Origin of the sequence: Pseudomonas sp. JAI120 (assembly GCF_014207255.1) — a bacterium.
Taxonomy (GTDB): domain Bacteria; phylum Pseudomonadota; class Gammaproteobacteria; order Pseudomonadales; family Pseudomonadaceae; genus Aquipseudomonas.
Genome location: NZ_JACHCZ010000001.1, coordinates 298,592 through 355,613, shown reverse-complemented (window position 1 = coordinate 355,613; position 57,022 = coordinate 298,592). Strand labels below are relative to the sequence as shown.

51 protein-coding genes and 1 pseudogene (1 of these 52 only partly in view) are annotated in these 57,022 nt (G+C 61.4%); 19 read left to right on the top strand and 33 right to left on the bottom strand.

Translation table 11 applies throughout. The annotated features are described in order from the left end of the window. The 6 genes in view from HDC32_RS01730 to HDC32_RS01705 are tightly spaced (at most 26 nt apart) and all read left to right on the top strand, a layout consistent with a single transcriptional unit that may run on beyond the window. Window positions 1-628: the 3' portion of an AMP-binding protein gene (locus tag HDC32_RS01730; protein WP_184742209.1), read on the top strand. Its footprint begins 851 nt before the window's first position; the window shows 628 of its 1,479 coding nt (coding positions 852-1,479); the start codon falls outside the window, past its left edge; it ends in the stop codon at window positions 626-628. Beyond that, window positions 625-1,299 carry a TenA family transcriptional regulator gene (locus HDC32_RS01725; protein ID WP_184742207.1) on the top strand — a complete coding sequence of 225 codons (675 nt, stop codon included), beginning with the start codon at window positions 625-627 and terminating at the stop codon, window positions 1,297-1,299. Before HDC32_RS01730 ends, HDC32_RS01725 begins: the two co-directional genes overlap by 4 nt. After that, window positions 1,286-2,095, top strand: a complete 810-nt coding sequence (locus HDC32_RS01720) for an SDR family oxidoreductase (RefSeq protein ID WP_184742205.1) — start codon at window positions 1,286-1,288, stop codon at window positions 2,093-2,095. Before HDC32_RS01725 ends, HDC32_RS01720 begins: the two co-directional genes overlap by 14 nt. Beyond that, on the top strand, window positions 2,092-2,736 hold the full coding sequence (locus HDC32_RS01715; RefSeq protein ID WP_131696358.1) for a tetratricopeptide repeat protein: 645 nt from the start codon (window positions 2,092-2,094) through the stop codon (window positions 2,734-2,736). The genes HDC32_RS01720 and HDC32_RS01715 overlap by 4 nt, the downstream gene beginning before the upstream one ends. 26 nt (window positions 2,737-2,762) lie before the next feature. Further along, window positions 2,763-3,425: a response regulator gene (locus HDC32_RS01710; RefSeq protein ID WP_131696359.1), complete on the top strand. Its 663-nt coding sequence runs from the start codon at window positions 2,763-2,765 to the stop codon at window positions 3,423-3,425. Further along, on the top strand, window positions 3,422-4,786 hold the full coding sequence (locus tag HDC32_RS01705; RefSeq protein WP_184742203.1) for an ATP-binding protein: 1,365 nt from the start codon (window positions 3,422-3,424) through the stop codon (window positions 4,784-4,786). Before HDC32_RS01710 ends, HDC32_RS01705 begins: the two co-directional genes overlap by 4 nt. 16 nt (window positions 4,787-4,802) lie before the next feature. Here the strand turns inward: HDC32_RS01705 and HDC32_RS01700 are convergent, their stop codons facing one another. Next, a complete protein-coding gene (locus tag HDC32_RS01700; protein WP_131696361.1) occupies window positions 4,803-6,035 on the bottom strand; it encodes an MgtC/SapB family protein in 1,233 nt (410 codons plus the stop codon). Window positions 6,036-6,072: 37 nt separating this feature from the next. Beyond that, window positions 6,073-7,146, bottom strand: a complete 1,074-nt coding sequence (locus tag HDC32_RS01695; RefSeq protein WP_131696362.1) for an NAD(P)-dependent alcohol dehydrogenase — start codon at window positions 7,144-7,146, stop codon at window positions 6,073-6,075. 233 nt (window positions 7,147-7,379) lie between these two features. On the opposite strand from HDC32_RS01695, the gene HDC32_RS01690 reads away from it, so the two are divergent. From HDC32_RS01690 to HDC32_RS01665, 6 genes are all read left to right on the top strand, one after another. Continuing rightward, window positions 7,380-8,303: a universal stress protein gene (locus HDC32_RS01690; protein WP_131696363.1), complete on the top strand. Its 924-nt coding sequence runs from the start codon at window positions 7,380-7,382 to the stop codon at window positions 8,301-8,303. Window positions 8,304-8,321: 18 nt separating this feature from the next. Beyond that, on the top strand, window positions 8,322-8,885 hold the full coding sequence (locus HDC32_RS01685; RefSeq protein ID WP_184742201.1) for a GNAT family N-acetyltransferase: 564 nt from the start codon (window positions 8,322-8,324) through the stop codon (window positions 8,883-8,885). A 204-nt stretch (window positions 8,886-9,089) separates the two neighbouring features. Next, the gene (locus HDC32_RS01680; RefSeq protein ID WP_184742199.1) at window positions 9,090-10,439 is read left to right on the top strand and encodes a HAMP domain-containing sensor histidine kinase; all 1,350 of its coding nucleotides are present in this window, start codon (window positions 9,090-9,092) and stop codon (window positions 10,437-10,439) included. Next, complete coding sequence (locus HDC32_RS01675) at window positions 10,424-10,810, top strand: response regulator (RefSeq protein ID WP_131696366.1); 387 nt, start codon at window positions 10,424-10,426, stop codon at window positions 10,808-10,810. Before HDC32_RS01680 ends, HDC32_RS01675 begins: the two co-directional genes overlap by 16 nt. 9 nt (window positions 10,811-10,819) lie before the next feature. Further along, the gene (locus HDC32_RS01670) at window positions 10,820-12,073 is read left to right on the top strand and encodes an EAL domain-containing response regulator (RefSeq protein WP_167655353.1); all 1,254 of its coding nucleotides are present in this window, start codon (window positions 10,820-10,822) and stop codon (window positions 12,071-12,073) included. A 93-nt stretch (window positions 12,074-12,166) separates the two neighbouring features. Next, the gene (locus tag HDC32_RS01665) at window positions 12,167-13,519 is read left to right on the top strand and encodes a sodium:proton antiporter (protein WP_145338118.1); all 1,353 of its coding nucleotides are present in this window, start codon (window positions 12,167-12,169) and stop codon (window positions 13,517-13,519) included. 71 nt (window positions 13,520-13,590) lie between these two features. Here the strand turns inward: HDC32_RS01665 and HDC32_RS31950 are convergent, their stop codons facing one another. The 3 genes from HDC32_RS31950 to HDC32_RS01655 form a co-directional block, all read right to left on the bottom strand. Then, the gene (locus HDC32_RS31950; protein ID WP_256221203.1) at window positions 13,591-13,725 is read right to left on the bottom strand and encodes a hypothetical protein; all 135 of its coding nucleotides are present in this window, start codon (window positions 13,723-13,725) and stop codon (window positions 13,591-13,593) included. Window positions 13,726-13,736: 11 nt separating this feature from the next. Continuing rightward, window positions 13,737-13,949, bottom strand: coding sequence for a hypothetical protein (locus tag HDC32_RS01660; RefSeq protein WP_092358066.1), 213 nt, complete (start codon window positions 13,947-13,949; stop codon window positions 13,737-13,739). Window positions 13,950-14,021: 72 nt separating this feature from the next. After that, on the bottom strand, window positions 14,022-14,567 hold the full coding sequence (locus tag HDC32_RS01655) for a hypothetical protein (protein ID WP_145338119.1): 546 nt from the start codon (window positions 14,565-14,567) through the stop codon (window positions 14,022-14,024). Window positions 14,568-15,019: 452 nt separating this feature from the next. Between HDC32_RS01655 and HDC32_RS01650 the strand changes: the two genes are divergently transcribed. Together HDC32_RS01650 and HDC32_RS01645 are read left to right on the top strand one after the other, a co-directional pair. Then, entirely contained in the window at window positions 15,020-16,429 is a 1,410-nt protein-coding gene (locus HDC32_RS01650; protein WP_131696370.1) for a circularly permuted type 2 ATP-grasp protein, read from the top strand. 2 nt (window positions 16,430-16,431) lie between these two features. Next, window positions 16,432-17,382 carry an alpha-E domain-containing protein gene (locus HDC32_RS01645; protein WP_131696371.1) on the top strand — a complete coding sequence of 317 codons (951 nt, stop codon included), beginning with the start codon at window positions 16,432-16,434 and terminating at the stop codon, window positions 17,380-17,382. Between the two features lie 131 nt (window positions 17,383-17,513). On the opposite strand, the gene HDC32_RS01640 is transcribed toward HDC32_RS01645, so the two are convergent. Further along, window positions 17,514-19,775, bottom strand: coding sequence for an ATP-dependent DNA helicase (locus HDC32_RS01640; protein WP_131696372.1), 2,262 nt, complete (start codon window positions 19,773-19,775; stop codon window positions 17,514-17,516). Beyond that, window positions 19,772-21,421 carry a VRR-NUC domain-containing protein gene (locus tag HDC32_RS01635; RefSeq protein WP_184742197.1) on the bottom strand — a complete coding sequence of 550 codons (1,650 nt, stop codon included), beginning with the start codon at window positions 21,419-21,421 and terminating at the stop codon, window positions 19,772-19,774. Before HDC32_RS01635 ends, HDC32_RS01640 begins: the two co-directional genes overlap by 4 nt. Window positions 21,422-21,605: 184 nt before the next feature. On the opposite strand from HDC32_RS01635, the gene HDC32_RS01630 reads away from it, so the two are divergent. Next, window positions 21,606-21,830, top strand: a complete 225-nt coding sequence (locus HDC32_RS01630) for a YgdI/YgdR family lipoprotein (RefSeq protein WP_131696374.1) — start codon at window positions 21,606-21,608, stop codon at window positions 21,828-21,830. Window positions 21,831-21,943: 113 nt separating this feature from the next. Here HDC32_RS01630 and HDC32_RS01625 read toward each other — a convergent pair whose 3' ends face one another. From HDC32_RS01625 to HDC32_RS01590, 8 genes are all read right to left on the bottom strand, one after another. Next, window positions 21,944-23,368, bottom strand: a complete 1,425-nt coding sequence (locus HDC32_RS01625; protein ID WP_184742195.1) for a lipase — start codon at window positions 23,366-23,368, stop codon at window positions 21,944-21,946. A 40-nt stretch (window positions 23,369-23,408) separates the two neighbouring features. After that, window positions 23,409-24,746 (bottom strand): TolC family outer membrane protein, encoded by a 1,338-nt coding sequence (locus tag HDC32_RS01620; RefSeq protein ID WP_131696376.1) that lies wholly within the window; start codon window positions 24,744-24,746, stop codon window positions 23,409-23,411. Window positions 24,747-24,748: 2 nt separating this feature from the next. Then, window positions 24,749-26,062 (bottom strand): HlyD family type I secretion periplasmic adaptor subunit, encoded by a 1,314-nt coding sequence (locus tag HDC32_RS01615; RefSeq protein WP_131696377.1) that lies wholly within the window; start codon window positions 26,060-26,062, stop codon window positions 24,749-24,751. Further along, window positions 26,059-27,810 (bottom strand): type I secretion system permease/ATPase, encoded by a 1,752-nt coding sequence (locus tag HDC32_RS01610; protein ID WP_184742193.1) that lies wholly within the window; start codon window positions 27,808-27,810, stop codon window positions 26,059-26,061. Before HDC32_RS01610 ends, HDC32_RS01615 begins: the two co-directional genes overlap by 4 nt. A 102-nt stretch (window positions 27,811-27,912) precedes the next feature. Continuing rightward, window positions 27,913-28,281, bottom strand: coding sequence for an AprI/Inh family metalloprotease inhibitor (locus tag HDC32_RS01605; protein ID WP_184742191.1), 369 nt, complete (start codon window positions 28,279-28,281; stop codon window positions 27,913-27,915). Between the two features lie 49 nt (window positions 28,282-28,330). After that, window positions 28,331-29,764, bottom strand: coding sequence for a serralysin family metalloprotease (locus HDC32_RS01600; protein WP_167655343.1), 1,434 nt, complete (start codon window positions 29,762-29,764; stop codon window positions 28,331-28,333). 366 nt (window positions 29,765-30,130) lie between these two features. Further along, the gene (locus HDC32_RS01595) at window positions 30,131-31,234 is read right to left on the bottom strand and encodes a P1 family peptidase (protein ID WP_184742189.1); all 1,104 of its coding nucleotides are present in this window, start codon (window positions 31,232-31,234) and stop codon (window positions 30,131-30,133) included. A gap of 9 nt (window positions 31,235-31,243) precedes the next feature. Beyond that, entirely contained in the window at window positions 31,244-32,608 is a 1,365-nt protein-coding gene (locus HDC32_RS01590; protein ID WP_184742187.1) for an APC family permease, read from the bottom strand. Between the two features lie 200 nt (window positions 32,609-32,808). Between HDC32_RS01590 and HDC32_RS01585 the strand changes: the two genes are divergently transcribed. Further along, window positions 32,809-33,594: a LuxR C-terminal-related transcriptional regulator gene (locus HDC32_RS01585; RefSeq protein ID WP_184742185.1), complete on the top strand. Its 786-nt coding sequence runs from the start codon at window positions 32,809-32,811 to the stop codon at window positions 33,592-33,594. Window positions 33,595-33,940: 346 nt separating this feature from the next. Here HDC32_RS01585 and HDC32_RS01580 read toward each other — a convergent pair whose 3' ends face one another. The 4 genes from HDC32_RS01580 to HDC32_RS01565 are packed head-to-tail and all read right to left on the bottom strand — an operon-like array spanning window position 33,941 to window position 37,715. Beyond that, window positions 33,941-35,020, bottom strand: a complete 1,080-nt coding sequence (locus tag HDC32_RS01580) for a polyamine ABC transporter substrate-binding protein (RefSeq protein WP_131696384.1) — start codon at window positions 35,018-35,020, stop codon at window positions 33,941-33,943. A gap of 60 nt (window positions 35,021-35,080) precedes the next feature. Beyond that, window positions 35,081-35,422, bottom strand: a complete 342-nt coding sequence (locus tag HDC32_RS01575; RefSeq protein ID WP_184742183.1) for a cupin domain-containing protein — start codon at window positions 35,420-35,422, stop codon at window positions 35,081-35,083. Window positions 35,423-35,449: 27 nt separating this feature from the next. Beyond that, window positions 35,450-36,856, bottom strand: coding sequence for an FAD-binding oxidoreductase (locus HDC32_RS01570; RefSeq protein ID WP_131696386.1), 1,407 nt, complete (start codon window positions 36,854-36,856; stop codon window positions 35,450-35,452). Window positions 36,857-36,905: 49 nt separating this feature from the next. Then, the gene (locus tag HDC32_RS01565) at window positions 36,906-37,715 is read right to left on the bottom strand and encodes an AraC family transcriptional regulator (RefSeq protein WP_184742181.1); all 810 of its coding nucleotides are present in this window, start codon (window positions 37,713-37,715) and stop codon (window positions 36,906-36,908) included. Window positions 37,716-37,972: 257 nt separating this feature from the next. On the opposite strand from HDC32_RS01565, the gene HDC32_RS01560 reads away from it, so the two are divergent. Continuing rightward, window positions 37,973-38,245, top strand: coding sequence for a DUF1652 domain-containing protein (locus HDC32_RS01560; protein ID WP_027605770.1), 273 nt, complete (start codon window positions 37,973-37,975; stop codon window positions 38,243-38,245). Window positions 38,246-38,389: 144 nt separating this feature from the next. On the opposite strand, the gene HDC32_RS01555 is transcribed toward HDC32_RS01560, so the two are convergent. Continuing rightward, window positions 38,390-40,837 (bottom strand): UvrD-helicase domain-containing protein, encoded by a 2,448-nt coding sequence (locus HDC32_RS01555; protein WP_184742179.1) that lies wholly within the window; start codon window positions 40,835-40,837, stop codon window positions 38,390-38,392. A 218-nt stretch (window positions 40,838-41,055) separates the two neighbouring features. Here HDC32_RS01555 and HDC32_RS01550 point away from each other — a divergent pair, with 218 nt between their 5' ends. Then, window positions 41,056-41,751 (top strand): pirin family protein, encoded by a 696-nt coding sequence (locus HDC32_RS01550; RefSeq protein ID WP_131696389.1) that lies wholly within the window; start codon window positions 41,056-41,058, stop codon window positions 41,749-41,751. Window positions 41,752-41,813: 62 nt separating this feature from the next. Here the strand turns inward: HDC32_RS01550 and pgm are convergent, their stop codons facing one another. The 4 genes from pgm to HDC32_RS01530 form a co-directional block, all read right to left on the bottom strand. Then, entirely contained in the window at window positions 41,814-43,457 is a 1,644-nt protein-coding gene (gene pgm, locus HDC32_RS01545) for a phosphoglucomutase (alpha-D-glucose-1,6-bisphosphate-dependent) (protein WP_145338131.1), read from the bottom strand. A gap of 96 nt (window positions 43,458-43,553) precedes the next feature. Continuing rightward, complete coding sequence (locus tag HDC32_RS01540) at window positions 43,554-44,960, bottom strand: PLP-dependent aminotransferase family protein (protein ID WP_184742177.1); 1,407 nt, start codon at window positions 44,958-44,960, stop codon at window positions 43,554-43,556. Further along, window positions 44,957-46,357, bottom strand: coding sequence for a hypothetical protein (locus HDC32_RS01535; protein WP_184742175.1), 1,401 nt, complete (start codon window positions 46,355-46,357; stop codon window positions 44,957-44,959). The genes HDC32_RS01540 and HDC32_RS01535 overlap by 4 nt, the downstream gene beginning before the upstream one ends. Before the next feature lie 705 nt (window positions 46,358-47,062). Beyond that, the gene (locus HDC32_RS01530; protein ID WP_131696393.1) at window positions 47,063-48,085 is read right to left on the bottom strand and encodes a zinc-dependent alcohol dehydrogenase family protein; all 1,023 of its coding nucleotides are present in this window, start codon (window positions 48,083-48,085) and stop codon (window positions 47,063-47,065) included. Between the two features lie 268 nt (window positions 48,086-48,353). On the opposite strand from HDC32_RS01530, the gene HDC32_RS01525 reads away from it, so the two are divergent. After that, a complete protein-coding gene (locus tag HDC32_RS01525) occupies window positions 48,354-49,268 on the top strand; it encodes a LysR substrate-binding domain-containing protein (protein ID WP_120448544.1) in 915 nt (304 codons plus the stop codon). A 165-nt stretch (window positions 49,269-49,433) separates the two neighbouring features. Here the strand turns inward: HDC32_RS01525 and HDC32_RS01520 are convergent. The 9 genes and pseudogenes from HDC32_RS01520 to HDC32_RS01480 all read right to left on the bottom strand — a co-directional run. Continuing rightward, window positions 49,434-50,048 (bottom strand): annotated as a pseudogene (locus tag HDC32_RS01520) (LysR substrate-binding domain-containing protein); the annotation flags it as partial. A 180-nt stretch (window positions 50,049-50,228) separates the two neighbouring features. Continuing rightward, window positions 50,229-50,726, bottom strand: a complete 498-nt coding sequence (locus tag HDC32_RS01515) for a flavin reductase (RefSeq protein WP_065930110.1) — start codon at window positions 50,724-50,726, stop codon at window positions 50,229-50,231. A gap of 11 nt (window positions 50,727-50,737) precedes the next feature. Further along, complete coding sequence (locus HDC32_RS01510) at window positions 50,738-51,697, bottom strand: PDR/VanB family oxidoreductase (RefSeq protein WP_099491986.1); 960 nt, start codon at window positions 51,695-51,697, stop codon at window positions 50,738-50,740. 50 nt (window positions 51,698-51,747) lie between these two features. Continuing rightward, window positions 51,748-52,488, bottom strand: coding sequence for an SDR family NAD(P)-dependent oxidoreductase (locus HDC32_RS01505; protein WP_167655338.1), 741 nt, complete (start codon window positions 52,486-52,488; stop codon window positions 51,748-51,750). 11 nt (window positions 52,489-52,499) lie between these two features. Beyond that, the gene (locus HDC32_RS01500) at window positions 52,500-52,976 is read right to left on the bottom strand and encodes an aromatic-ring-hydroxylating dioxygenase subunit beta (RefSeq protein ID WP_145338142.1); all 477 of its coding nucleotides are present in this window, start codon (window positions 52,974-52,976) and stop codon (window positions 52,500-52,502) included. 15 nt (window positions 52,977-52,991) lie between these two features. Beyond that, on the bottom strand, window positions 52,992-54,266 hold the full coding sequence (locus HDC32_RS01495) for an aromatic ring-hydroxylating oxygenase subunit alpha (protein WP_099491983.1): 1,275 nt from the start codon (window positions 54,264-54,266) through the stop codon (window positions 52,992-52,994). A 19-nt stretch (window positions 54,267-54,285) separates the two neighbouring features. Further along, window positions 54,286-54,648, bottom strand: coding sequence for a hypothetical protein (locus HDC32_RS01490; RefSeq protein ID WP_017528258.1), 363 nt, complete (start codon window positions 54,646-54,648; stop codon window positions 54,286-54,288). A 16-nt stretch (window positions 54,649-54,664) separates the two neighbouring features. Then, window positions 54,665-55,837: an indole-3-acetate monooxygenase gene (gene iacA, locus HDC32_RS01485; protein WP_167655337.1), complete on the bottom strand. Its 1,173-nt coding sequence runs from the start codon at window positions 55,835-55,837 to the stop codon at window positions 54,665-54,667. Between the two features lie 343 nt (window positions 55,838-56,180). Beyond that, window positions 56,181-56,792, bottom strand: a complete 612-nt coding sequence (locus HDC32_RS01480; protein WP_184742173.1) for an NIPSNAP family protein — start codon at window positions 56,790-56,792, stop codon at window positions 56,181-56,183. Window positions 56,793-57,022 lie beyond the last annotated feature (230 nt).

Genomic DNA, 57,022 nt, shown 5'->3' with positions numbered 1-57,022 from the left:
ACTGGGCGTACCGGTGTATGAAGGTTACGGGCTGTCGGAATGCGCCTCGGTGGTATGCCTCAATCGTCCCGGGGCACACCGTCCTGGCAGCGTCGGCCGGCCACTGCCCCACGTGGAAATCCGCCTGGCCGAAGACGATGAAGTGCTGATCAAGGGCTCGACGTTGCTCGGCTACCTGGGCCAGACAGACCAGCCCGAGCAATGGTGGCCCAGCGGCGATCTCGGCGCCTTTGACGAGGACGGTTTTCTCTACCTCAAGGGCCGCAAAAAACATCAGTTCGTCACCAGTTACGGGCGCAACGTCAACCCGGATTGGGTCGAGGCCGAGCTGACCCAGGGCGGTGTCATCGCCCAGGCGTTCGTGTATGGCGAAGCCCTGCCGCAGAACCACGCCCTGCTCTGGCCCCATCGCACCGACTGCAGCGACGCGCAGCTGGCCCGCGCCGTGGCCGAGGCCAACAGCGGCCTGCCCGACTACGCCCAGGTGCATCGCTGGACGCGCCTGACGCAACCCTTCACCGCCGCCAATGGCTTGCTCACCGCCAATGGCCGGCCACGGCGCGACGCCATCGTCGCCCGTTATCAAACCCAATTTGCCCCAGCATTCAACGAGGAAACCTCATCGTGAATTTTTTCGACACGCTGCAAGAAGCCACTCAACAGGAACGCCAGGCGCTGTTCAGCCTGCCGATCATCCGCGACGCCCTGGAGGGCCAGGTCAGCCTGGACAGCTATCGCGCATTCCTGGCCCAGGCCTACTACCACGTGCGGCATACGGTGCCGTTGATGATGGCCTGCGGTGCGCGCCTGCCTTCGCGCCTGGAATGGCTGCGCAAGGCCGTCTGCGAGTACATCGAGGATGAATACGGCCACGAGCAGTGGGTGCTCAATGACATTGCCGCCTGCGGCGGTGATGACGATGCGGTACGTGACGGGCGCCCCGGTTTGCCCATCGAGCTGATGGTCAGTTACCTCTACGACCTGATCGCCCGTGACAACCCGGTCGGCCTGTTCGGCATGGTCAATGTGCTGGAAGGCACCAGCATCGCCCTGGCCACCCACGCGGCCGGCAGCATTCGTGAACGCTTGCAACTGCCGGCAACGGCGTTCAGCTACCTGAGTTCCCACGGGGCGCTGGACATCGGCCACATGGAAACCTACCGCCGCTTGATGAACAGCCTGGACGACCCCGACGACCAGGCCGCCGTGATTCGCGCCTCCAAGGTGGTGTACGCGCTCTATACCGATATGTTCCGCAGTCTGCCGCGTCTCGGGGAGGCGCCCCATGCGCCTGTCTGAAACGCGCGTGGTGCTGACCGGCGCCAGCGGCGGCATCGGCCTGGCGATTGCCACCGCCCTGTGCGTCAGTGGTGCGCAGGTGCTGGCCGTGGCCCGCCACCGTGCACCGCTGGAGGGGTTGCTTGAGCGCTACCCGGAGCAACTCTGCTGGATCGGTGCCGACCTGACCTTCCTCGCCGACCGCCGTAAGGTGCTGGCCGCCGCCGAAGCCATCGGCGGCATCAACCTGCTGATCAACGCCGCCGGCATCAATCACTTCGCCATGCTTGAGCAACTCGAAGACAGCGACATCAACGGCATGCTGGCGCTGAACATCACCGCGCCGATCTGCCTGACCAAGCTGCTGCTGCCGCTGCTCAAGCAGGCACCGAGCGCCATGGTGGTGAATGTCGGCTCCACCTATGGCTCCATCGGCTATCCCGGCTACGCCACCTACTGCGCCAGCAAGTTTGCCTTGCGCGGCTTTTCCGAAGCGCTGCGCCGGGAGCTGGCCGACACCCGCGTCGGCGTGCTGTACGTGGCACCGCGCGCGACCCGTACCTCGATGAACAGCCCGGCGGCGCAGGCCTTGAACGATGCACTCAAATCCAACGTCGATGACCCGCATACCGTGGCATCGGCCGTGATCCAAGCCATTGCCAACCAGCGTCGCGATCTGTACCTGGGCTGGCCGGAGCGTTTCTTTGTGCGCCTCAACAGCCTGCTGCCTAACCTGGTCGACCGGGGTTTGCGTAAACAGCTGCCGCTGGTACGCCGCCTGAGCGACACACTTGAGAATAAGGACCCGAAGCCATGAAAAAACTCTTTACCGCGCTGCTGCTCACCGCCCTGAGCCCCTTCACCTGGGCGATGGACGCCGTCGACCAACAACGCCTGAACGCCATCCAGACGCGCTGGGCGCACATCCAATACAACCTGCCCGAGGAGCAGCGGCCCCAGGCCTTTGAACGACTCGCCACCCAGGCCACGGCCTTCACCCACGACCGCCCCCAAGCCGCCGAGGCGTGGATCTGGTCAGGCATCGTCACCAGCAGTTGGGCCGGCGCCCAGGGCGGGCTCGGCGCGTTAAGCAAGGTCAAGGCGGCCAAGGTCGACCTGGAAAAAGCCCTCGACCTCGACCCCAAGGCCCTGCAAGGCTCGGCCTATACCAGCCTGGCCGCCCTGTACGACCGGGTGCCCGGCTGGCCAATCGGCTTTGGCGATGCCGATAAGGCTGAACTGTTACTCAAACAGGCCTTGCAACTGAACCCTACCGGCATTGATAGTCTGTACTTCTGGGGCGACCACCTGTACCGGCAAAAACGCTATGGCGAAGCCCGTGATGCCTTGCAAAAAGCCCTGCTGGCCGCACCTCGTCCGGGCCGGGAAACCGCCGATACCGGGCGGCGCAAAGAGATCGAAAGCGTGCTGGCCGACATCAACAAAAAACTCAACTGACAACACTCTACTGACAAGGAGTCTGCGTGCGCCTTTTACTGATCGAGGATGACGTGGCATTGGGCGAAGGCATTCACCAGGCGCTGGTGCGTGAGGGCTACACCGTCGACTGGCTGCAGGATGGCAGCAGTGCCTTGCATGCGCTGCTGAGCGAAACCTTTGACGTGGCGGTGCTCGACCTCGGCCTGCCACGCATGGACGGTTTGGAGGTGCTGCGGCGCCTGCGTGACAGCAGCTCCAACCTGCCGGTGCTGATCCTCACCGCACGGGATGCCACCGAAGACCGCATCGCCGGGCTGGACGCCGGCGCCGACGATTACCTGATCAAGCCCTTCGACCTGGCCGAACTCAAGGCACGCCTGCGTGCACTGCTGCGCCGCAGCGCCGGCCGGGCACGGGTATTGATCGAACACGCAGGCATCTGCCTGGACCCGAGCACGCAGCAGGTCAGTTACCACGGCGCGCCGGTACTGCTCACCCCCAAGGAATATCAGCTGCTGCACGAACTGCTATCGCCGCCGGGCCGCGTGATGACCCGCGACCAACTGATGCAGTTGCTCTACGGCTGGAACGAAGAAGCCGAAAGCAACACCCTGGAGGTGCATATCCATCACCTGCGCAAGAAGTTCTCCAGTGAACTGATCCGCACCGTGCGCGGCGTGGGCTACCTGGTGGAGGAGCGCCAATGACCTCGATTCGGCGGCGAACCCTGAGCCTGATTATCGGCCTGCTGCTCACCGGGCTGCTGGTGATCAGCGTGCTCAACCTGCATGACAGCAATCACGAAATCGCCGAAGTCTACGATGCGCAGTTGGCGCAGAACGCCCGCCTGCTGCAGGGCGTCATGAGCATGCCGCTGGCCAGCCAGGACCAGGCCGACCTGTATCGCGCCTTCAACAAAGCCTTGGGCAACGCCATGCCCAAGGTGGACGGGCACCCCTATGAAAGCAAAATCGCCTTCCAGGTGTGGAACCCACAGGGCGATCTGCTGGTGTTTACCGCCAGCGCCCCTTCATTCGCCACGCCCCCCGCACAGCCGGGGTACAGCAATATCGAGGACCTTAATGGCCGCCAATGGCGCGGTTTCGTGCTCAAGGACAAGGACAACGGCCTGCGTATCTGGGTCGGCGAGCGGGATGACGTGCGCTCCGACCTGGTCCAGCGCATCGTGCGGCATACGTTATGGCCGAACGTGCTGGGCAGCCTGATCCTCGCGGCCATGGTCTGGCTGGCCATCGGTTGGGGCCTCAAGCCGCTGGCCGATATGGCCGCCACCTTGCGCGCGCGGCATTCCGGCTCACTGGAGCCGATGCAACTGACGCCCTTGCCCATGGAGTTGGAGCCGATGCAGGCGGCGTTGAACCGCATGCTCGCGCAGATCCAGGACATGCTCGGCCGCGAGCGGCGTTTTATCGCCGACGCCGCCCACGAAATGCGCACGCCCCTGGCGGTATTGCGGGTGCACGCGCAAAACCTGCTGGAAGCCGGCACTGAAACCGAACGGCGCGAGTCCCTGGCCTTCCTGATCACCGGTGTCGACCGCACCAGCCGCCTGGTCAACCAATTGCTGACCATGGCACGCCTGGAACCCAGCGCCGGGCTGCCCCCCGTACAGGCCATCGACCTGGCGACAACGGTGCGTGAAACGCTGATTCAGTTGACACCCTGGCTGCTGAGCAAAGGTCTCGAACTGGTGTTCGATGTCGACGATGCCCAGTACCCTGTAACTACCGATGCCGGTGCAATCAATATCGCCCTGACCAACCTGGTGACCAACGCGGCGAACTTCTCCCCGGAGCAGGGGGTGATTACCGTGGGGTTGTGCAAAACAGCCAAGGGATTGGTCCTGAGCGTCGACGATCAGGGTCCCGGCATCGACGAGAGCCAGCGTGAGCGCCTGTTCGAGCGTTTCTACAGCCGTGGCAATGCCCAGGGCGCCGGCCTGGGCCTGACCATCGTACAAACCATCGCCCAACGCCTGGGCGGCCAGGTGCGCCTGGAAAACCTGGCCGCCGGCGGCTTGAGGGCGACCTTGGAAATCCCTGGATGACCCGCCTGGGTGGCGATCAACTGACCAGTGCGCCCAACCACATCGCGGCGGTCAGCAACACCTGCCCGGCGATCACATAGGCCGCAAATCGACGGCCACCGCTGACCCAGGCCACCACGCACTTGCTCAGCGAGTTGCAACTGATCGCCAGCAACACCGGGATCGGTGCGGCGTGGAGCGCGAGCTGGCCACTGGTGACCAAGGCAGCAATCGATGCGGTGGTGGCGTGAGCGTCGGCGAAACCGCTCAGGGTGGCGGTCACCATCACGCCCACCTGGCCAAAGTGATAAAGCATCACGGACGATAGGAACGTGATGCCGGTCAGGGTCAGCGCCATGATCAGCGCCAGCTTGAGGTCGAACGCGCCTCCCACCCGGATGGCCTGGCCGGCCGGCGCCACGCGGAGCATGAGGCATCCACCATACATCGCAGTGGTGGCAAACCCGGCGAGCAATGGCCACATCATCTGCGACAGCAGCGCCGGCTCCACGGTACCGAGGATCAGTGCGGCCTGGGCCACCGTGGCGATATTCGAGAAAATCGCCGCCGCTGCGAGCGTGCGCAGATGCTTCGGTTCCTTGGCGACAAGATGGCCCATGACGGCAATGGTCACCGTACTGGAGGCGAACCCCGAGGCCACGGCGCCGATGGCGTAACCATAGCGAGGCCCCAGCATACGTACCGCCACATGCCCCACCGCCCCTACCGCCATCAACAGCACGGTCAAGGTGCAGATGGTGCGCAGGTTCACCCCGCCATAGGGGCCGATGAAGCGATCCGGCGCCAGCGGCAAGACCACCAGCGCCACAATCAGCAGCAGCACGCCGTCGCGCATTTCTGCTTCGGTCAATTGGCTGCGGGCAAAGTTGTGCAGCTTGTCGCGATAGGCCAACAGACCAACCATGACCACGCCGATTGCCGTGGCCAGCTCGGGACTGGCTCCGCACAGGGCGCCCAGCACCAGCACCGTGAGCAACGCAACTTCGCTGGTGATTCCCGGGTCTTCGTCCTGGCTCTTCCAATACGCGGTACTGGCGATCACCGCCAGGCAAACCGCGACCAACCCGAGCAGCAGCGCGCCGCCGACTTGCTGCGAGACATAGCCCAGTAACGCGGTGATTGAATAGGTGCGCAGACCGGCAAAGGCACGACGTTCACCCTGCCCCTTGCTGCGCTCGCGCTCAAGCCCCACCAGCATGCCGATCCCCAGCGCGGCGGCGGCTCCGGCGATTTCGAGGGAAACGGTCATCCGTACCTGCCGGCCCGGCCCAATGCCGGCGCTGCCTTCACGGGGTAATCGCGACTTTCATGACGCCGTCGCGCTGATGGGCAAACAGTTCATAGGCCGCCTCGATGTCGTCGAGCTTGAAGCGGTGGGTCACCAGCGGCGACAGGTCCACCCCGCCGCTGGCGACCACCGCCATCAAGCGACGCATGCGTTCCTTGCCGCCGGGGCACAGGGTCGAGACGATGCTGTAATCGCCCAGGCCTGCGCCAAACGCGTCATAGGGGATGCGCAGGTCGCTGGAGTACACCCCGAGGCTGGACAAGCGGCCACCGGGACGCAGCACGCGCAAGGCCGACTCGAACGTGCCTTGGGTGCCCAACGCCTCAATCGCCACATCCACCCCGCGGCCGTCGGTCAGGGCCATGATCTGCTCGACCACGTTGCCTTGCTTGAAGTCGACGATATGGGTCGCGCCCAGGCCGCGGGCGACGCCCATGCGTTCGCTGACGCCGTCGACGCCAATGATCATCGACGCACCTTTTAGCCGTGCCCCAGCTACCGCGCACAAGCCGATCGGCCCGAGGGCAAACACCGCCACCGTGTCGCCAATGTTGACCTCACCGCGCTCGGCGCCGGAAAAGCCGGTGGACATGATGTCCGGGCACATCAGCACCTGTTCATCACTCAGGCCATCGGGGATCGGGCACAGGTTGGCCAGCGCATCGGGCACCAGCACGTATTCGGCCTGGCAGCCGTCGACGGTGTTGCCGAATTTCCAGCCGCCGGCGGCACGGAAACCGTGGCGGGTGTCGGGACCGTCCTGGGCGCCGCAGCCGCACAGGCATGCATAGCTCTGCCCGCTGGGCGTGATTGCGCCGGCGATCACCCGTTGCCCTTCGACGAAGCCGCGCACCTGGGAGCCCAGCCGCTCGATGACGCCCACCGGCTCATGGCCCACCGTCAGCCCTTTGGCCACCGGGTACTCACCGCGCAGGATATGCACGTCGGTGCCGCAGATAGTCGTGGTGGTGATCCGCACCAGGGCGTCCAGCGGGCCGACCTCGGGGATCGGTTTGTCCTCGAGGACGATGCGGTTTTTCTCAACGAAGACAGCGGCTCTCATGGTTGCCATGGTGTGACCTCCTGCTGGGCGTGTGGGGTGGAGCCAGACTGCGCCGCGACGGCGCGCTGAACGTTGATCATGGTCAACCCTTTGCCGATGCACATGACCGAACGTCGCCTGCCCTGTTCGGCAGCCAGGCGTCTTGATGCAGATCAATGGCGCCCCTGCCCCCAGGGGCATGATCGACCAAGGCACCGCTGCCCGATGCCCTTCACCGCCACGGGTTCACAAGGGAGATCACCATGTCTGCTCAAGCACGTTACCTGTTGTTGGTTTCGCCACTGATGGAGCACAGTCCGGCACTCGAACGCGCCGCCGCCCTGGCCAAGGCCGAAGGCGCCGCGCTGCATATCCTCGCCTTCGACTACCTGGAAGGCCTGGCCACTGCCGGTCTGGTCAACGAGCAGGCCCTGGAGCAAATGCGCCTGGGCTATGTGGAGCGCCACCACCAGTGGCTGGAAGACCAGGCCAGGCCGTTGCGTCACCTCGGGCTGACGGTCACCACCGAAGTCGCCTGGGTTGAAAACCCGCTCAAGGAACTGCTGATTCGGCTCAAGGAAGAGCCGATGGCCTTGGTGATCAAGGCGCTCGAACATGAATCGCTGCTGTCGCGCCTGATGTTCACCTCGCTGGATGTGCACCTGCTGCGCGAATGCCCGGTACCGCTGCACTTTGTCAGCCGGGTACAGCATGGGTTACCGCGCAGGATCGTGGCCGCGGTCGACCCGTTTCATCGCGATGGCCGCTATGAAGGCCTCAACGACCGCATCCTGCACGAAGCGACCAAACTCGCCACCGCGTGTGATGCTGAGGTGGAAGTGGTCTACGCACACGATCTGTCTGACCTGAGTACCCAGGAGTATGGATTTGGCAGTGGCGCCGGCTTCTTCTCTTCAGAGGCGGCCAAACTGCTGTTCGCCGAGCAGGGCCAGGCGTTCAATGACCTGGCCGCGCGCAACGGCATCCCGCCGGAGCAACGCCATATGATCCTGGGCAGCCCGGCCAAGGTCCTGGCCAGCTACGCCGATGCCTACAACATTGATGTGATCGTCATGGGCCGCGTCGGTCATCGCGGCTTGTCGCGACTGCTGGGCAGTACCACCGAATCGCTGCTGTACAAGATGCCATGCAGCGTTTGGGTAGTCTCGCCCGAACGCTTCGACTGACCGCCAGGAGCCCACACCATGCCTACCCTCGAAGCACGTAACCAGCAGGCCGCCCTCGCCTACGCAGCACTGCCGAAACCGCACTGGCTCGATCAACTCGACAATGGCCGCCATGTACTGGTGCGCCCCCTCGGCGCCGACGACCGTGAACGGGAATACAATTTCATCAAGGGCCTGTCCCGTGAATTGCGGCACGCGCGCTTCCTGGGCGAAATCAACGAGCCTGGCAAGACGCTGATGGATCAATTGATGGATGTCGATAACCAGCACCGCATGGCCTTTATCGCCCTGGTGCACGACAACGGCCAACTCATCGAGATCGGCGTGGCCCGCTATGCCGCGGCGACGGTGGATGCATGCGAATGCGCGGTCACCGTAGCCGATGCGTGGCAACACCTGGGCCTGGGGCGCATTTTGATGCAACACCTGATGACGGCGGCGCGCGCCAATGGCTTCAAACGCATGTACACGGTCGACGCGGCAACCAATGCGCCGTTGCGCGAGTTGAACCATGCCTTGGGATTCCACAGCGTCATCGACCCGGATGACAGCACCCAGGTCATCAGCAGCGTGACGCTCTAAGTCGCGCCGCACGCTAACAGGGCGGCCCGCCGCCCTGTGCCGGCGTACGTTCGTTTGAGTGTATTCATACCGCGCGACGGGCGGTATCTGCTATTGTCCGGGGACCTCATCTCCTCCTCATCGCGTCCACGCGATTTTCTGTGAGCATGCTCTGCGGCCCTGTCGTCGACACGGCCGGGCTTGATCCGCCTGGAAAACACCGCCATGGACAAACCCGCTACTGTATCCCCGCCCGAAGCCCAATCGCGGGCCGAAAAAATCGTCGAATTCAAACGCCAGAAGACCCTGCTGAAAACCGGTGCCCTGCAAGACGCAATCTTCAACAGCGCCTACTTCTCCAGCATCGCCACCGATGAAAAAGGCGTGATCCAGATCTTCAATGTCGGCGCAGAACGCATGCTCGGGTATGCCGCCGACGATGTACTCAACCGCATCACCCCCGCCGACATCTCCGACCCCGCCGAACTGATCACCCGCGCCGCCGCCCTCAGCCTGGAGCTGGACACGCCGATCACGCCGGGCTTCGAAGCCCTGGTGTTCAAGGCCTCCCGTGGCATCGAGGATATTTACGAGCTGACCTATATCCGCAAGGACGGCAGCCGCCTGTCGGCCATGGTGTCGGTGACGGCGCTGCGCAATCGTCATGACACCATCATCGGCTACCTGTTGATCGGCACCGACAACACCGCACGCAAGCAGGAAGAAGCCGAACGCAAAGGCTTTGAGCGCGCGCTGGAGGAAAAGAACCTGGAGCTGGAACATGCCAGCCATATGAAGTCCGAATTCCTCGCCACCATGTCCCACGAATTGCGCACGCCGCTGAATGCGGTAATCGGTTTTTCCGAGGCGTTGAAGGACGGGCTGGTGGGCGACATGAGCGAGATCCAACGGGAGTACATCGGCGATATCTTCACCAGCGGCCAGCACCTGCTGTCACTGATCAACGACATTCTCGACCTGTCCAAGGTCGAGGCCGGGATGATGGACCTGGAGCTGGAGTCCGTGGAACTGGCGGGGCTGCTCGCCAACAGCCTGTTGATCGTGCGCGAAAAAGCCGCCCTGCAACGCATTCAGTTGAAGCTCGAAAGCCAGGACGACTTCGGCACGTTGGAGTTGGACCTGCGCAAGACCAAGCAGATCATCTACAACCTGCTGGCCAATGCGGTGAAATTCAGCGAGCACGGCAGTTCCGTGACCCTGGCGGTGCGCCAGGTAGCCCGCGAACAGGTCGGGCAGGTGCCCGGCGATTGGCCGATGCACGGGTTTGCCCTGCAACCCAGCGCCCACCAGCAGTTCCTCGAATTGAGCGTCAGCGACACCGGCATCGGTATCGCCGAGGACGACATGGGCAAGCTGTTCAGGGCCTTCAGCCAGATCGACAGCAGCCTGGCGCGCAAATTCGAAGGCACTGGCCTGGGCTTGGCGATGGTCAAGCAACTCACCGACCTGCATGGCGGCAGTGTTGCGGTAGCCAGCCGTGAAGGCCTGGGCGCTCGGTTTGTGGTGTGGCTGCCACTCCACCGAGGCACGGAGGCTGAATGGCCCATATCCTGATCGTCGAAGACAACGAGGCCAATATGCGCCTGGCCCGGCTGCTGCTGGTCAACGCCGGCCACACGGTGGTGTGGGCCGCCGACGCCGAGAGTGGCCTGACCCTGGCCCGCGAAGCCCAACCGGCGTTGATCCTGATGGACATCCAACTGCCGGGCATGGACGGCCTGGCCGCTACCGCGCTGCTCAAGCAGGACCCGCACACCGCCCATATCCCGGTGATTGCGCTGACCGCAATGGCCATGAAGGAAGACCGTGAAAAAACCCGGTTGGCCGGTTGCGATGCCTACATCAGCAAGCCGTTGCGCTACAAAGAGCTTTACCAGGTGATCGACACGTTGTTGCAACCCACTACCACCTCGCCCCTCAGATGAGTCCTCTCCATGGCCAGCCAACCCGCAACACTGTTGATCGTTGATGACGAACCTCAGGTTCGCAAGCTGCTGGAAACCCTGTTGCAACACGAGGGCTACCAGACCCTGAGTGCCAGCAGCGGCGAAGAAGCCTTGCAACTGGTGGCCAAACAGCCGCCTGACCTGATCCTGCTGGACATCATGATGCCGGGCATGGACGGCTACGAAGTCGCCAGCCAGCTCAAGGGCGACGCAGCCACGGCGAGCATTCCGATCATCATGCTGTCGGCCCTCAGCGAGTCGAGTGCACGGGTCAGTGGCCTGGAAACCGGCGCAGAGGAATTCATCAGCAAGCCGGTGGAACGGGTCGAGCTGTGGCTGCGCGTGCGCAACCTGCTGCGGCTCAAGAGCCACGGTGATCAACTCAAGCGCCATAGCCAGTTGCTTGAGCAGCAGCTACGCCAACATGCCGGCGACAGCACGCGCATGAACGTGCACGACCTCGCCCGCCAGGACCTGGAAAACGCCCTGCGCCAGGCCGTGGAGCACGAGGCATTCACCCTGCATTACCAGCCAAAGGTCGCTTTGGCCGACGGGCGGATCTGCGCCCTGGAGGCCTTGCTGCGCTGGGAACGCCCGGGATACGGCGCGGTGTCGCCAGCGGTGTTCGTCCCCGTCCTGGAAAGCCTGGGCTTGATCGTCGAGGTGGGACGTTGGGTGATCCGCAGCGTGTGCCAGCAGATTGCGACATGGCAGCGCAGCGCGATCGGTGCCGTTGAGGTGTCGGTGAACGTCTCCGGCCATCAACTCATCGAGGGCGACCTGATTGCCGATATTGCGCGCATCCTCAATGAGACCGGCGTCGAACCCCATTGGCTGGAAGTAGAACTGACCGAAGGCTCGCTGATGGAGAATACCCAACACACCATCGCCAGCCTGCAACGCCTGCGTGCCATGGGCGTGAAGATCTCCATTGATGACTTCGGCACCGGCTACTCGAGCCTGGCCTACCTGCGACGCTTCCCCATCGACACGCTGAAGATCGACATTGCGTTTATCCGTGAGGTCACCAGCAACCCCCAGGACGCCGCGATCACCCGCACAATCATCGAACTGGCCCACAGCCTGAGCCTGCGGGTGGTGGCCGAAGGCGTGGAAACCCAGGCGCAATTGGCGTTCCTCAAGGAAGCCGGCTGCGATCAGATCCAGGGCTACCTGTTCAGCCGACCGTTGCCCGCCGCCACCCTGGAACGGCTGCTGCTGGAGCGCGCATCTTCGCTGTAGAACTGGGCCCGCTCAAACCGATGCAATCACATTGAACCAGCAGCCGGCCAGGATCCTCGAACGTGAATAGACCACGGCCCTGGATACTGCTCGATGACTTTTATTCTATGGATGGCCGTCCTCGGCGCCGTGCTGCTGACCCTTGCCCTCACCTCTTCTTACCTGCGCTGGATGCCGGTGACCACCTCAGCGGTGTGCCTGTTGCTGGGCGTGGGCATTGGCCCCCTCGGCGTGGACCTGCTGCACCTGGACATCAAGCAGTCTGCCCGCTGGATGGAGCACCTCACGGAAGTTGCGGTGCTGTTTTCATTGTTCGTCAGCGGGCTCAAATTGCGCCTGCCCCTGGGCCATCGCACCTGGCGCATCGCGTTCGGTATGGCCGGCCCGGTCATGCTGTTGACCATCCTCGGCAGCTGCCTGGCGTTGCATTACGTGTTTGAGCTGTCGTGGGGGGTGTCGCTGCTGGTGGGTGCCATTCTGGCGCCGACCGATCCGGTGCTGGCGGGCCTGGTCCAGGTCAACAATGCACAGGACTACGATGCGCTGCGCTTCGGTCTGTCCGGGGAAGCCGGGTTAAACGATGGCACGGCCTTTCCCTTCGTGATTTTTGCCCTGGTCTTCATGCAGCACGGCGGCTTTGACGGTGACTGGCTGGGCGGCTGGGCGTTGAAGAACCTGCTGTGGGCAGTGCCGGCCGGGCTGTTGATCGGGTACTGGATGGGCCGGGGCATTGGCCGCGCGACGCTGTGGCTGCGTATCACCAACAGTGACAGCACGCTCTCCCCCAATGACTACCTGACCCTGGCCCTGATCGCCCTGGCCTACGTGGTTGCCGAAGCGCTGGGTGGCTACGGCTTTCTGTCGGTGTTCGCCGCCGGGCTCGGCTTGCGTCAGGCAGAGTTCAGATCAACCGGCAACTCGCGCACTCCGTCAGAGCATTTGGCGCTGCCGGTGGTGGGCCATCTGGAAGTGGAGCCGGAGCGCGCGCTGCAGGGGGATGTGAGCGAGCTGGCGGACACCCAGATCGCCGCAGGGGTGATGATGGGCGACATGCTCTCGTTCGGCAGCCTGGTGGAGCGCTCGATGGAAGTGTTCCTGGTGACGTTGCTGGGGATCGTGCTCGTCAGCCATTGGGATTGGCGGGCGTTGCCGCTGGCGGCATTGCTGTTCTGCGTGATCCGACCAATCAGTGTCTTCGCGATGCCCTGGGGCGGCCTGATCAATCGCCGGCAGCGCGGGTTGATGGGCTGGTTCGGGATTCGCGGGATCGGCAGCATCTACTATCTGTTCTACGCGCTCAACCATGGCCTTATCGGCACCAGCAGCGCGGTGGCGGTGAACCTGACCCTGTCGGTGATCGCCTTGAGCATCGTCGTTCATGGCCTGAGTACCCAGCCGATGCTGGCGTGGTATGAACGACGTGCTCAGGCGAGAGATCAGTCCTGACGTTTTGTAGGCGCGGGTATCAATCGCCGTAGATACCTCTTGGATAAGACGGTATCTACGGATGGTTGGGATTAATCGGGCTTTTCTGTATTGCCCACATCCGCTGCGTCGTCCAGATCGTTGAGCGGCACTTCTGCATCATCCATCAATGAACCCGGGTCTTCATTGCCCGGATCGTTGAGTTCTTCTTCCAGTTCTTTGGACATGACCTTCTCCTCTAACCACCTTGGGTGTCGATATCGGCATCGGTTTCAGGCTTGGGCTCGCGCTCAGGCTTGAAGTCTGGACTGTAGTCGTTTTCCTTGGCCTTGGGGTCGGCGGCGGGTTTCGGGTCTTTGGGCGCATCGGCCGCCGTGCCTGGGGCCGGTTCGCCGCCGTCGATCGCCGGGTCGTTACGGTTGCTGGTCTGGGGGTCTTTGTCTGTGCTCATGGGTTACCTCGCTTGAAAAACGCGGACTGCGTAAAGGTAAGGTCCCGCGCCGGTCGCTGAAGTTCCAATTGCTTAAGAGCCCGGGTTATCCACCTGGATATAAAACGCATAGGCGCCCAGCATCACCCAGAACACCATGAACAACCACGGCACGCGCATGGAGAACAACAGCGACTTGCGATAGCCCTTATGGGACGACTCCATTTCGGAAAACAGCGGCGACTCATCGTAGGCCATGCCCATCAGCGGTTCGCTGCGCAGCAGTTCGCTCTGCTTGTAATGCCAGTGATCGATGATTTCGTAGGCGGCCCGAATACCTGGCCAGGCATTCAGGGAACTGAGGATGCCAAGCAGGGCCAGGAACGCCGGCACCACCAGGGTGAACAACTTCCCCCACTCCGGGTTGAGGTTGCCCATGCCGGACACAAAAGCAATCACCAGGAACGACTGCGCCGTGAGGTAGGCATCGGTGCGGTTGGCGAGGATCGAGGTTTCGTACTGGATTTCGCGACGGTAGAAGTCCAGACGGTCCTTGGGCGAGCCGAAGATCTTGGCGTTGTGTTCGCTGTGATCGGTCAGGTTCGCTTGCGGGGTGTCGGGTGAAATGATTCTGGGCACATCCGTGCTCCGTGCTGGACTGAGACCTGTTAGAAGATTCGGGCTGGGGCGAAGTTCAAGTTTGTTGATGCACCACTATGGTGCGCAAACCGCGCCTTTATGGTGAGGGGCTTGCCGTGGCGAGCGGGCTTGCTCCGCGTTGGGCTGCGCAGCGGCCGCAAAAATCCTGGGAGCGCTTCGCACTCCAACGCGGGGCAAGCCCGCTCACCGCAACAGGCCCGGTCTCCGCCAGGGGAAATCCAGTGCTGTATGCCCATTCCGGCACACGCATTGCTTTATCCATTCATCTGCCCGAATACAGGAACATTCGTTACCCCCCGACCCAGAGCCGACCCCATAAGAAAGTAAGGACCAGGCCCGATGGCACCATCAGCCACGGGCTCATAAAAAAATGCGTTTTTTAAAGCGGCAGTGCCACCCAAGGCAACCCTCGGCACTGACAAGGTACTGGAATGGCTCGATCTTTCTTTGATGAAATGAATGATGCAAACGGCGTGTGCCGTGCGCACTATCAGGATTTCTCCCGCTGGCTGGCCAACACGCCGCCGGAACTGCTGGCCCAGCGTCGTCGCGAAGCCGATTTGCTCTTCCACCGCGCCGGGATCACCTTCACCCTCTATGGCGACGAGCAGGACACCGAGCGCCTGATCCCCTTCGACATCATCCCCCGCAGCATCCCCGCCGTTGAATGGAGCGTGATCGAACGCGGCTGTATCCAGCGGGTCAATGCGCTGAACATGTTCCTCGCCGATATCTACCACGACCAGCGCATCATCAAGGCCGGGATCATTCCGGCGGACCAGGTGCTGGGCAACGAGGGTTATCAAAAGGCGATGGTCGGTCTGGACCTGCACCGCGACATTTATTCGCATATCTCCGGTGTGGACCTGGTACGCGACGGCGACGGCACCTACTACGTGCTCGAAGACAACCTGCGCACCCCCAGCGGCGTGAGCTACATGCTCGAAGACCGCAAGATGATGATGCGCCTGTTCCCCGAAGTGTTCGCCAAGCAGCGCATCGCGCCGGTGGACCACTACCCCAACCTGCTGCTCAAGACCCTGAAAAGCGCCAGCCGCCTGGACAACCCGAATGTGGTGGTGCTGACACCTGGACGCTTTAACAGCGCGTTCTTCGAACATGCGTTCCTGGCGCGGGAAATGGGCGTGGAGCTGGTAGAAGGCGCCGACCTGTTCGTGCACGACCTCAAGGTGTTCATGCGCACCACCGACGGGCCCAAGGCCGTGGACGTGATCTACCGGCGTATCGACGACGCCTTCCTCGACCCGCAGGCATTCAACCCTGAATCGATGCTCGGCGTGCCCGGGCTGGTCGCCGCCTACTGCGCCGGCAATGTGGTACTGGCCAACGCCATCGGCACCGGTGTCGCGGACGACAAATCGATCTACCCCTATGTGCCGGCGATGATCAAGTTTTACCTGGATGAAGAGCCGATCCTGCAAAACGTGCCGACCTTCCAGTGCCGCAAACCGGATGAGCTGTCCCACGTGCTGGCCAACCTGGCCGAGCTGGTGGTCAAGGAAACCCAGGGCTCCGGCGGCTACGGCATGCTGGTCGGCCCGGCGGCCACGGCTGCCGAGATCGAAGACTTCCGCCAACGCATCAAGGCGCGCCCCCATGCGTATATCGCCCAACCGACCCTGAGCCTGTCCACCTGCCCCACCTTTGTCGAAAACGGCATCGCCCCTCGGCATATCGACCTGCGGCCCTTTGTGCTCTCGGGCAAGGAAACCCGCCTGGTGCCCGGTGGCCTGACGCGGGTGGCATTGCGTGAAGGCTCGTTGATCGTCAACTCGTCGCAAGGCGGCGGAACCAAGGACACCTGGGTGGTGGAGGGCTGAGTATGTTGAGTAGAACCGCCGCAGATCTGTATTGGATGTCCCGTTACCTGGAACGCGCCGAGAACCTGGCGCGCATGCTCGAAGTCAGTTATTCGCTGTCGCTGATGCCCCAGGCCGGGCGTAGCGATGGCCTGGATGAACTGGCCATGTCGTTGCTCAGCAGCGGCACCCTGGACAGTTACCTGGAACGCCACCAAACCCTGGATGCCGAGCGCATGCTGCACTTCTTCGCCCTCGACGAAGAAAACCCCGCCAGCATCTACAACTGCCTGCGCGCCGCGCGGGGCAATGCCCATGCGGTACGCGGACGCATCACTGCCGACATGTGGGAAAACCTTAACGCCACCTGGCTGGAAATGCGCAGCATCGCCGCCGGTGGCCTGGGGCGGCATGGCATCAGCCACTTCTGTGACTGGGTCAAGCAGCGTTCACACCTGTTCCGCGGCGCGACCTCGGGCACCATCATGCGCAATGACGCCTATCGGTTCATTCGCCTTGGTACCTTTGTCGAGCGCGCGGACAACACCTTGCGCCTGCTGGACGCGCGCTACGAGATGTTCGGCGAAGAGTCGGAGGAAGTCAGCGACCTGTCGGCACGCGGGTATTACCAGTGGAGCGCCCTGCTCCGTGCGTTGTCGTCGTTCGAGGCGTATACCGAGTTGTACCCGAATGCGCTGAACGCGCGGTCGGTGTCCGAACTGCTGTTGCTACGCAGCGATGTGCCGCGTTCGTTGCATGCCTGTATCGAAGAGTTGAGCCATATCCTCGCCGACCTGCCTGGCAGTTATGGGCGCACGGCACAGCGCTTGGCGGCGGAATTCGAAGCGCGGCTGAGGTACACCGGGATTGATGAGATTCTCGAAGATGGCCTGCATAGCCGTCTCACGGAGTTCATCGACACCGTGCGCGAGTTGGCGCGTGCGATCCACAGTTCTTACCTGGAAGTGGTCTGACCGTTCAGTGCCGGGCAGCGCACGCACAGCTCAATACCCTTCCTTTACAAGGATCTTTTGCGGGATCAGCGGGCTCATTGACTTGGCCTTTCTGAAGGGTTTGCCTGGCCTGCGAGATCGATGGGGGTAACTCAATCAACTGCCCACCAGCGCGGCAACAACGGGCGCACCCGCGATTCGCCGAAACGGTCGTCGATCAACATCACCACGCCCCTGTCCTGCTGGCTGCGGATCACCCGGCCTGCAGCCTGCACCACTTTCTGGATGCCGGGATACAGGTAGGTGTAGTCGTAGCCGGCGCCGAAGAGTGCGCCCATGCGCGCCTTCATCTGCTCGTTGACCGGGTTCAATTGCGGTAAGCCCAGGGTGGCGATAAACGCGCCGATCAGGCGTGCGCCGGGCAAGTCAATGCCTTCGCCGAACGCACCGCCGAGCACGGCAAAGCCGATGCCCTGGCTATGTTCGGTGAACTGTTCGAGAAACGCCTGGCGTTCGGCCTCGGCCATGCCTCGCGACTGTTGCCACAGCGCAATCTGCGGATGGCGCTCAGCCAACCGTTGCGCCACTTGTTGCAGGTAATCAAAACTGGAAAAAAACGCCAGGTAGTTGCCCGGTTGTTGCGCAAACTGATGGGCGATCAGGTCGACGATGGGGGCCAGCGACGTATCCCGATGCACAAACCGGGTGGAGATTTCGTCGACGATGCGCACCCGCAATTGCTCAGCCTTGAACGGCGACTCCACATCGATCCATGCCGTGTTCGCCGGCAGGCCCAGCAGGTCGGCGTAGTAATGGCGTGGGCTCAGTGTCGCGGAAAACAGCACGCTGCTGCGTGCTGCGGTCAAACGCGGGCGAATGAATTCGGCGGGCACCACATTGCGCAGGCACAGGGTCGAACTGCTGCGCTTGCCACTGAACTGGCGCTTGCTGATATCGAAGATGAAGTGTTCGTTGAACAGCTCGGCGACCTTGGCGAAGTGCAATGCCTCGAAGTAGAAGGCTTGCAGGTCGCCCGTCAATGACTCGGGATGATCGTTGAAGTAGTCGCCCATGGCGCGGATACACAGGCTCAGGGCCTGCAAGAGTTTTTCCGGACGGTCGGCATAGGCCTGGTAGGGCGCGAGCTGGTCCTTGTGCAGGGCGTTCCATTCACGGTTCAGGCGCTGCAAAGGTTTCTTCAAGACGTCGGGAGCGCTGTCGCGCAGGGTCTTGAGGCCGTACTGGTCGAGGCTGGCGCTGTACATCGAACGGGCACGTTCCACCAGGTTGTGGGCCTCATCCACCAGCACCGCCGCGCGCCACTGGTTGAGTTGGGCCAGGCCGAACAACATGGCGCCGAAGTCGAAATAATAGTTGTAGTCGGCGACCACCAGGTCGGCCCAGCGTGCCATCTCCTGGCTCAGGTAATAGGGGCACACATCATGGGCCAGGGCCACGTCGCGCAGGTTGCGCTGGTTGAGCAGGCGCACCTGGGAGGCAGCCATGCGCGCGGCGGGCAAGCGGTCGTAGAAGCCCTTGGCCAACGGGCAGGAATCACCGTGGCAGGCTTTGTCCAGGTGTTCGCAGGCCTTGTCCCGCGCGACCAGCTCGAGCACGCGCAACGGCAGGTCGGGGCTGCTGGTCTGCATCTGCAGCACATGCGCGGCATCGAGCGCCAATTTGCGGCCTGGGGTCTTGGCGGTCAGGAACAGCACCTTATCCAGTTGCTGGGGCGCCAAGGCCTTGAGCAGCGGGAAAATCGTGCCGATGGTCTTGCCGATCCCCGTGGGGGCCTGCGCCATCAGGCAACGCCCGGTGCTGACGGCCTTGTACACCGACTCGGCCAAAGTGCGTTGGCCGCGACGAAAGTCGGCATGGGGGAAACTCAAGGTCTGCGCCGCAGCGTTGCGCGCTTCGCGGTGCTGCATTTCCTGGCGGGCCCAGCCGAGAAACAGTGCACATTGCTGGTTAAAGAACGCTTGCAACTCGGCCGCCTGGAAACGTTGATTGAGCAGGGTCTCGCCTTCGCCGACGATATCGAAATACACCAGCGCCACGTCAATATCCGTGAGGCCAAGCTTCTGGCACATCAACCAGCCGTACACCTTGGCCTGCGCCCAATGCAGTTGCCGGTGGTTGGCGGGCTGGGCACCAAGGTCGCCGCGATAGGTCTTCACCTCTTCCAGGCGGTTGGTGTCCGGGTCATAGCCGTCTGCCCTGCCCCGCACCTTGAGCTGCTGATAGTCGCCTTCGAGAGCCACTTCGTTCTGGTAGTGCGCGCTGCGTCGCGAGGCAACGGTGCGATGGCCGGCAATGCCTTCCTGGGCGCTGGGCGACGGGGTAAAGCGCAGGTCCAGGTCGCCCACCTTGGCGGTGAACTCACACAGTGCCCGCACCGCCACGCTGTAGCTCAAGCCGGTTGCTCCGCCCAGCGTACATAGCAGACGGTGACGGGCATCTGGTATTCGCCGCAGAACTCCAGCCAACGCAGCTGGTTGTCTTGCAGGCGGTCGCCAGGGCCCTTGACCTCGATCATGCGGTAGGTTTTTTGCGCCGGCCAGAACTGGATCAGGTCCGGCATGCCGGCGCGGTTGGCGCGGATATCCAGCAGCAGCCGTTCGAACCAGTAGCGCAGGTGTTCGGCCGGCAGGCAGGCCAGGGCTTGTTCCAGCAGGTCTTCATTGAGCAGGTTCCAGAACACAAAGGGCGACTGGATCCCCCACTTATCGAGGTAGCGTTGACGAATGGTGTTCTTGTAGCGCTCGTCCTGCAGTTGCGCGAAACACGCGTCAAACAGGGGGGCACGGCGCGCGTGGAAGTCTTCGCTGTGCAGGTCTGCCGGCCCGCGTTGGAACGGGTGGAAGAACGAGCCGGGCAGCGGTGCGAAGATCGCCTCCCAGCACAATAGCCCGAACAACGAATTGATCAGGCCGTTTTCCACGTAGTGCACCGGTGCATCGGGCTCGCTCAGGTGGGCCTGCACGCAGTACTCCACCGAGACTAACGGCTCCGGCAACGCAAGGGCCAAGTCCAGGCGCGTGACCTCGCGGGGCTTGGCCTTGGGCAGCGCCGGCTCCCCCAGTTTGCGGCGCAGGCGCGGCAACACCCGGTCTATATGCTGCCATTCGGCGGCGCTTTCCGGTGCCTGTCGTGCGGCGTTCGCCAGGGCAATCGCCTGGACGTAATCCTCCTGGCGCTCCAGCACGCGAATCAGCCGCGCGCGGGCGCCAGGGTAAGCGCAAGTGCGGTAGATCTGCTGCGCCAGGTCCAACTCGGCACGGCGCTCGCAATACTGGCCGAGCTGGAACAACAGCTTGGCCCGGCGCTTTTCCAGCCAGGGGTTATCGGTGTTCAGCGTGGCGACCTCAGCCAGCACCTGCGCCAGCGCCTCACCGCGTTCAAAAGCCTGCTGGCATTGGTGCAGGAACAGAAAACCGTGCACGTCGGCGCGGCTGCGCAACCCCCGTGATTCGGCGCAGAACTCGACTTTTTCATAGGTGTAGATGCCCAGGTCGGCGAGCACGAACTCGGACCAGTCCTGGTGCAGGTTGCCGAAGAACATCAGGCGCAGGCGATCACACAACTCCATCACGGTGAGGCTGTACAGCGTGTCGGCGAGGTCCGGGCACCAGTCGGCGAAACTGCGCGCGTCGGTGAACTGCGCAACCAACCCTTCCAGCCAATCGGCCTTCTTGCCCTTGGGCTGGTCGATCCAGGGTGTGAAGTTGCTGAGGATCTCGCCTTTTTGCAACAAGGCGAATAATGCTTCAAATGCCAGCAGGTGGTTGTCGTCCACCCAACCCAATTCCCGCAGGGGCGCGGCAGCGGCATGGGGGCAACCGATTTCCACGTATTGCAGCTTGCCCGCACGAAAATGCACGCCCTTGCGCATCACCATGCGCACCAACAGCGCCTGGGATGCTTGCGGCAACCTGTCGAATTGCTGAATAAAATGATGTTCGTCTGGGTCGAGCAGATCGGCATAGCGTTGCCCCAGCCAATGCAGGACCTGGCGGAAGTTATGCAGGTAATAGAGCGGATCGTCGAGAGGATTGGGCATGGCACGCGCGGGTCAAATACTGGTTATGCATACAGAGTGCCGTTACCCATACGGTGTTGCAATCGGTAATAGATAAATGGCGCACGCAACTTTTTGTATAAAAGTGATCAGATGGGGAGTCAATGGCGTAAAATTTATGGCCCGCAGCCTTGGCGCGGGACTTTCAGGGTTAACGGTAAGGGTTATGAACATGAAGAATTTGGGGCTGCCACTGGTTGCACTCACTTTTCTGGTATTGGCCGGTTGCGCGACGCAAACCGTAGTGACGCTGCAAAATGGCACGCAGTATTTGACCAAGGACTCTCCAAAAACCAAGACTGCCGACGGGTTCTATGAGTTCACCGATATCGCCGGCAAGCGTATCCGTGTCAAAGCCGACGACGTGGCGACGGTGCGCAAGGAAAACTGATTTCCAGCGGCCAACACTGATCAAATGTGGAGGTTGCCCCCGATGGCTGTATTCCAGTCGACATATCTATTGACTGAGCCACCGCTATCGGGGGCAAGCCCCCTCCCACCGTTTTAACCGATAACAATCCCCTCCCCCGACAAGCCAGCCACCCCCACCAACGTCACCGAATCGCCGCCAAAACTGATCACCGTATCCGCGCCTACCACTTTGGCGTGATCGCGATAATCCGTACTGCCCTGCACATCCGTGAACACCAGCTTGTCCGTCGCTTGATAACCGATAATCCGGTCCTGGCCAAACTGCCCGCTGAACAAAAAGGTGTTATGCCCGCTGCTGTCGCGGATCGTGTCATTGCCCTTGCCCCCCTCGATAAAGTCCGCGCCCTTGCCGCCCTGGATCAGGTCATTGCCGTCGCTGCCAATGATGAAGGTATCGCCCTTGTGCGGCTCGGCATTGCGGTTGAGGTCTTGTACCCAGGTAGTAGCCCGGGCCGGGTCGGACAGGTTGGCGACGATAATTGTCGAGTCGCGGCTCATCTGCTCATAGAACCCGGACTCGAGGATGCGCGTCATCCCGTCGCCATATCCCGTGGGCAAATGCGAGATCCAGGTCGGCAGGTTAGTGATGGAAAATGGCAGCACATTCCATAGCGTCGAAGCGTAATGGTCGTTGAAGCTGACGATATTGTCGGTGGTCGATTCATGGGGGGTGTCATGCACGCCCAACGACGACCAATTGAAGGATGAGCCGTCCAGCGCACGGAATACCGGGTCGTTTTCATAGCCGATATTGAGCACCTTGTCGCCGGCGCTCTGGGTCGGCGAGGCGTAGGCCACGTAGTTGGCGTCCTTGTAGAAACCTGCCCATTTATTGCTGCTCAGGTCGGCCATGCTGTTCACCGCCAGGCCGCCCAGGCTGTGGCCGCTGACCACTACGTCGTGGCCGCTGAGGCCGTGGGCGCTGGCGTAGTCGGCGACGTTCTTGAGCAGGCCGCCAAAGGCTTCGCCGGCATAGTTCTTCGCGTAATCCTTGGGGCCCAAGGCCGCGAGCAGATCGCTGACCAGATCACCAATGGAGTCGCTGACCAGCGTTTCCCGAGGACCCGACGTACCGCGAAAACCGATGCCGACTTCCAGCAACTTGCCGGCGTCATCGTACTTGCCCAGCACCTCGACCTGGGCCGTGGTGTAGCCGGCCTTTTCGCCAAAGAAGGTGCCTCGGGCGTCGACCTTGCCGGTATAGCCCAGGGTGCTGGCGCTGATGGGCGTCCAACCGGCTTGTTGCACGGCTTCCAGGGCGGCTTTTTCCGAGTCCGGGTTCCAGGGAATGCCGGGAATCACGCCCTGGGAATCCGTGCTGCCCAAAAGAGCACCGACCAGTGTGGCCGGTAAACCGAGCCCCAGGCCGTTGTGCTGGTAGCCCACGGCAAAGCCGTTATCCAGGTTGTGATAGGAGTACAGCGTGATCGCCATGGCATCGACGAACAACGCTTTGGAGCCCTCGGCCCCGAGGTTTTTATAGTCAAACACACCCATGGTCTTGCCTCTCTGTTGTTGGAATTGTCGAGAAAGCCGATTAATGCGGTGCTGGCCCGAACGCCTCATCCACCTTGGCCAGGTCGGTGTCGCGCAGGTTGCCGGCGTAGTAATGCAATTTGGTCCAGGCCATCAGGTAGTCGTAACGCGCCTGGGCCAGGTCGCGCCGCGTGCTGTAGAGCTGTTGCTCGGCGTTCAGCGCATCGAGGTTGACCCGCTCGCCACCGAGGATGCTTTGCTGGGTCGACACCACCAGCGCTTCTGCCGAGCTCAGGGCCTTTTGATACGCGCGCAGTTTGCTCACGCCGGACAGGCAGGCACTGAACTGCCGACGCAGTTCGATCAGGGTCTCGCGGGTCTTGCCTTCCAGTTCGTACTCGGCCTGCTCCATGGCACGGCTGGCCTGGCGGGTGGACGCGGAGATACCGCCACCGGCATACAGCGGCACGCTCACTTCCACGCCGATGGTGTTGGTGTCGTAGCGTTGGTTGTAGGTATTGCCGCTGTCGGACTCCTGCTGGCGCGAACTGGCATACGCAGTGACCTTGGGCAGATGCCCGGCGCGGTTGCGTTCCACTTCATAACGCGCCACTTCCAGGGCCTGGCGCTGGGACGCCAGCGTGGGGTTGTTGCTGATCGCCAGTTCATGCCAGGTGTCGTAGTTGGCCGGGGTCAAGGTGAACGCGGCAAAATCCTGGTTGAGCGGCGCCAGGTCGTGGATGTTGACGCTCTGTACACCGATCAACGCGCCCAGTTCTCTTAACGAGGCGTCCTGTTCGTCCTGCGCCTCGATTTCTTCGGCGGTGGCCAGCTCATAGCGCGACTCGGCTTCGAGAATATCGGTACGGGTGCCCTCGCCTTGCTGGAACAAGTGCCGGTTTTGCTGGAATTGCTGCTCGAAGGCCTTCTTCTTGGCGCGGGCGATGTCGATCTGGTCCTGGGCAAACAGCGCCTGGGTGTAGTAGCTCAGCACCCGCACCAGCAGGGCCTGGCTCTTGTCGCGAAAGCTTTCATCGGCAAACAGCGCCTGGGCCACGCCTTTGCGGTAGTTGGCGTACGCCTCATAGTCGAACAGCGGCTGTTGCAGGCTGAAGGTCGAGCCGTAGCTGTTGTAGTTGCGGTCGTCGTGATAATTGCCGCCGCGCCCGTCGGGTAAGGTGGCCTGGGAGTTGTTGCGGCCCTTGTTGTAGTTGTACGACAGCTTGGGCAGCAGGCCCGCGCGGCCGATGGTGCGGTTTTCCAGGCCGGCGTCGCGCTCCTTGATCGCACCGAGAAACACCGGATCGTTGCGCAGGGCCTGCTCGTACACATCGAACGGGCCCATGGCGGCCTGGGCGTTGACGCAGGTGAACAGCAAGGCGATGAACACAGCTTTCATGCTCATTCCTCGGTCAACGCGGAGCCGGCGCGGTCGAGCAGCGGCTTGAACAGGTAATTGAGCAACGAACGCTCGCCGGTGCGCACGAACATCTCGGCGGGCATGCCCGGCTTGATCACCAGGCCGTGGAGTTTCTCCAGCGCCGCCTCGCTGACGGTGGTGCGCAGCACGTAATACGGCGCGCCGGTTTTTTCATCGAGCATCTGGTCGGCGGAAATCAGGCTGACCTCCCCCGGCACGCGCGGGGTGCGGCTCTGGTTGAAGGCGGTGAACAGAATATCGACCGGCAGGTGCGTGCCGACCTTGTCCACCAAGTGCACCGGCAAGTGCCCTTCGACTTCCAGGCGCGTGCCCTGGGGCACGATTTCCAGCAGGGTTTCACCGGTACGCACCACGGCGCCCTCGGTGTGCACGCTGAGATTGACCGCAATACCGTCGGCCGGTGCGTTGATCTCGCTGTGTTGCAAGTCGAAGCCGGCCGAGGTGAGTTGCTGCTCCAGGGTCAGGCTGCGCAATTGCGCGTCGGCCAACTGACTGCGCACGTCCTTCTGATATTCCTCGCTGTGCTGCTGCAGTTTCAGGCGCGATTCAAGGATGCCCTGCTCCACCCGACCGCTCTCACCGGTGTTCTGCGCCAGGTCCTGTTGCACCTGGGACAGCTGGCGTTGGTACTCCATCAGCCGGTTGCGCGGGATATAGCCGTTGTCGGCCAGGGGTTGCAGGTTGCTCAGTTGGTCACGCAGGGACTGGGCCTGGGCGGTCAGGTCGCTGCGGGCGCGGCGCATGCCGTTGAGCTGCGCCGTCGCGCCCTCGATATTCGCGCGGATGCCTGCCTGTTCACGGGCAAACGCTTCGCGACGGCTGCTGAACAATTGGCGCTGGCCTTCGAGCACCAACGCCAATGCCGGATCGGGGTTGCTGCTCAGCTCGGCGGGAAAGGTGATGGCGGATTGATTGTCGCGCTCGCTCTGCCAACGCGCGACGCTGGCCCAGGCCATGCGGTACTGGGCTTGCAGGGACTGCACGTCGGCCTGATTCTGGGTCTGGTCGAGACGGAACAGCGGCTGGCCTTGCTTCACCAACTGCCCCTCCTTCACCAGAATCCGACTGACCACGCCGGGGCTGAAGGTTTGCACCGCCTTGCGTTTGCCCGACACCACCACCGTGCCCTGCACCGGGATGCCCTGGTCCAGGGGCGCCAGGCTGGCCCAGAGGAAAAAGCCACCGGCACCGACCACGGTCAGCAGCCAGCCCAGGCGCGCAAAGAACCGGGCGTCGCGCTCTTTGAAACGTGGTTCAACAGTGATACTGCTCATGCGCCTGGATTCCTTCCGGCTTGATACTGACGGCTGAAACTCACACCGGGTTTTTCCTTCGGTGCTTCCTGCTGGCCCGATAACGCTCGCAGCACGTCCTGGCTCGGCCCGAATGCCTGCAAACGCCCTTCGTTGAGCTCCAGCAATTTGTCGGCCTGGGCCAAGGCCGAAGAGCGATGGGTCACCAGCACCACACTGCTGCCCTGGGCCTTCATCTGCACAATGGCGCTGGCCAGCGCGGCCTCGCCGACGGTGTCGAGGTTGGAGTTGGGCTCGTCCAGTACGATCAACTGCGGCCCGCCGTACAACGCACGCGCCAGGGCCACCCGTTGTTTCTGGCCGCCGGACAGGCCACCACCGTTATCGCCCAGGACCGTGTCATAACCGTGGGGCAGACGCAGGATCAATTCATGCACGCCGGCTTGTTGTGCCGCCTGCACCACCCGCTCGGGGTCGGCCTCGCGAAAGCGCGCGATGTTATCGGCGATGCTGCCGCTGAACAGTTCGATGTCCTGGGGCAGATAGCCGATGTGCGGGCCGAGGTCGTCGCGATCCCAGCGGTGAATGTCCGCACCGTCCAGGCGCACGGTGCCGGCCAAGGTCGGCCACACGCCCACCAGTACGCGGGCCAGGGTGGATTTGCCGGAGCCCGAGGCGCCGAGCACGCCCAGCACTTCGCCGGCGCCGAGGTTGAAGCTGACCTGATGCAGGGTGGGCATGCGCCGTCCGGGCGGGCCAGCGCTGACCTGTTCGAAGCTGACCTGGCCCTTGGGTGCGGGCAATTTCATCTGCTCCACTTCCGGCGGGAACTCACGCAGCAATTCGTCCAGCCGCTGATAGGCCAGCTTGGCCGAACTCCATTGCTTCCAGACCGCAATCAACTGGTCGATGGGGCTGAGTACGCGGCCCATCAGGATCGAGCCGGCGATCATCATCCCCGCCGTCATATCGCCCTTGATCACCAGCAGTGCGCCCAAGCCCAGCACCAGGGATTGCAGACACAGCCGCAAGGACTTGCTCAGAGAGGTGATCACCGAGCCGGTATCACTGGCTTTGTTCTGCAAACCCAGGAACTGCGAATGCACGGCGAACCAGCGTTTGCGCAACGCGCCAAGCATGCCCATGGCTTGAATGGTTTCGGCGTTGTGCAAATGGCTGGTGGCCAGTTGCGTCGACTGTTGGGAGAAACCACTGGCATCGCCCAATGGCTGCTTCGTCAGGTATTCGTTGAGGCACGCAAGGCCGATCAACAGCAGTGCGCCGGCGGTGGCCAACACCCCGAGCCAGACGTTGAAGAGGAAAATCACAAAAAGATAGATCGGAAACCACGGTGCATCGAAGAATGCGAACAGCGCCGGCCCGGTGATGAATTGGCGGATATGGGTCAAGTCCCCCAGGGATTGCCCGGCATGCCCCTGGCCGCGTTGCAGGTTGCGTTCGAAAGCGGCCTTGTACACGCGCAAGTTGAAACGCCGCTCCAACTGGCTGCCGATGCGGATCACGATAAAACTGCGGATGACCTCGAGCAGGCCAATAAAGGCAAAGAAGCCGACGACCATCAGTGTCAACATCACCAGGGTGGTTTCATTCTGGGAGGACAGCACACGGTCGTACACTTGCAGCATGTAAATCGACGGCACCAGCATCAACAGGTTAATCAATGCCGTGAAACAGCCAATGCTGATCAAGATGCTCTTGTATTCACCCAGCGCCTTGAATAAGGGCGCAACCGCATGGGGCTTGGCCATATGTTCTGATCTTCCTTGAACCAAATTACGCGCATAAGTTGCCCACCCTCTCTTATAGAGGCCGTCAACTAATAAAATCGAGTTATAGACTTATAACAATAACTAAGGCACTCGTTTTAACTCCACCAAGGTGCCGGACTTTGTCCATGCCTGGTACTCACCTTCTTTCTGACGATTCAAATGGGTGATCCCGCTGCCTTCGGCATTGAATAGCCAGATACCGTCCGGGGTCGGCGACCACGTCAGGGGCTTGTCCCCCAGCCATTGCGCCACACAGGCCACATCGCCGCTCAGGGCATTGGCCTGCTCGAGCAGGTCCAGTGCACACACCTGGTCCTGCTGGTGCAACTGCCAATGCCCGGCCAGTTGGGCGCTGGAGGGTAAAACAATACTGCTCGCCATTGCGTGGGCTCCTGCCGACACGAACATCACCTGCAACACGCAGGCGATCACATTGTAAAAACGCTGCATCTGTACGCTCCATCCTGGAGGCGCGGCGCTTGAGCGCCGCGCCGGTGCATCATGCCACGATGTCGCTGGCCGCCGCCTGGCCTACGGTGGTGACGAGGAAATCCGCCACGCCGTGCCCGGAGAAGTCGACGGCCAGGGTGCCCAGGTTGGTGCCTGCGGCGTAGCTCAACACCGCATCGCCGGCATGCCCGGTGAAGGCATTGACGAAGGTCAGGCCGGCCCCTTTGGTGATGCCGCTGAGGTCGATCTTGTCGGAGCCCGAGGTGAAGTCAAAGATCTTGTCCGCCGCCCCTGGCTTGGAGTCGGAACTGGCACCGAACACAAATGTGTCGTTGCCCGCGCCGCCCCACAATTGGTCCGCACCGCCGCCACCGTAGATGAGGTCGTTGCCGGCCCCGCCCTTGATTACGTTGGCCGCGTTGTTGCCGATGATCAGGTCGTTGCCCGCACCGCCGAAGGCGTTCTCGACGGTCACGCCCTTGGCGATGGAGACGTTGCCCACCAGGCCGCCAACGTCGGAAAACGAGGCCTCATTGAGGTTGATCTTCTGGTTCTGGGTGAAGCCGGAGAAGTCCAGGGTGTCATTGCCGCCACCGTCCCAGACCGAGAACACCAGCTTGTCGGCGTTGGAAGTGGCGCTGAGGAAATCGCGCCCAGTGTTGGAGTTGAACCCGTAGGTGGTATCGCCGGCACGGGTGTTGTAGTTGGCACCGTAGAGCTTCTGGATCGCGGCGATGTCGTCGATCAGCGGGCCGGAGGCGTAGGCTTCGACCCCGCCTTTACTGAAGTTCTGGTGGGTGTTGCTCTCGCTCCAGTAACTCATGAGGCTGTAGCCGCGCGTGTCCTGTCCATAGGTCGCGTCGTTGTAGGTTGGGGCGCCTTCGCCGGCGTTGTAGTCGCCAGGGTGAGCCAGGCCAAGGGTGTGGCCGATTTCGTGGGTCAGGGTCTGCCGGCCGTAGTTGTTCAGGTCCGGGGTCTTGTTCGGCGTGTAGCTGTTGTTGGTCAGGTACCACGAGGTGCCATCGTAGCCTGCACCGGTGCCGGGCAGGTAGGCGAAGGCTGCTGCGCCGTCCTGGCCGCTGCTGTAGTTGCCGAATGTCATGTGGCCGTCACCGCCGGTGGCTTTCTCGGTGAAGGTGACGTTGGCCACGTCCGACCAGGATTGCATGGCCAGCGCGGCCTGTGCTTTCTGCTGGGCGTTGAACTGGCTGAAGCCCGAGATGCCATGTTTGTTCATGGTGCTCGAGGACGCCGAGGTCAGGAAGGTGTAGGTCAGGTCGATCTTGCCGTTGCCGTCAAAGTCCCGGTACGCGGCGCCGTCGCGCAGCAACTGGGTGGCCGCCTGGTCAACGGTGTAGGAGGGTTTGCCATTGATCGTGAGATTGCCGCCACGGTCATACAGATGGCTGAAGCTATCGATCTGCGAGTAAGCGGTGCTGGCTTGCGCCGCCGACACGATAGCCTTGTCTTTTGCTTTTGACATAAACGTACTTCCTTGTTTGCACATGCATCAGTCTTGGGTCGATAGGAATCCCGCGGGCGAGATCGTCCTATCACTCGCCTCTTTTGAAGGCGTCACGAAACTGACACAACTTGAAATCTTTCGTCTACATCTTTTCCTGCATGAAAGCTGACCTATAAACAGCGTCAACAAGTTCAGCTCCGTATCTATTGGGTAGCGTTGCTTTTGTCCGACAAAAGACATCAGGCACTTATTTAAATATTAAATAGCGCTAAAGCCGCTCAAGTTGAGCGGCACACTTGATAATTGGATCCACGATATTGTCACGGTGTCATTGGCAACATTAAACAGCCACTATTTATATTTATATATCGGCGCTGTCCCCTATTACCGGGACACGCGCCAACCCGTGTCGTGCAATGCCTGTAACAAGGTTTCGCCTTTCAACCCCGGCACCTGTACGTCGTCGTCGGTCACCATGTCTTCGCCCGCCAGGATCGCGTTGATGATCGCTTCTTCTACCGCTTCCGCCGCAGCGCTGAACAGCGGGGAAATATGATCGTTATTCACCATCTGTAAGGTACTGCTCAACGGCAGGCCCCTGCGCGCGTAGTCTGCTGGCGGCAGATCCTGGTTACCGGTGGCGAAGGCCAGGAACAGGTCGCCGCTGGAGTCCTCGGTGCCACCCCCGGTGCGCGCGATGCCAATAGACGCGCGCTGTGCCAGGCGCTGGCATTGGTGCGGCAGCAGGGGCGCATCCGTGGCGATGATCACCACGATCGAGCCCATGCCCGGCGTGCCTCGTTCGGCGAAGGGTGACGGGATGTCCATCAAGCGGCGGCCTACCGGATAACCGTCGACCCGCAGTTCCTGGCGCTTGCCATGGTTGGCCTGCACCAGCACGCCGACGGTCCAGCCGCCCTGCTCTGCCGGCAAGCGCCGCGAAGCGCTGCCGATACCGCCCTTGAATTCATGGCAGATCATCCCCGTCCCACCGCCTACGGCGCCTTCTTGCACGGGGCCGCGTTCGGCGCTTTCCAGCGCTTGGCGCACATGCTCGGGCTTGACGTGCTGTCCCCAGATATCGTTGAGCAGACCGTCGTAGGTTTCCATCACCACCGGCATGCACCAGTACACCGCCGGGTCCGCCAGGCGCTCGCGCTCCAGGGCAATCAAGGTGTCGCGCACGATGCCGATGCTGTGGGTGTTGGTGATGGCCAGCGGCGTGGTCAACAGGCCCGCCTCGCTGATCCATTCCAGGCCGGTGGCGTCACCATTGCCATTAAGCACGTGATACCCGGCAAAGCACGGCTGCAACCGCGCTTCCCCGGCGCGGGGCTGGACCACGCTGACACCGGTACGCACCTGTTTGCCGTCGACACGGGTCTTGAGCGTACTGTGACCGACCCGAACCCCGGCAACGTCGGTGATGGCATTCAACTCACCGGGTGTGCCCAGCCCCAACGTGATGCCCAATTGACGTGCACGCATAACCACTCCTTACAATTTCTGAAAGGCCGGACTCGACCGGCCGCTGATGCAATACAGAATCACCGACAGGGCCAGCAAGCCGATGATGATCATGATGTCGCGTACTGACGCCGCGTAGATCAAGGTCACCAGCAAGTAACCCGCGCCCAGTACAGCCAGTAACGCCGGCAACGGCCACAGCGGCATGCGATAGGGATGCTCGCGGTCGCGCAGCAGCACGCGGCTCATCAACGCGCTCAACGCCACCACCAGGTAAACCAATATGATCAGCAATACGCTGAACGAAGTGAGGTCAGCCAGGTTGGAGCTGAAGCTCAGCAACGCCGACGGGATCGCCAGGAACAGCGTGGCCAGCCAGGGTGAATCCCAGCGCGGATGAATGCGGGTGAACAGCTTGTTGATGGTAGGCGTCCACAATGCATCGCGCCCGCTGCTGAACACCACGCGGCCGATCTGGATAACGATGGCGACGATGGCATTGAACACCGACAGGAAGATGCCCGCACTGACCAGGCGCGACAGGGTTTCATTGCCATGACTGGTGAGCAGGTAGCCGATGGGGTCCGGGCTGCTGATCATCGCACTCAGCGAGGGCGCGCCGATCAACAGCGCCGTGATCGGCACCAGCTCGATCACCACCACCAGTCCCAGGGACCACAGCACCGCCTTGTGCACGCCCTTGCCCCCGCATTTCATGTCTTCGGCCAGCAACACAGCGGGGCCGTAACCGTTGTAGGAAAACAGGCCAATGCCCACCGCGCCAATCACCAGGGCCCAAGGCGCCAGGTGCAATACACCGTTTTCGACGATCTGGGGTTGAAACAGCACGCTGGCGGGCTGCACCGGGTTACCGAAGCCGATGCACACGATCACCAGCAACGCCGCGACTTCCAGCAGCAGGCAGGTCCCGGTGATCCACGCGTTGAGCTTGATATTGAGGATGCCCAGGGCGTAGCTGCACACCACGATCACCAGGGCCACGGTTTGCGCGTCGAATGTGGTACCCAGAGCATTGTTGAGATAGGTTGCGGCACCAGTGGCCAATACCGGAGGAATAAACAACAGCATCACCAGCACGGTCAGGAACGTCGCGTAGCCGGCCATGCCACCGAACACGCGCTTGGCATACACATACTCGCCACCGGCGCTGTTATGGGCGCGGCCCAGTTCGGCGTAGCAAAACGCGAACATCAGCGCCAGCAGCCCTGCCATCACGAACGCCAGGAACACGCCGCTGCCAGCCTGCTGGATGGCAAAAGGCGCGATCACGAAGACGGAACTGGCGGGGGTCACTGCTGAAACGGTAATGGCCACCACATCGAAGACGCTCAGGGTGGGTTTCAACACGCCATCGGGCGCGGCGGAAGTGCTCATATCGTTGTCCTCTGTCGTTGTTCTTGGTGTGAGGCAGAAACGAAAGGTCTGAAAGTGGCGAGATATGTTTCCCGCTGGATGCTGCCGACGATAACGGTTGGGCTAGTGCCAGCCTATTCCCCTATTGGCGTACTCCCCTTGACGGCACCCGGCAAAAGCCGAACCCTTGGGGTGATCTTTTGTTGGCGGGAGCCTGCTACATGAGCCTGTTTCGTGAAGTCGGCATGCACGCTGGCCTGGGCCGCACCGTTGCGCACATCGGCACCGAGCGTTTCTGGAAACAGCTGGTGCTGTTGTTGCGCCAATGCTTGCCCTTCGATAACGCGCTGGCGATCTTCTACCCCGTGGAAGGCCCGCCCCAGGCCCTGGAAGAATACGACGCCCAGCCGAGCAGCAAGCCGGCGTCGATGCTGGTGTACCTCAATGGCCTGTATTTGCTCGATCCGTTCTTCCAGGCCTGTCGCGAGGGTTATGCCAGCGGTGTGTATCGCCTTGAGGAAGTGGCGCCGGACCATTTTCGCCAGAGCGAATATTTCCTCAGTTACTTTCACGACAATGTGCTGGAAGACGAGGTGCAGTTGATCCTGCAATTGCCGGGCGCGGGGACGCTGTCGCTGTCACTGGGCATGCAGCGACGATTCAGCGTTGAGGAAACCGGGCTGATGACCACCCTGTCGGCCTGGGTGCTGCCCTTGATGCAGCAGCACTGGCAACAAAGCACCCGGCGCGCGCCAGCCATGGACAGCCAGATCAGGGATGCGCTGAGCCAATTCGGCTGCGGTGTGCTTTCGGACCGCGAACTGGAAATCGCCCGCCTGGTGCTGCGCGGGTTCTCCTCCAAGGCCATGGCCGAACGCCTGCATATCTCGCCGGACACGGTGAAGGTGCACCGCCGGCATCTGTACGCGAAGCTGGACATCTCGTCACAGCCGGAACTGTTTTCGTTGTTTATCCAGTCGTTGGGGCATGACCTGGAAAACCCGTGAAACCAAGGTTGTACTCAAACCAAATGTGGGAGGTCCCACAACCTCTTCGACGTAGCGCTGTCGCGCAGCAAATTGGGACCTCTGTGGCGAGCGGGCTTGTCCCGCGTTGGGGGGCGAAGCGCCCCTGATGAAGACGAATGCGGTGTATCAGGCACTCCTTTGCGTCTGGTTTTGGGGCCGCTGCGCAGCCCGACGCGGGACAAGCCCGCTCACCACAAGAATACGGACGCCTGAAATTGTTTATGCAAGACTCAGATTTCAGAGTGAAACTTTAACCCTTTAAAATCAGTAAGTTATTTTAATTTTAAAAATGGGGGGCTTGCCCTCCCCCCCACATCAGACTTCTTCAACGGCCCATACGAATGGTGTTCCACACCCGCGTGCGAATCCGGTCGATGTTCAGCGGCATCGCCTCCAGCGCGAATAACTTGCCCATCATTTCGTCGCTGGGGTAGATCTTGGTGTCCGCCTTGATCTCAGGGTCTACCAGGCTATCCGCTGCACTGTTGCCGTTGGCGTAGTGCACGGAGTTGGTGATGTCCGCCATCACCTGCGGCTCCAGCAGGTAGTTCATGAACGCGTAGCCGGCCTTTTCATCGGGGGCATCGGCGGGCATGGCCACCATGTCGAACCAGATTGCGGCGCCTTCCTTGGGGATCTGATAGCCGATCTTCACGCCATTCTTGGCTTCCTTGGCGCGGCTTTCGGCTTGCAGTACGTCGCCGGAGAAGCCGACCGCCACACAGATGTCGCCATTGGCCAGGTCGCCGGTGTATTTCGAGGAGTGGAAGTACGCTACATACGGCCGCACTTTCATCAGCAGTGCCTCGGCTTTTTTGTAGTCCTCGGGTTTTTTACTGTGGGGTGGCAGCCCCAGGTAGTTAAGGGCGATAGGCAGCAATTCCGGGCCGTTGTCGAGGATCGCCACCCCGCACTTACTGAGCTTTTCCATGTACTCGGGCTTGAAGATCAGGTCCCAGGAATCCACCGGTGCGTTATCACCCAGTACCGCCTTGACCTTGTCGATGTTGTAGCCGATGCCGGTACTGCCCCACAAGTACGGGAAACCATGGGCATTACCCGGGTCGTTGTTTTCCAGGGCCTTGAGCAGCACGGGGTTGAGGTTTTTCCAGTTGGGCAACTGGCGCTTGTCGAGTTTCTTCAAGGCGCCGCCCTGGATCTGCCGCGCCATGAAGTGGTTGGACGGGAACACCACGTCGTAGCCGGAGTTACCTGTCATCAGCTTGCCGTCGAGGGTTTCGTTGCTGTCATACACGTCGTAGCTGAAACCGATGCCGGTTTGTTTCTGGAAATTCTTCGTGGTGTCCGGCGCGATGTAGCTGGACCAGTTGTAGATCTTCACCGTTTCGGCGGCGTGGCTGATAGAGGCCACCAACATCACGGGCAACAGGGCAATGGCTTTCATGGTTCGATTTCCTGGCGGTTTTAGGGCTGTTTTTATGGCAGGCGATCAAGGATCAAAGCGTTACAAAATCAATACGTAGGTCTTGCGTACGGTTTCCTGGATATCCCAGATACCGGTGCTGTTGGCCGGCAACATCAGTGCGTCGCCGGCTTGTATGTGAACGATTTCGCCGTTGTCAGGGGTGAACGTGCAGCGGCCCTGGATAAAGTGGCAAAACTCCTGGGCTTTGATCTGCCGCCGCCAGCGACCTGGGGTGCAGGCCCAGATACCGGTTTCGACGCCGTCGCTGCGTTCAACGCTCAAGGTTGAGGCCACCGCGACCGGCTCGCCCAGGGGCACGGCCACCGGTGATGAGTCCGGCAGGTGGACGTTCAGCGTGTCTTTGAATTGAGTGATGCTCATGGGGTTTTCCCGTGTAAGTGAAACGACTTAGTGCATGAAACCTTCCATGAACCCGGCTATGCCGATCGCGAGCTTGCGGCGCCAAGGGGCGGTGTTGGGGTTGGCGAGCACTTGGTCTTCATGGACGAAACTGCGAATGATCGCGTTGTAGCCAAGCCAGCGGCACGGCTCCGGCTCCCAGGCCTTGAGCGCGTCCAATCCGCGCTCGCGGAGCACCCAGGGTTGGTGGATAAGCGGCGTGTCGCGACCGAGGATCAGGTCGGCCAAGGTGCGGCCGCCCAGGTTAGTGGCGCCGACGCCCTCCCCGCCGTAGCCACCGGCCAGGGCGATGCCGGTCCTGTGATCGCAGAGCATGTGCGGCCGGAAACGGCGCGACATACCGAGGTTGCCGCCCCAGGAATGGGTAATCCGCACCTTTTTCAGCTGTGGGAAGAGTTCGCCGAACAGGTAGCGACGTAGTGCCACTTCGCTGTCAGTCAAATCGAAGTTGTGGCGCAATTTACCGGCGAACTGGTAACCGCCTCGGGCTCCGAACACCAGGCGGTTATCCGCCGAGCGTTGGCCATAGGTGACCTGGCGGCTGCTTTCGCCAAAGGCCTGGCCGTGGCTCAGGCCGATTTCATCCCAGGTACTGGCGGGCAGTGGTTCGGTGGCAACGATCAGGCTTTGCACCGGCAACTGGTATCGGCCCAAGGGCGGCAAGGTATTCGCGTAACCCTCGACAGCCGGCACCACCCAGGCAGCGCGCACACTGGCTTTAGCGGTGCGTACAGTGCCGGACTGCCAATGGGTGACCGGACTGCTTTCATAAATGGGCACGCCCATGTTCTCCACCACCCGCGCAAGGCCGCGCACCAGCTTGGCCGGGTTGATCGTGGCGACATGGGGGGCATGGATACCGCCATAGGGCTTGGCGATGCGGATCTGTCCAGCCAACTGTTGCGGGCTCAGCCAGCGGTAATCGGCTTCGGTCAGGCCTTGGGCGTAGAGCGTGTCCAGGTAAGCGCGCAGGCTGCCTTCCTGCTCGGGGTAGCGCGCGGCGCAGTACAGCGCGCCGCCCTTGCGGTAGTCGCAGTCGATGCCTTCACGGGCCAGAACCTGGGCCACTTCGTCGGGAATGCCATGCAGCAGATCGAAGGAGGCGCGGCGCTGTTCAAGCGCAAGGCCGGCCAACAAGCGGTCTTCGCCCAGCAGATTGCCCATCAGCCAGCCGCCGTTGCGGCCCGATGCGCCGAAGCCAGCGGTTTGCGCCTCGATAATCGCAATCTTCAGCTCAGGCGCCTGGCGTTTCAGGTAGTAGGCGGTCCACAGTCCGGTGTAGCCGGCACCGATAATGGCCACGTCGACGTCCAGATCATGTTCGAGGGACGGCCGCGCCATCAGCGGGTCGTCCAACTGGTCCATCCATAAACTGATGTTGCGCCATGCTGGCATGCCAAGCTCCCCTACCACATTTCGATAGGGTTAATCCTAGAGCCCGGGGTTATTCGCTGTCTTGCGCGCGTGCACGCAGGGAAATGTGTTTGACGTAGGCCTTGGGTGACTGGCCGGTGTGCTGGCGAAAGGCGCTGTAGAACGCCGACAACGAATTGAAACCGGCGGCGAAGGCCAGGTCGTCGACCTTGATCGGTGGTTGCGCTTTATCCAGTGCGGCCAGTAGATGCTGGAGCCGCGCCTGGTTTACGTAGCGGTAGAAACTTTGCCCCAAGACCTGGTTGAGCAGGTAGGAAATCTGATTGCGGCTGTAGCCACACTCCTTGGCGACGCGCTGCAGGTCCAGCTCGGGATCCAGATAAGGCTGCCTGCGCTCGAAGTACTGCTGCAAGTCATTGGCCATATGCCCCAATTGCTGAGGCGACAGGCCCAGGCGGCTGACGCTGGGACGCGGGGTCTGGGAGGGCTGTTCATGCACCAATGACGCGTACTCATTGACGCGCCAGATCAACCCATCGCGGACGGTGATGGCTTCGCTGGTACGGAATGACACCAGCCCCTGACCGCCGCGCAAGGTGATGCGGTACTGGATGAACGCAGTGTCACCATCGGCGCGGATGCGGTCGGTATGTTCAATGGCCTCGTCGGCTTCGCGGGGCATGCTGGCTTGCAGGTACTCGCGCAGTTCGGCGTAACCGATCACACGGTTCTGGAAAAAATCGTGGTACTGGATGTCCGGGTGGTAGTAGGACATCACGCCCTCAAGGTCGCGACGACGCCAGCACAGGTGGTGGCGCAGCACCAGATCACGCGTGGCGTGGGTGTAATGGCAATCATCGTCTGGCGCGATGTCGGGCATGGAAGGCTCTGAGACGGGTAAACCTCGGAGATTGCCGAATTTTGCCCGCGCCGACAATGGCCAATTGGAACTTCTTACTAGTGGCGTTTTGCCCGTCCCTAAGCAGGAGCTGACCCACGTCAAGTGAATGGCTGACAACCGCCGAACGGGGCAGAAAAAGTCACCTTGTACTTGCGAACGAATGCTATTTTTAACTCCTCCGACGCCACGACCAGTGACGGTCCTGGCCCCCTGCCGCGAGCTAAAGGAAGCGCTCAATGAACAAGGTGGGCAACATGAATAAAGTGACGTTCCCGAACGCCTGCCAGCTGATGCGCTGGCATTTTCATCCGATGGGCTTCGAGGGCAGCATGGATGCGCCCGGCAGTATGGTCGCCCGCCTGTTCGACCGGGCCAGCGGCGAGACGCTGATTGCCATCGCCGGCATCCCCTGCGCCACCGTGATGAATGCTGCCGATGTGGAGCGAATTATCGAGGCGGTGGAGGATGAGTTGGAGTCGTTTGTGCCGCCGTTGTCGCTGAGGGCCTGACTCCGGCCCCGCCAACAGGAAAGAAGGTCAACTGTGGGAGGGGGCTTGCTCCCGATAGCGCTGGTTCAGTCACTGTAGGTGGTGACTGACTCCCTGCTATCGGGAGCAAGCCCCCTCCCACATTGGGATCGCATTTGTCCCCTACTAATGGCGCTGATCGTCGAAAAACGCTTTCTTGCCGTCAACCCGCTCCGAGGCCTTGGGCACATTCACCGCCTGGCCTTCGGGTTTTTCCACATACCAGTAGCAATGGCTCACGGCCCGGGTAATCCCGACGTAGGCCAGGCGCAGCACTTCGTCCTTTTGCGCAGTGTCATAAGGTTCGCTGTCCCCGTCCTTGCCCAGGCCCGCCATGCGATAGACCTGGTTCTTGTAGGGCGAACTGGTCACATGCTGGCAATCACCGAGCAGGAACACCGCATCCGCCTGCAGGCCCTTGGCGCTGTGGTACGTCAGCTGCTTCAACCTGCGCGCGGCTGCCGGCAAGCTAGAATCAACATTAACAATCGACTGAATATGCTCCTGAATCAGTAGCTTATCGCTACTTTTTCGATACAGCATTAATACCGAATCGCCCTTTTGATAGTGTTCCAGCAGTTGCCGCCCCAATGCCGCATCGTCCCGCTCCAGTACGGTGACCGGTACCAACGCTTTTGGCGTGCCACTGGCCTTGGCCTTTTTACCCGGGATGGCCGGTGCGGCGCGCACGATATGTTCCGCAGCGTCGATGATGTGCTGATGGCTGCGGTAGTTCTCGCTGAGCATGACGCGGGTAGTGCTCGGCGATGGGAATTCCTGGTTGAATTCCATGAAGTACTTGGGCGAACTGCCGCGCCAGCCGTAGATCGACTGCCAGTCATCGCCCACGCACAGCAAGGACGAACGTTGCGCACCACGGCCCACATGCATCGCCGGGCCACGGCTGCGGATTTCCCGCAGGCTGGCGCGTATCCACGAGACGATCTGGGGCGATACGTCCTGGAATTCGTCGATCATCAAGTGCGACATCGGCCGCAGCAGCTGATCGCTGAGGAGCTTGAGGTTTTCCGGGGTGTTTTCGCCGAACAGCGAAAACATGCGGTTATAGGTCATGATCGGCGGCGATTGGTCGAGCAGGTGGTCTTCCAGGGCCTTCCAGAAAATGCTCAGGGCTTCAAAGAAGAACCGGTCCGGGTCGTCCTTGGCGAAGCTCATCTGGCCGACAGCGGTCGGCACGTCCAGGCCGAGGTTCTCGATAAAGCCGGCTGCCATCACGAAACTGTCCAACAGCGGCGCCGAAGCCAGCTCGCCCTTGACCTTGTAATCAAAGCCGGGACCTGCGCTGGCATCCCCTGCGAGGCTGCTTAAAAGCCGCCTTGACGAATCATAGCTATCCAGCCATATCAAAGGCTTACGACAGAAAGCTTGAAATAAGGTGCGCTTTACCGCCCACTCTGCACGTACTGACAGCTTCGAATTCGGCCGGCTGATCTGGGGGTTTTCCCTGGCGTCAAAGCCCAGCACTACCCACGCATCCAGCTCCGGGATATAGCCGTGGCAGTGAAACTGCGCGCCATTGATTTCGAAGCGCTGGCGACTGGGCTCAATCCCCTTGATTGGCCAGGCGCCGGCACGAAACCACAGGTCTTCGATCACATCGCAGAGTTCTTCGTCGCGCTTGGCGGCCAGCTCGGTCACCGCTACGCGCTTCTGTACATCCGGATGATCACGCTCCAGTTCGCGCAGCTGCAGGCCGTGGCGTGCCAACGGTGCAATCAGTTCACGAAACCGTGCATGCCGCCCCTGCAACTGGTGGTAGCAGGCATTCATCTGCTGGCGCTGGGCGTCGCTGATGCGCAGGTCGAACGGGTTGCTGTCAGCGTCTTCGAAACCGGCGCTGAGGTTTTCGAAAGCCTGCAGGCGTTCAAAACCCGGCAGGCTGCGGACCATCGGCAGGATGCGCGAATGAAAGGTGCGCACCACCGCCTGGGCTTCTTTCATGCCAAGGGGTTGGCCCCACAGGCTGAGAATTTCCATGAGCTTGTTGATGAAGTCTTTGCGCGACTCGCGGGTGAAGGTCACCACGGTCATCGAGCTCAATTCGAAGCCCAGGTAATGGGTGAGCAGCAAAATACGCAGCACCAGCGAGGTGGATTTACCCGCGCCGGCACCGGCGATCACCGAGGTTGACGGCGTGTCGCTGAAGATCATCTTCCATTGCGCCGCGCTCGGCTGGGCATGGGCCGGTAACAACCGAGCCACATCAGCCTTGATGCGTTTCTTCACGTCGGCGGTCAAGGGCAGCCGCCAATCGTCGAACAGGCTGTCATCGACGCCGGGCGCGCGGTGCTCATCGGGACGGAAGTCGCGGATCAACAGGACTTGTCGACCTTCCTCGATGCCATCGGCCTTGCCCTCGCGATAGCCATACTCCACGCCGGCCTCGTGACCACTGCGAAAACCATCGGCCTGCCCGTGCAACCAGGAAAACCGATGCTGTGCGCGCAAACGCGTCAGGCCATGGCCAAACAGGCGTGCGGCAAGGCGTTTGAGCAGCGGCATTTCCGCCAATGGGCGCAGTTCGGGGGGCAGATCAGGCTTGTGTTGCGGCACGCGGACTCCTGCGATGAGCTGGGGTTTGACAAGTGCGCCATAGTCGCCGGAATCGACGCTCAGTTCCAGCCAATTGCTTTACGGTCATGCAGTTAGGCGATGAAGTGAAAGTCAAAGCGCCAGCAATCAATCTAATCCACCGATAGGAATCAGGCATTTTTTACGCTTTTTATCGATGATGAGCTCACGGATCATAGCGCCATCAACAGGAGACGATCATGCTTGAACTTCGACCTTTCAACGCCCTGGGCGGCGCCCACCACGGCTGGCTTGACGCCCATCACCACTTTTCATTTGCTGAATACCACGACCCCAAGCGCATGCATTGGGGCAACCTGCGGGTCTGGAACGACGACATCATTGCCCCCGGCACCGGCTTCCCGCAGCACGCCCATCGCGACATGGAGATCATTACCTACGTGCGTGAAGGCGCCATCAGCCACGCCGACAACCTGGGCAACAAGGGCCGCACCGAGGCCGGTGATGTGCAGGTGATGAGCGCAGGCACGGGGATCGCTCACAGCGAGTACAACCTGGAAGCCACGCCGACCAAGATCTTCCAGATCTGGATCATCCCGAACGAGGCCGGCCTGCCGCCCTCCTGGGGCGCCAAGCCGTTTCCGAAAGGTGATCGCGAGGGGTTTGTGACCCTGGCCAGTGGCAAGGCCGGTGACAGCGAGAGCCTGCGCATCCGCGCGGATGCCCGCCTGGTAGCGGCGAACCTGAAAGCCGGGGAAAGCGCGGAATACCGCTTGGACAGCGGGCGTCGGGCTTACCTGGTGCCGGCGACGGGGGTGATTGAAGTCAATGGCGTGCGTGCGCAAGCTCGAGACGGGGTGGCGATTGAGGATGAGCAGGTGTTGCGGGTGACGGCGGTTGAAGACAGCGAGATCGTGTTGGTCGACCTCGCCTGATCCAACGCTTTGGCCCAATAAAATGTGGGAGGGGGCACCCCTCCCACATTGGGGTTGCGGTGTTACTGGGAGATGGCGCCGTCTACCAGCACCTGCGCCTCTTCCACCAGCTGCTTGAGGTGGTCCTCGCCAATGAAGCTCTCGGCGTAGATTTTGTAGATGTCCTCGGTGCCCGACGGCCGCGCGGCGAACCAGCCGTTTTCGGTCATCACCTTCAACCCGCCGATCGCCTGGTTATTGCCCGGCGCATGGCTGAGGATCTGCTGGATGCTTTCGCCGGCCAGTTGCGTGGAGGTCACCTGCTCTGGCGACAGCTTGCCCAACAGCGCTTTCTGCGCCGGGGTAGCCTTGGCGTCGACACGAATGGCGAACGGCTCGCCCAAGGCATCGGTGAGGCCACGGTAGATCTGGCTCGGGTCCTGGCCTTTGCGCGAGGTCATTTCCGCCGCCAGCAATGCCGGGATCAGGCCGTCCTTGTCGGTGCTCCACACCGTGCCGTCCTTACGCAGGAACGAGGCACCCGCGCTTTCTTCCCCGCCAAAGCCCAATGATCCGTCGAACAGGCCATCGGCGAACCACTTGAACCCCACCGGCACCTCGTACAGGCGACGGCCAATCCGTGCGGCCACGCGATCGATCAGGCCGCTGCTGACCACGGTCTTGCCCACGGCCGCATCGGCGCGCCAGTCAGGACGGTTCTGAAACAGATAGTCGATGGACACCGCCAAGTAGTTATTCGGCGCGAGCAGGCCGCCGGACGGAGTGACGATGCCATGACGGTCGTGATCCGGGTCGCAGGCGAACGCTACGTCGAAGCGCTCCTTGAGACCGATCAGGCCCTGCATGGCGTAGCTGGAGGACGGGTCCATGCGGATCTGGCCGTCCCAGTCGACGCTCATGAAGCGGAACGTGGCATCGACTTCGGTGTTCACCACCTCCAGGTTCAGGCGGTAGTGCTCGGCAATCGCCGACCAGTAGCGCACCCCTGCTCCGCCCAGCGGGTCCACGCCCAGGCGCAGGTCGGCGCTGCGGATGGCGTCCATGTCGATCACGTTGATCAGGTCGGCCACGTAGCTGTTGAGGTAGTCATGGCGATGGGTGGTGTCGGCCTTGAGCGCCTGTGCATGGGTGATGCGCTTGACCCCGGCCAGTTTATTGGCCAGCAACTCGTTGGCCTTGGCTTCGATCCACTTGGTGACGTGGGTATCGGCCGGGCCACCGTTGGGCGGGTTGTACTTGTAGCCGCCACTTTGCGGCGGGTTGTGGGATGGCGTGATAACGATGCCGTCGGCCAGGCCGCTGGTACGGCCACGGTTGTAGCAGATGATGGCGTGGGAAATTGCCGGGGTTGGTGTGTACTCATCGCCTTCGGCCAGCATCACATGCACACCATTAGCGGCCAGCACTTCCAGAGCGCTGGCACCGGCCGGGGTCGACAGCGCATGGGTATCCAGGCCAACGAACAGCGGGCCATTGATGCCTTGGGCTTCGCGATACAGGCAGATGGCCTGGCTGATGGCAAGCACATGCCATTCGTTGAAGCTCAGTTCGAACGAACTGCCACGGTGCCCGGAGGTACCAAAGGCTACGCGCTGGGTGGAGATCGCTGCATCAGGCTGGCCGGTGTAATAGGCCGTGACCAGTCGCGGGATATCCACCAGCAACTGGGCCGGCGCCGGTTTGCCCGCAAAAGGACTGATTGTCATGCATAAACCTCGGATAGAAGGATTCGGAAAAATGGCAGTTTACTGAGAGTTGGACTACTGCGCGACGGTATCGATCCTACATCGTTAAGAGAAACTTCAACCAGTCTGTGCCTGGCGCAATGCGTCGCTCAATGCTTCCAGGGCAATATCCAGATTGGGTTGCCCGTGAAAGGTGTGACTCACGCGCAGGTTCTGTTGGTGCAACCCACTAACACTGAACAGTTCACCGGGGGCGATCACCACCTGCCGTGCCAGCAGGCGCTGAAATGCCTGGCGCATGTCCACCGCACGGGTGGAGGCCAGCCAGAACGCGGCACCGGCGGACGGCATCCGATAAGTCACCTGGTCGCCCAAATACTGCTCCAGGCGCTGGCTCATGTGCCCCGCCTGCTCGCCCAAGCGTTGGCGCAGTGTGCGCAGGTGCTGGTCAATCCGCCTGCTTTGGTACAAACGGGCAATCGCGCGCTGACGGATCGACGATAAACGGAATGAGCGCAGCAGGAATTGGCGCTGCAACTCATTGCTCATGCGCCGGCACAGCACGTAGCCGTAGGGGGCTTCCGAGCCGAGCACTTTCTCGAACGAAGAAAACACGATCAGCCGCTCAGGGTTCACCAGTTCGCGCAATGCCGTGTGGGGGGCTTCGAAACCCAGCTCACCAAAGGTGTCGTTTTCTAGCAACCAGCAACCGGACTGACCCAGCAGGTGTGCCACGTCGAGACGCTCGTCGATCGACATGGCCACCCCGCTGGGCAGGCTGACGGAAGACGAGAGCAACACCAGATGCACCGGCTCATCGCGCAACAGCGTCCCCAGCGCGGTTCTATCCAGGCGGCCCTCCGGCGTCCAGGGCAACTCGATGATGCGCACCCCGGCGTCCTGCAACAGGCGCAGGATCAGCCAGTCGCAGGGCGATTCGACAATCACGGTTGTACCCCGCAGGCCCAGTACTTCGATCAGGATATCCAGCACGCCGCGCAGGTCGGCACCGATATACACATCGTCGGCATGCCAGCAGCGTGTGGGCGACGAGGTATAGCGCGCGGCCAGCGCCGCGCGTAACTCCCACACACCACAAGGCTGGGACCAGGGTTGCAAATGCGACGGGTACTGGCGCACCAGTTCCCGCTCCAGCCGCAGCAGTGTTTCATCCAGGGCGCCCAGCAATGCCGGATCGTCGCCACTGAGTACCACCATGCCGGGGCGCCGTGCCGCTGCGTAGAGGCGGTCAAGCAGATCCCCGCCGGCCCACGCCAGCGGGTTTGCCGACATCGGCCAGGCGTAATAGCCGGATTTGGCCACCGAGTAGACTCTGCCCTCCTTCTCCAGCAGCGCATAGGCGTACTGGATCGTCGAAATCGACACGTTCAGGCGCCCGGCCAACTGCCGTAACGACGGCAGTTTTACCCGAGTGTCAGTACTGACCTCGTTGATCAGACTGATCATGTAGCGATAGACCGCCTGATACGCGAAATCCGCCTGACGCTCGTCGCGCAGCGTCATTGCCCGAACAATGGCACGGCCTGCGCGGCGCGATGCATGCCGTTCTCACTGGCCAGCGGCCGTTTGCGGTACAAGTGCTGCAACAAGGGCATCGGTAAACCGCTGGTGTCCGTTACCCACTGCTGCAGCATTTCGGCGGAACCGTTGCCTTGGAGGACTTTGTGCAACTCAGGCAACGCCACCAGCATGCCCGGATGACATTGGCGCAAATAACCTTCCAATCGCTCTCCGTGATGAAGAAACGGTGAAAACAGCAGGCAGGTCAGTTGGGTCTCATCCAAACCGAAGAACTCCTGGGCGTAGGCACTCCATAACATGCGCCCTTCGCGAGTCCCGGCCTGAATGAGCAAATCGTCGGGCATACGCAGACGGCGCATGTACGCGGCGGCCTGCTGAACAAAACCTTCGACGCCTTCTTCATAATCCAGCTCACGCAGGCATTCGGCCTGTAACCCACGCAGATGAGCCATCAGCAACGGATTGGAATAGGTCGGATGGCTGAAGTGAAAGCCCAGTGGATCGGGAACGTAAGCCATGAACTCGGTCAGCAGAGTGGTTGACGCGATGTCGACATCGTCCAGCAGGTCGGCGATGCCGATGTAAGCCAAGTGACGATGCCCCACCGTACTGGGATTATCACTGGCCGTGTAATGCTCACCGAACACATCACGGTAATAACCGGTGCTCCACTCGTCCATGCGCGCGAACAACGCGTTGAGCGATAGTGGATGGCCCTTGGTAACGCGGATGCCTGCGCCCTGGGCGGTTTTCTTGAGCCAGGCAAGAAACTGACTTTGCTTACGCGGCGAGTCACCACTGACCAGCGCGTGGACGCCGCCATTGCAAGTGGTGACACGCTGGTAAAAATCGCCGACGGCCAGGTAAGTGTCGTTGCACAGTGTGGCGCGGCAGTCTCCGGCGCTCACATGGCCCACCATCAACATATTGCGCTGGCTGATCTGTCGCCCGATCGCTGAGGCCGGGCGCTGGTGATTGAAGGGTTGTACTTCCTGATTTTCCACCATCAACAACTCGACGCGCGGATCATCGTGGAGAAACAGCCGGCCGTAGCCGCGATTCAGGGTATCGAGCTGCCCCTCAGTCATGCCCGCGTGCCGTAACGTCGCGACCCTCAGTTGAAAGGTGCGTGGCGCGCGACCGGCAATGGTCAGTTGGGCAGCTCGGAGCAGCGCCAGGGTATAGCTGCTGACTTCACCGCCACCGTGAGCCACCAGTACCTTGAAATCCCCTACCTGCTCCATCCCGCCTGCCGCGACAATGATTCGCTGGACCAGTAACTGGAGAGCGGTTCGTCCCGCGCGAGTGAAGTGCCCGATCAGACGTTGCAGAACTTGCTGGTAAACATGATTCATAGCCTGTTCGTGAATAGTGCTCATAGTTCTACTACCTGAGTTGAAATATCAGTTTCAAGCAACTGCTGACAGTGTTTGCTTGGCCTATTTTGCGTGTAGGAAAATCGCGCCCCGTATTGTGCGTCGATGTTCAGACACTAGCACCGCGCAACAAAACGACATGAATTGCCGGTGAGCATTTCTCACCCGCACAAGCGCACAACCCAATGAAAATAATGGAAAAATCCTTTTAAAAAGCTAGCCTTAGGACTCTTCCGACAAGCTCCTACGCTTTTTTAACCAGCCTTTTAAAGAAGTGTCCGACAATAGGCTCAAACAACTTTTCCATTTGCATGGTCGGTACGCTTTATGAAAGTACCTGTCTTGCTGAGCACACATGCGTGCCGCGTCGATAGTTCGGATAACTATCTGCAGTCGAGTCACAGATTCAATCATTGCTCAATCCTTGAGATGAAAGTGAAGGCGCAATTATCAGTGCTGGAATAATGATTAATAGATACAGAAGCGGGCCGAAAACCAGTTCAGATGAGCAACCGATGTCGCGTAAAAGGCGCACATGCAACGACGCCGCGCTGGAATTCAGGGCGGCGTCAGGGAGAAAGGGCCGGATTTGTGGGCTAAAGCGCCAGGTCGGCAGCTTCTGGAGCGGGCGGGTTAAGCCCTGTCAAATGGCGCATTTGCCCCATTCACTCAGGCGTCGGAGCACTCATTTACGAATATTCCTACAGCTCAAACAGCCGCAACCTGCAAAGCAACCCGCTCGCGGCACGGGCATTCGTCCATATAACGGTGGGCTTCGACAAACTGATTGAACGGAAACACCGTGGTTTTAAGGGGAACGAGCACACGATCGGCGGTCAGTTGGTTGATGTCACGCAACGCGCGCTGCAACGCTACCTGATCCTGGATGATGCCCAGCTCCGGTTTGCCGGTGAAGTTGCCGATACAGTGCACAAAGAACTGAATGTTCTTCTGGAACGCCGCGCACGCCGGGAACGGTGTCTGGTTACCGCCCTGCAAGCCATACAGCACCAGGCTGCCACGGGGCGCCAGTACATCACCGAGCAACGACATCTGCGGGCCACCCAAGCCATCGAACACCACATCGACGCCGCGGTTCTCGGTGAACTTGTTGATTTGCATCAGCAGGTCCTGTTCCTCGGTGACGATGACTTTTTCTGCGCCAAGAGAAAGCAGGTACTCGCGCTCTGCGCTGTCCTTGGTGGCAGCAATCACCCGCACGCCCAGGGCCTTGCCCAGTTGCACAAACGAAGGGCCGGCGCAGTGGCTGGCGTCGGTCACCAGGGCAAACTGCCCGGGCTTGACCCGTGCCAGGTCCACATACGCAAAGTAGGCAATCAGCAGCGGCGTGTAGTGCACGCTGGCTTCGATGGGGCTCAAGACGTCCGGATAGCGGGTCAGGGCCGAACGGGGCAGGACGATCTGTTCGCCATACACCGGGTAATCATTAGGGCTCTCGGCCGGAAAACTGGCCACTTTATCGCCCACTGCCAAGTCATCCACGCCGTCGCCCAAGGCTACGACCACCCCGGCCATCTCATGGCCAAGGCCGGATGGAAGACGTGCGTGGGAAGACGCCAGGTTCTGGCGCCACAAAATGTCATACCAGCTGATGCCAATCGCCTCGACACGCACCTGCACTTCGCCCGGTGCGGGCTGCGCGGCTACATGCTCTTCGCACTTGAGCACCTCGGCCGGACCAAACTTGTGAAAACGGATCGTGCGGGACATCGCAAACCTCGTCAAAGTAACCTCTATTGCCATGAACTCTATCTGGGCTTTCCGGCTAAGACCACCGGTCGCCGTTAATAGTCGACATGTCTGTCATTGATTCCGCATCTGAGGAATAGACCTCAAGTATGGTAGGAAAACTCAATTAGCCGGTGCAGAGTACCAGCCTTTCCCCGTAAGATTCATACCGGTCACGCGTCTGAATGGACCCTCAGGGCTCTTGTATGACCGTTCTCGTCAAGTAAAGCTGACTCTTCCAGGATACAAGATGAACCGTAACGACCTGCGTCGTGTCGACCTTAACCTCTTGATCGTATTCGAAACCTTGATGCATGAGCGCAGTGTGACCCGTGCCGCCGAGAAATTGTTCCTTGGCCAGCCAGCCATCAGCGCCGCGTTGTCGCGCCTGCGTGGGCTGTTCGATGACCCGCTGTTCGTGCGCACCGGCCGCAGCATGGAGCCCTCGGCCCGCGCCGTGGAAATCTTCGCCCTGCTCTCCCCGGCCCTGGACTCGATTTCCACCGCCGTCAGCCGCGCCGCCGAGTTCGACCCGGCCACCAGCACCGCGGTGTTCCGCATCGGCCTGTCCGACGACGTCGAATTCGCCCTGCTGCCCCAACTGCTCAAACGTCTGCGCGCCGAAGCGCCCGGCATCGTACTGGTGGTGCGCCGCGTCAATTACATCCTGATGCCCGGCCTGCTCGCTTCCGGCGAAATCTCCATCGGCGTCAGCTACACCGCCGACCTGCCGGCCAACGCCAAGCGCAAAGTACTGCGCCGCAGCCTGCCGAAACTGCTGCGCGCCGACAGCGTGCCGGGCTCCCTGAGCCTGGACGACTTCTGCGCCCGTCCCCATGCCCTGGTGTCGTTCGCCGGCGACTTGAGCGGGTTCATTGATGAAGAGTTGGAGAAACTCGACCGCAAGCGCCATGTGGTGCTGGCGGTACCACAGTTCAACGGGCTGGGCACCCTGCTCTCGGGCACCGACATTGTCGCCATCGTGCCGGACTACGCGGCCGAGGCACTGACCGCTGCGGGTGGTTTGCGCGCGGAAGAACCGCCGTTGCCGGTGCGCTCGTTCGAGCTGCATATGGCTTGGCGAGGGTCGCAGGACAATGATCCGGGAGAGCGGTGGTTGCGATCGCGGATTCAGATGTTTTTTGGGGATCCTGAGAGTCTCTAGGTTTCGCCGGGCGAGCTGTTCATCTGATCATTTCTGCCTTTCCACAAACCATGGAGCTCCATTCACTTCCAGTGGATTGCTACATTGGGGGCACATCTGAGGGCATGCTTTGGATGGTTTGAAAAGGATGCCCCCAGCCCGACCCGCAAAAAGCCTCTCTCGAAATCACTCTCGCCCAAGCCAAAGAGTAGCGTCCATCCACGCCCCCGCCGTCACCAACTCTTCCAGGGTTTCCAACAGAATTTTTTCCCAGCTCAAGGCCAGCCGACTGCTCCTGCGATCCTTGAGCGTGGTCAACGAGACCGTGGAGCGAATGCCCGGTCGTTCAATCGCGTGACCCACCAGGCCCCCCATGGCTACATCCTCCTGGACTGCGGCATGCGCCAGGATCGAGTAGCCCATGCCTTCGGCGACCATCCGTTTGGTCAGACTGACACTGTCCACGTCGAATATCACATTCAAATGAAATCCGCTCTGTGCCGCCACTTGTTCAATCAGCCGGCGGTTGCTGTGAGGCAGACCGGGAAGGATCAATGGAAAATCCGCCAGCCCCATGATGCGCACCGATTTCGGCGTCTCCCCAGGCGGTCCGACCAGCACCATGCGTTTACTGAAAATCGGCCGCACATCAAAGGCCTCAAGCAGTAGCTGGTTGTACACCACGGCGACCTGGATCCGACCGTCCAGTAACCACTCCTGCAGCGACGTGCTCAAGCCTTCCGATACATGCAATGAGGCCTTGGGCCAACGCTCGTGAAAACGCCGGATCAATTGCGGGGCTCTGCCACTACACGCGACCTAACATCGCCCTGAAGCTGAATGACATCAGTTTTGTCCTCCGCTCAGGCGCGCTTCAAAACAACGGCGGCGCCTACTGCTGAAGAAACCTTCGGCCCCTTGGTGCCGCTGTTTCGTTTCTCCAGCGAAAATGAAGGCGCGCGCACTGGGTATCGCTGAGGCTCAGCAGGCCTTCGATGCCTCGCCCAAGCGGTGGTAAGCACGGTTGAAATACACTAGGCCTTCGTCCGCGCCGCTTTGGCGAATGGTCTGGACCTCACAGTAGAAAATACTGTGGGAGCCCACTTCATGGACCTGCACGATCCGGCAGTCGAAATTCACCAGCGCTTGCAGCATCACGGGCGCACCGCTTTCAAGCGTGGTCCAGCCTGTGACGGCAAAGCGCTCATCCATACTCAACGTGCGGTCGGCAAAGGCACCGGATAAATGCTGATGATCGCCGCACAGGGTGTTTACGCACACTGTGCCGTTACGCTTGAAATGCTCGTTGGAATGAGAGGAACGGTTCATGCATACCAACAGGGTCGGCGGTGAATCAGTCACGCTGCACACCGCCGAGGCGGTAAAGCCGAACCGGCCTGCCACGCCATCAGTGGTGATGACCGACACGGCACCGCCCAGCATGGCCATTGCATTGCGAAAGCTGCCTACGTCTACCATTGTCGTTCCCCTTAGATATCCAGCACGAGTTTTTTAGATTTGGCTCGTGAACAGCACACTAGAATTTGATCATTGCCGGCCTTCTCATCGTCCGTCAGGTACACATCACGATGATCCGGCTCGCCTTCGAGCACATCGCACAGGCAGGTACCGCACACACCCTGCTCGCAGGAAATCTCGATCTTGATCCCGACCTGCGCCAGTGCGGCGAGAATGCTCTGCCCTTCTGCCACCTGCACGGTCTTGCCGCTGCGGGCCGCTACCACTTCGAAGCTGCCCCCCGAGCTGTCCACTTCCACTTGGAAATATTCCTTGTGGATGTGCGCTTCGGTGTAGCCCTGGTCGCGGGCGCCCTGAATCACCCAATCCATGAAGCCGGCGGGACCGCAGGTGTACATGTGCACGCCGGTCTTGCCCTCGCCCAGCACCTTGGCCAGGTCGAGCTTCTGTTCGGCCCCTTCATCGTCGAAGTGGGTAAACACCTGCGCGGCAAACGGTGCGTCGGCCAGTTCCGCCAAGAACGCACTGCGTCCGCGCTCACGGCCGCAGTAATGCAGTTCGAAGGGCTGGCCGGCCGCGTGCAGCGCGTAGGCCATGGCGATCATCGGGGTCACGCCGATCCCGCCACCCAGCAGCACCGAACGCCGCGCCTGCGGTGCAAGCGCGAACAGATTGCGCGGTACGCTGATCTGCACCTCGCAGCCTTCGAGCAGGGTGTCATGCACCCCGACCGAACCGCCGCGCGATGCCGGATCCTTGAGCACACCCAGGCGGTACAGGCTCGGATCCGCAGGGTTGCCGCACAACGAGTACTGGCGCACCAGCCCCGGGGCAATATGGATATCCACATGCGCGCCGGCGTCGAACGCGGGCAACGGTGCGCCGTCGCGACGGGTCAGGTCCAGGACGACAACGCCGTCCCCTTGCAGCTCGCGCTTGCGCACGACTACGTCCAACAGTTCTTCAGTCATGGCCGTTATTCCATGGAGTTCGCAAAGGCCGCCGTGGCGGCCGCTATCAGTCAGCGCATGAACAAGCCGCCATTCACATCCCACGTCGCCCCGGTAGTGAAATAGGCGTCGGGCCGGGCCAACTGCACAATTAGGTCACCGAGAAAATCTGCATCTCCCAGGCGCTGCACCGGGATATTGGCGAGCAGTCCCGGCAGGCGTTCGACCGGTATGGCTGCGCGCACCGCCGCCGACTCGATAGGGCCAGGGGCAATGGCATTGACCGTCACCCCGCGGGCGGCAAACTCCTTGGCGAAGATCTTGGTCAGCGTCACGATGCCGCCCTTGCTCGCGGCATAGTGTGCGCCGGTCGCAGTACCGCCGTTCTGGCCGGCCAGGGACGCCATGTTGATGATCCGCCCATAGCCGGTTTCGGCCATGTACGCGCCCAGCACCTGGCAGCCGAGGAAGACGCTGCGCAGGTTCAGGCCCACGACAGCGTCGAATTCCTCGGGGCTGATCTGCATCAGCGGCGTGGTCTTGGTGACGGCAGCGTTATTGACCACCACGTTCAGCGCGCCGAAGCGCGCCAGCACCTGGTCCAGGCCCGCTTCGAAATCGGCTTTGCTCCCGGCGTCCAGTTGCAGCGCAAGCGTGCGCTCGCCGCCCGGGTCCAACTGGTGGGCGCACGCCTGTGCGGCTTCAAGGTTGAGGTCGGTGATCGCCACCGAGTACCCGGCCCGCAGGAGGCTGGCGCAGAAATGCTGCCCCAGCCCCTGCCCCGCACCCGTCACCAATGCAATATGGCTCATGTCGGCGCGCCTCAAAGGATGTAGCCGATACCGGCAAGGGCATCGTCACTGTTGATCAGGCTGACCACTTTGCGCTGGATCTTGAAACCACCCTCGCTGCGGATCAGTTGGTAGGTAAGGTCGGCGCTGTAGAACTTCAGGTTTTCCTTGCGGAACTCACGGATGTTCTGCGCGCAGCGCACAGTCACCTGCACGCCGTCATCGACCAACACCCGGAACCGCGACTGCATGCGCACCGTTCGCGGTTGCGGGCTGGTGGAGATCGATTCGCCGCCGGTCAGGCGCTGCACCCGCAGTTCACGCATATGATGGTCGTCGTAGGCGTAGTTGAGGGTGTTCTCGAAGTCGGTTTCCTTGGGGTCGATGGGAATGATGTAGGTGCCCTTCTCGGTCCACATCTTCAACCAGCCGTCGTATTCTCCGTGGTCGAGCATGTCGCCTTCCTGCCAGATGAAAGCGGTCACTTCTTGCAGTAATTGCAGGTTCATAAGGTTCTCCACGGATCAGGCCGACATCATCTTTTTCCACTGCTGATAGGCGGCGCGCATACCGGTTTCGGCACTCACGTCGGATACCAGCCCGTCTGCGCTGGCCTGCTCGCCGGGCAAGCCGCGGTTGAGCATGATCCATAGATCTTCACCAGCGTTGGCGCCCTTCTGTACCCGCTCCCAGGCCTCGGAATCGTCCGGAGTGCCGAAGCCCATCGGCCCCTGGAAGTGCTCATGCAGGCGCAGTCGATAGCGGTTGGCCACGGCCGGCCCGCCGTCCATGGTGATCACCGAGTGGTGGATTTCGGTCTCGGTCACCGAGATCGGCTGCAGCACCCGGAAAAACGCCATCGAGCATGCAACGTTGGGGAACAGGTTGAGGTTGAAGCCGGTGCCGCCGACCGCACGCACGATCCGGCGCACCTGCTGCTCCTCGATGCCCTCGTCACGCAGCTCGGCGGCCAGCTCTTCGAAGCGCTCGGGAATCGGCTTGTCCAGGTCGGCTTCGAGGTCGATCAAGTCGGGAATCATCACCATCACGCTGTGGCCGTTGCCCAGGTCCTCGACGTAGCCAGGTCCTTTGACGAAGTCGAACAGCGCCAGGGTCTGCTCATCCACCGACGACAGAAAACTCTTGTGCACCAACGGGAAGTGGTAGGCGTCGGTGGTGTTTTCCAGCTGGATCTTCCAGTTGCCGGGGAAGCGAAAACGGTGCTCGCCCGGCACCTTGATGCCATAACCGGCGCCCTGCTTCATGAACAGGTCCATCCATTTTTTCGCCGCACCGAGGTAGTCTTCCAGCGGCTCGATGTCGTCCTTGAAGGTGGCGAAGATCATGCCGGCGTAGCTTTCGGTACGCAGGCTGACCAGCGGCAGCTCGGCCTTGTCGATGCAGTCGCCGTAGCTTTCCGGGTGTGGGATGCCACGCAGTGAGCCGTCGAGCGCGTAGCCCCAGCCGTGGTAAGGGCAGACGAAGCTGTTGGTCTTGCCTTTTTTGTGTTCGCACACAGTGGCGCCACGGTGGCGACAACGGTTGAGCAGCACGTGCACGTCTTTCTTGCGGTCACGCACCACGATCACCGGCTGCTTGCCGATATAGGTGGTCTTGTAGCTGCCGTTGTCGGGGATCTCGCTTTCGTGGGCGACCCAGATCCAGGTGCTATAGAAAATCTTCTCCAGCTCGGCGTCGAACAGTTGCGCATCGGTATACATCGAGGTGTGGACGCGATCGGCCTGTACCCGTTCAGCGGGGTCGACGGCGAGGTTTACAGCGGGAATCAGCTTGCTCATGGAAGTATCCTCGTCGGCATCAAGTACGCTGAATGATCAGCTCGCGCCCAACCCGGGCTTCAACCTTGGTGTAGCGCCACAGCTTGTAAGGGCCATCGCCCACCGGGGTGCTACGAAACAGGTTGCACGCGGCATGCACGGTCTCGATATCCGGCACGTCGGCCAACAGGTAGGTGGTCCAGGGGAAGCCATCGGACGGCCCGACCATGCTCTGGTCGTCATCCATATTGCCCAGCACCTTGACCCCGGCCAGGTCGTGGATACCGTTCCACATTGCACTGAACGCTGCCCACACCTGCAATTGTTCATCGCGCGGGGCATCGAAAAAATTCTGGTTGATGCCCATGCAGAACAGCACGCGCAAGGTCTTTTTATCGCTCATTTCATTTCCTCGACGGTTAGAGGTAGCCAGGCAAAGGCTGTTTGCCGAAGAACATGGCTCCGGCATTTTGATAGGTGATGTCGCCCATGAAAGCGTGCTGGGTCACCACCTGGGCGTCGTTGACGCAGCGTGCCAGCGGGCTGTCGTTGTACACACCGCTCATGCCCGAGAGCATCTGCGCGGTGCGCGCCACATCGGCAGCGACGCGGGTGGCATGGGTCGACGACAGGCGCAGTAGGTTGGTTGCGGCCACCGGCACCGCATCGCCGGCCAGTACGTAGTTCCAGGCGCGGTCGATGGACTCGTAGAAAAACGCCCGCGCGGCTCGCAGCTCGGCTTCTGCCCGGGCAATATCGACCTGGGCCAGGGGCCGGTCGGCAATCGCCGGGGCGCCGGTGACCGAGACGCGCCCGCTGGCCATGTCCGAAAGGGCATCCAGTGCCGCGCGGGCGACGCCAAGGCCGACGACCGACAGCACTTGGGTGGCGAACGACAGCGACGGGTAACGAAAGAACGGCTCGTCCAGGTTCGGCAGGCCGCCGCGCACGAAGGTCCACTCCTCGCAGACCCGCACGTTTTCCACCACCAAGTCATGGCTGCCGGTGCCGAGCAGGCCGACGGTGTCCCAGGTTTCGTCGATGCGGATCTCACTGCGCGGCATCACTGCAATGCGTGGCAGGCCGAAGGTGTCGCCGTTCTTCGGGGCGATACCGACGCCGACAATGTCGGAGCCCAGGGAGCCGCTGGAGTATTTCCAACGACCATTGACCACAAAGCCGCCTTCGACCACTTCCGCCGGTTGCGGCGGAAAGATGCCACCGGCGAATACCCGGTCAGGACCATCGGCATACACCTTGGCGATGCTGTCCAGCGGCAGTGCGGCAAGGTAAACCGGGCTCATGCCGAAGCTGGCAACCCAGCCGGCAGAACCATCGGCCTGGGCAATACGCTCGATCAACTGGCAGAACTCGGCCGGCGAACACTCCAGGCCACCGAAGCGCTTGGGCACCAGCGCCCGATAAATGCCGTGCTGTTTGAAGGACTCGATCACATCCCGCGAGATGTGGCGCTGGCGGTCGAATTCACCGGCCCTGGCACGCTCACGCACATCGACAAGCAAGGCGTCGAAGGTCGGGCCACTGGCAAGCGAGCTCACGGTATCGACCGCTGGTTTTTTTAGCGAATGCATACATTTACTCCGTTGTCAGGAACGGTATTGGGCTGAGCAGGAAGGCAGTGTCGAGCTGGGACGGGAGACGGAACGGGGGCGATGGATCGGCATAGTGGTTACCTTTGTTTTTGTGGGTGCCGTTGGGGTGAATCTGAGCTCGATTACGTGAATTGTCAATTGATTTATCGCGATTAAAAACAACACTAATCACGTAATAATTCAGTGACAAATCCAGAATAAAAATATCTAACTACCTGTTTTAATTAGTTTAAATGCGTTTAGATATGTCTTTATGCTTTGAGGGTAATTCAAAAAATTATTGTGCGATTATCGGAAAACATGCTGTTTTTTCGTAACGCTTTCAGCGCAATGGTGAGAACGGCGCCGGCAGGTAAACCGTGGAATGCATCTGCTTGAGCTGCGGCGCCGAATCTTCAGGTGGCCAGGCGCCGTCGACCACGGCGCGAGTACGTACTTCAAGGCGCTGCTCCAGCGAGCTGTAGGGCCAGATATGCAGATAACGCGGAATCTGCCCGCTGGTGGCATAGAACGCGGCGTATACCCGGGAATAATCCGTCCTGGTGCGACGCTCTATGGACTTGCACCAACCGCGCAACGTCGGTGCCAGCCCGCTGGGTACCAGGTTGTATTCGCGCAATTCGTAGAACGGGCCGTGAGCCCCTGGAGGCAGCGGCTCTACGAAGGCGAAGGCGCTGTAATCGTCCACCTGCTGGTCAAGCAGAAATTCGCCAATCGCAAACCCATCGGCCGCCAGTAGATACCGTTCGCGAGCGCCGCCATCGTCGAACCCGCGCAGGACCGCGATGCGATTCTGCTGGCCGATTTCCGACACCCAGCAGCCCATCAAATGCACGCCCTCGCCCGCTTCGCGCAAGCTCCGCTCCAGACGCGGCAAGGCTTGAGGCACGGTGCGAACACGCAGGGTAAAGGTCAACAATTCGAACAGTTTCAAGGCAATCTCCAGGGACTACGCGCACGGCGCGACCGCCCTTGTCGGGCAGTCGCGGGAGCGTGCAAAACGAGGGGGGGGGGGGGGGGGGGGGGGGGGGGGGGGGGGGGGGGGGGCGGGCGGGGGGGGGGGGGGGGGGCGGGGGGGGGGGGGGGGGCCCCCCAGCGGGGCGCGGCCGTTCGGGCGGCCCCCCCCCCCCCCAGGGGGGGGGTTAGGGGGGGGGGTGGTTGGGG

What these genes read in the sequence shown, in the direction of transcription:
- HDC32_RS01515 (WP_065930110.1), bottom strand. Translation starts at nt 50,726, where the DNA reads ATGGTAGACGTAGGCAGCTTTCGCAATGCAATGGCCATGCTGGGCGGT.
- HDC32_RS01620 (WP_131696376.1), bottom strand. Translation starts at nt 24,746, where the DNA reads ATGAAAGCTGTGTTCATCGCCTTGCTGTTCACCTGCGTCAACGCCCAG.
- HDC32_RS01575 (WP_184742183.1), bottom strand. Translation starts at nt 35,422, where the DNA reads ATGAGCATCACTCAATTCAAAGACACGCTGAACGTCCACCTGCCGGAC.
- HDC32_RS01505 (WP_167655338.1), bottom strand. Translation starts at nt 52,488, where the DNA reads ATGAGCCATATTGCATTGGTGACGGGTGCGGGGCAGGGGCTGGGGCAG.
- HDC32_RS01705 (WP_184742203.1), top strand. Translation starts at nt 3,422, where the DNA reads ATGACCTCGATTCGGCGGCGAACCCTGAGCCTGATTATCGGCCTGCTG.
- HDC32_RS01495 (WP_099491983.1), bottom strand. Translation starts at nt 54,266, where the DNA reads ATGAGCAAGCTGATTCCCGCTGTAAACCTCGCCGTCGACCCCGCTGAA.
- HDC32_RS01585 (WP_184742185.1), top strand. Translation starts at nt 32,809, where the DNA reads ATGAGCCTGTTTCGTGAAGTCGGCATGCACGCTGGCCTGGGCCGCACC.
- HDC32_RS01560 (WP_027605770.1), top strand. Translation starts at nt 37,973, where the DNA reads ATGAACAAGGTGGGCAACATGAATAAAGTGACGTTCCCGAACGCCTGC.
- HDC32_RS01605 (WP_184742191.1), bottom strand. Translation starts at nt 28,281, where the DNA reads ATGCAGCGTTTTTACAATGTGATCGCCTGCGTGTTGCAGGTGATGTTC.
- HDC32_RS01715 (WP_131696358.1), top strand. Translation starts at nt 2,092, where the DNA reads ATGAAAAAACTCTTTACCGCGCTGCTGCTCACCGCCCTGAGCCCCTTC.
- HDC32_RS01660 (WP_092358066.1), bottom strand. Translation starts at nt 13,949, where the DNA reads ATGAGCACAGACAAAGACCCCCAGACCAGCAACCGTAACGACCCGGCG.
- HDC32_RS01685 (WP_184742201.1), top strand. Translation starts at nt 8,322, where the DNA reads ATGCCTACCCTCGAAGCACGTAACCAGCAGGCCGCCCTCGCCTACGCA.
- HDC32_RS01645 (WP_131696371.1), top strand. Translation starts at nt 16,432, where the DNA reads ATGTTGAGTAGAACCGCCGCAGATCTGTATTGGATGTCCCGTTACCTG.
- HDC32_RS01530 (WP_131696393.1), bottom strand. Translation starts at nt 48,085, where the DNA reads ATGTCCCGCACGATCCGTTTTCACAAGTTTGGTCCGGCCGAGGTGCTC.
- HDC32_RS01550 (WP_131696389.1), top strand. Translation starts at nt 41,056, where the DNA reads ATGCTTGAACTTCGACCTTTCAACGCCCTGGGCGGCGCCCACCACGGC.
- HDC32_RS01625 (WP_184742195.1), bottom strand. Translation starts at nt 23,368, where the DNA reads ATGGGTGTGTTTGACTATAAAAACCTCGGGGCCGAGGGCTCCAAAGCG.
- HDC32_RS01720 (WP_184742205.1), top strand. Translation starts at nt 1,286, where the DNA reads ATGCGCCTGTCTGAAACGCGCGTGGTGCTGACCGGCGCCAGCGGCGGC.
- HDC32_RS01535 (WP_184742175.1), bottom strand. Translation starts at nt 46,357, where the DNA reads ATGAGCACTATTCACGAACAGGCTATGAATCATGTTTACCAGCAAGTT.
- HDC32_RS01510 (WP_099491986.1), bottom strand. Translation starts at nt 51,697, where the DNA reads ATGACTGAAGAACTGTTGGACGTAGTCGTGCGCAAGCGCGAGCTGCAA.
- HDC32_RS01675 (WP_131696366.1), top strand. Translation starts at nt 10,424, where the DNA reads ATGGCCCATATCCTGATCGTCGAAGACAACGAGGCCAATATGCGCCTG.
- HDC32_RS01540 (WP_184742177.1), bottom strand. Translation starts at nt 44,960, where the DNA reads ATGACGCTGCGCGACGAGCGTCAGGCGGATTTCGCGTATCAGGCGGTC.
- iacA (WP_167655337.1), bottom strand. Translation starts at nt 55,837, where the DNA reads ATGCATTCGCTAAAAAAACCAGCGGTCGATACCGTGAGCTCGCTTGCC.
- HDC32_RS01670 (WP_167655353.1), top strand. Translation starts at nt 10,820, where the DNA reads ATGGCCAGCCAACCCGCAACACTGTTGATCGTTGATGACGAACCTCAG.
- HDC32_RS01570 (WP_131696386.1), bottom strand. Translation starts at nt 36,856, where the DNA reads ATGCCAGCATGGCGCAACATCAGTTTATGGATGGACCAGTTGGACGAC.
- HDC32_RS01650 (WP_131696370.1), top strand. Translation starts at nt 15,020, where the DNA reads ATGGCTCGATCTTTCTTTGATGAAATGAATGATGCAAACGGCGTGTGC.
- HDC32_RS01590 (WP_184742187.1), bottom strand. Translation starts at nt 32,608, where the DNA reads ATGAGCACTTCCGCCGCGCCCGATGGCGTGTTGAAACCCACCCTGAGC.
- HDC32_RS01600 (WP_167655343.1), bottom strand. Translation starts at nt 29,764, where the DNA reads ATGTCAAAAGCAAAAGACAAGGCTATCGTGTCGGCGGCGCAAGCCAGC.
- HDC32_RS01525 (WP_120448544.1), top strand. Translation starts at nt 48,354, where the DNA reads ATGAACCGTAACGACCTGCGTCGTGTCGACCTTAACCTCTTGATCGTA.
- HDC32_RS31950 (WP_256221203.1), bottom strand. Translation starts at nt 13,725, where the DNA reads ATGTCCAAAGAACTGGAAGAAGAACTCAACGATCCGGGCAATGAAGAC.
- HDC32_RS01630 (WP_131696374.1), top strand. Translation starts at nt 21,606, where the DNA reads ATGAACATGAAGAATTTGGGGCTGCCACTGGTTGCACTCACTTTTCTG.
- HDC32_RS01690 (WP_131696363.1), top strand. Translation starts at nt 7,380, where the DNA reads ATGTCTGCTCAAGCACGTTACCTGTTGTTGGTTTCGCCACTGATGGAG.
- HDC32_RS01580 (WP_131696384.1), bottom strand. Translation starts at nt 35,020, where the DNA reads ATGAAAGCCATTGCCCTGTTGCCCGTGATGTTGGTGGCCTCTATCAGC.
- HDC32_RS01500 (WP_145338142.1), bottom strand. Translation starts at nt 52,976, where the DNA reads ATGAACCTGCAATTACTGCAAGAAGTGACCGCTTTCATCTGGCAGGAA.
- HDC32_RS01635 (WP_184742197.1), bottom strand. Translation starts at nt 21,421, where the DNA reads ATGCCCAATCCTCTCGACGATCCGCTCTATTACCTGCATAACTTCCGC.
- pgm (WP_145338131.1), bottom strand. Translation starts at nt 43,457, where the DNA reads ATGACAATCAGTCCTTTTGCGGGCAAACCGGCGCCGGCCCAGTTGCTG.
- HDC32_RS01695 (WP_131696362.1), bottom strand. Translation starts at nt 7,146, where the DNA reads ATGGCAACCATGAGAGCCGCTGTCTTCGTTGAGAAAAACCGCATCGTC.
- HDC32_RS01700 (WP_131696361.1), bottom strand. Translation starts at nt 6,035, where the DNA reads ATGACCGTTTCCCTCGAAATCGCCGGAGCCGCCGCCGCGCTGGGGATC.
- HDC32_RS01680 (WP_184742199.1), top strand. Translation starts at nt 9,090, where the DNA reads ATGGACAAACCCGCTACTGTATCCCCGCCCGAAGCCCAATCGCGGGCC.
- HDC32_RS01610 (WP_184742193.1), bottom strand. Translation starts at nt 27,810, where the DNA reads ATGGCCAAGCCCCATGCGGTTGCGCCCTTATTCAAGGCGCTGGGTGAA.
- HDC32_RS01615 (WP_131696377.1), bottom strand. Translation starts at nt 26,062, where the DNA reads ATGAGCAGTATCACTGTTGAACCACGTTTCAAAGAGCGCGACGCCCGG.
- HDC32_RS01665 (WP_145338118.1), top strand. Translation starts at nt 12,167, where the DNA reads ATGACTTTTATTCTATGGATGGCCGTCCTCGGCGCCGTGCTGCTGACC.
- HDC32_RS01595 (WP_184742189.1), bottom strand. Translation starts at nt 31,234, where the DNA reads ATGCGTGCACGTCAATTGGGCATCACGTTGGGGCTGGGCACACCCGGT.
- HDC32_RS01565 (WP_184742181.1), bottom strand. Translation starts at nt 37,715, where the DNA reads ATGCCCGACATCGCGCCAGACGATGATTGCCATTACACCCACGCCACG.
- HDC32_RS01490 (WP_017528258.1), bottom strand. Translation starts at nt 54,648, where the DNA reads ATGAGCGATAAAAAGACCTTGCGCGTGCTGTTCTGCATGGGCATCAAC.